Origin of the sequence: Delftia sp. SD018 (assembly GCF_017355445.1) — a bacterium.
Classification (GTDB): domain Bacteria; phylum Pseudomonadota; class Gammaproteobacteria; order Burkholderiales; family Burkholderiaceae_C; genus Comamonas; species Comamonas acidovorans.
Genome location: NZ_JADDRN010000002.1, coordinates 223,934 through 281,031, shown reverse-complemented (window position 1 = coordinate 281,031; position 57,098 = coordinate 223,934). Strand labels below are relative to the sequence as shown.

The following is a 57,098-nucleotide window of genomic DNA, read 5'->3' as shown; positions in this document are numbered from 1 at the left end:
GGCAATGGTGGGCACCTCGGGCAGCATGGCCGAGCGCTGGCGGCTGGCCACGCCCAGCACCTTGATGCGGCCGGACTTGATGTGCTGCAGCGCGCTGGGCGCATCGGCAAACATCAGCTGCACCTGGCCGCCCAGCAGGTCGTTCATGGCCGGCGCGCTGCCCTTGTAGGGAATGTGCTGCAGCTTGATGCCTGCATGCATGTTGAACAGCTCGCCGGCCAGGTGCGTGCCGCCGCCATTGCCCGAGGAGCCGAAGCTCAGGCCGTTGCCGGACTTGGCCAGCGCGATCAGCTCGCGCACATTGCTGGCGGGCACCGAGGGATGGGCCACCAGGAAGACCGGGAACATGGCCGCAAAGCTCACGGGCGCGAAGTCGCGCTCTATGTCGTAGGTCATCTTCGGCTGCAGCGCCGGGTTCACCGCATGGTGGATGGAGCCCACGAACAGCGTGTAGCCGTCGGCAGGCTCCTTGGCCGCAAGGGCCGCACCCACCATGCCGCCGGCGCCCGCGCGGTTGTCCACCAGGTTGGGCTGCTGCCAGATCTCGCCCAGCTTCTGGGTGAAGGCGCGCGCCGTGGTGTCCACGGGACCGCCGGGCGGAAAGGGCACGATGAAGCGCACGGGCCGCGTGGGCCAGGCATCGGCCGCATGGGCCACCCGGGCTGCGGGAAACAGGCTGCTGGCAGCCAGCGCGCCGCCGGCGGACAGCAGGCGGCGGCGCTGCGACGAAAAGGAAGACGGGCAAGAGGATGGGAGGGAAGACGGGGGCATGGCGAAACTCCGGGCAACGGGCGGCGGCTTGCCGCGCGGCCCATTCTGGGCAAGCCGGCCTGCGCCGTGTTTCGCGAATGTGGAAGGCGCGCTTCCAGGGCTCCCAAGCGGTGAAAACCCTGGGAAGCGGTCCACTCCGATGCAGCCTAGTGGCTGATCATCCAGGGCCGCCGCGAGGGCGCGGACTTTGCGCCGTTGGGTGCCGTCACCGTGGCGCTGCGCCGCCCCGATCCGCAGCAGCCGCAGCCTGCCGGGTGCTTGAAGCGCGCATAGCCATGGTCATAGTCGCGCGAGCTGGCGGGCTCGTGGCGCGCGCGCTCGTTGGTGTCCATGGCGCGGCGCGTGCCGTCGGCCATCAGCGCCAGCCGGGGCGCTGCGGCCAGCACGCGCGCAGCCGCCGTGCCGCAGCCGGGGCAGGCCGCAGGCTCGTCGCGCAGGCGCAGCGGCCGCAGGGCCTCGAAGCCGCCGCATTGCACGCAGTCATAGTCGTAGGTGGGCATGGGCGGGCTCCTTGGCGTCAGCGCAGGTCGGGGGACAGGGGCATGTCGATGCTGCCGTCGAACTGGACGACCGGCCCCGCCGCGTTGGGGTTGATGTCGAAGTCGAAGATGCCCGTGGGCAGCCACAGCGTGGCGCAGGAGTTGGGCACGTCCACCACGCCGCTGATATGGCCCTGCACGGGCGCCGTGCCCAGGATGGAATACGCCTGGGCGCCGCTGTAGCCGAATTTCTTCAGGTATTCGATGGCGTTCAGGCAGGCCTGGCGGTAGGCCACGTTGACATCCAGGTAGTGCTGCCTGCCGCTCTCGTCCACCGAGATGCCCTCGAAGATCAGGTAGTCGTCATAGCGCGGCGTGATGGGGCTGGGCTTGAAGATGGGGTTCTTGATGCCGTACTTGGCCATGCCGCCCTTGATCAGCGAGACCTTCATGTGCACCCAGCCGGCCATCTCGATGGCGCCGCAGAAGGTGATCTCGCCATCGCCCTGGCTGAAGTGCAGGTCTCCCACGCTCAGGCCGGCGCCGTCCACATAGACGGGGAAGAACACCTTGGCGCCGCGCGACAGATCCTTGATGTCGCAGTTGCCGCCATGCTCGCGCGGCGGCACGGTGCGCGCGCCTTCGGCGGCGGCCTTGTCGCGGGCCTCGCCGCGCATCTGGCCCATGTGGGCCGTGCCGGCCGACGGCGGGTTGGCCAGTCCGGGCACGCGTTCGGGGTCGGTGGCGATGAGTGCGCGCTCGCGCTCGTTCCACATCTCCAGCATGGGCCGGTCAGGCAGGCAGCCGATGAGGCCGGGATGGATGAGGCCGGGGAAGTTCACGCCCGGGATATGGCGCGAGCTGGTGAACATGCCCTTGAAGTCCCAGATCGATTTCTGGGCCGAGGGGAAATGGTCGGTCAGGAAGCCGCCGCCATTGTTTTTGGAGAAGAAGCCGTTGAAGCCCCAGAGGCTGTCGGGCTTGGCGCCGATGTCCAGCAGGTCCACCACCAGCAGGTCGCCGGGCTGGGCGCCCTTCACGCCCACGGGGCCGGACAGGTAGTGCACCGTGGTCAGGTCGATGTCGCGCACATCGTCGGCGCTGTCGTTGTTCTTGATGAAGCCGCCGGTCCAGTCGTAGGTCTCCAGGATGAAGTCGTCGCCGGGCTGGACCCAGCAGGCCATGGGAATGTCCGGGTGCCAGCGGTTGTGGACTCTTTCGTTGTCGGTGGGCGGGCGGTTCAGGTCCACCTTGATCAGCGTATCCGTCATGTGCAAAAACCTCCTGGGTGGGTGGGGATCGACAGCGGAGAACGGGCCGGGGTGCGGCGCGCCATTGCCGGCCTTCCTGTGGCGCCACGCTAATGCCAAAGCAGCGGCGCGCCCTCGGTGCGCCGGCAGGCGGCGCAGGGCGGGTATGAAGAAAAGGCCGGGAATGCATAAACACCATAGCAGCCGTGCCCGCCGGCCCGCCTAGGCAGCAACCCTGGGTTGACAGCCGGGCGCCGGCACTGGTGAAGCCACCCTTCCAGATTGGCGAATTGAAGCGGCCCCGCGATGCGGGCATGCTGGCGGACAGCCGCTGCGCCCGCGTGCCGGGTGCAGCGCCAAGAACACCGAGAACGGAAACACCGCCCATGCACCTGAGCGCACAGACCCACTACCAGGCCGAACTCGATGCCGGCCGCTTCTGCATACAGCAGTGCCCGCAATGCACGCGCCATGTCTTCACCCCGCGCGAGCTGTGCCCGCACTGCGGCGCCAGCCCGCTGCGCTGGGTGCGCGCCAGCGGCCAGGGCACGGTCTACTCCACAAGCACCGTCGCGCGCAAGAGCGATGCCGGTGGCGACTACAACGTGGCCCTGATCGACCTGGACGAAGGCGTGCGCATGATGGGCCGCGTCGAAGGCATTGCGCCGGCCGACGTGCGCATAGGCCAGCGCGTGAGCGCCCATGTGGCGAGCAAGGACGGACGCGGCCTGGTGCTGTTCCAGCCCGCGCTCGGACAGGCGGCACAGGGATCGCAGGGAGGTGCAGCATGAGTACCCGCATCCCCCAATCCACCCTGGACGCCGCCGCCGTGAACCGCCCGCTGCGCGGGCGCGTGGCCATTGCCGGCGCCGCCACCTATGGCTGCGGCGAGGCCCCCGGCATGGACGACATGACCCTGCTGGTGCGCGCCGCCCATGCGGCCGTGGCCGATGCGGGCCTGACCATGCAGGACATCGACGGCCTGGCCACCTGCAGCGTCAACGCCAGCATGTGGACCATGCCCGTGATCGAGCACCTGGGCATCAACCCGACCTATGTGGACGGCACGATGATCGGCGGCAGCAGCTTCATCGCCCACCTGCTGCCCGCCATCCGCGCGCTGGAGGCCGGCCAGTGCAAGGCCGTGCTGGTGTGCTACGGCAGCGCCCAGCGCTCGGCCACCTTCGGCCGCAAGGAAGGCCAGGCGGCGCGGCGTTTCCTGGACCCGCAGCCCTACGAGTTCCCCTACGAGCCCGTGCTGCCCGTGACCGCCTATGCGCTGGCGGCCGCGCGCCACATGCACGAGTTCGGCACCACGCGCGAGCAACTGGCCGAGGTGGCCGTGGCCGCGCGCGCCTGGGCCCAGCTCAACCCCGAAGCCTTCATGCGCGACCCGCTGACCATCGAGGACGTGCTCTCGGCCCGCCCCATCGCCAGCCCCTTGAGCGTGCGCGACTGCTGCCTGGTGACGGACGGCGCGGGTGCCATCGTGCTGGTGCGCGGCGAGCGCGCCCGCGACCTGCCGCGCCCCCCCGTCTACGTGCTGGGCAATGCCACGGCCATCTGGAACCGCCAGATCTCCTGCATGCCCGACCTGACCACCACGGCCGCCGCGCAGTCGGGCGCCCAGGCCTTTGCCATGGCGGGGCTCACCGCTGCCGACATGGACATGGCCCAGGTCTACGACGCCTTCACCATCAACACCCTGCTGTTCCTGGAGGACCTGGGCTTTTGCGCCAAGGGCGAGGGCGGCGCCTTCGTGTCCAAGGGCGGTATCGCGCCCGGCGGGCGGCTGGCCGTCAACACCAACGGCGGCGGCCTGTCCTGCGTGCACCCGGGCATGTACGGCATCTTTGCGCTGATCGAGGCCGTGCGCCAGCTGCGCGGCGAGGCCGGCCAGCGCCAGCTGGGACGCCACCGCACGGCCGTGGTCCATGGCAATGGCGGCACCCTTTCCAGCCAGTCCACGGCTGTGCTGGGTACGGCCGAGGCGCTTTGATTCCGTAGAGAGAAGAAAGAACACCGCAATGATCCGCGACCAAGAAACCCTCGAAGCCCTGCTGGACAGCGTGCGCCGCTTTGTGCGCGAGCGCCTGGTGCCCGCCGAGAACGAAGTGGCCGAGACCGACGAAATTCCCGAGTCCATCGTGCAGGAGATGCGCAACCTGGGCCTGTTCGGCATGACCATCCCCGAGCAGTTCGGCGGGCTGGAACTGACCATGGAGGAAGAGGTGCGCGTGCTCTTCGAGCTGTGCCAGACCGCGCCGGCCTTCCGCTCGGTGATCGGCACGACCGTGGGCATAGGCTCGCAGGGCATCCTCATCGACGGCACGCCCGAGCAGCAGGCGGCCTGGCTGCCCAAGCTGGCCACGGGCGAGATCATGGCCTCGTTCGCGCTGACCGAGCCCGAGGCGGGATCGGACGCGGCCTCGCTGCGCACCACCGCCATCAGGGATGGGGACCACTACGTGGTCAACGGCAACAAGCGCTTCATCACCAATGCGCCGCATGCGGGCATGTTCACGCTGATGGCGCGCACCGACCCGGCCAACAAGGGCGCGGGCGGCGTCTCGGCCTTCATCGTGGATGCGAAGTCGCCGGGCATCAGCTTCGGCAAGAACGACGTGAAGATGGGCCAGAAGGGCGCGCACACCTGCGACGTGTTCTTCGACAACGTGCGCGTGCCGGCGGCCAACCTCATCGGCCTGAAGGAAGGCCAGGGCTTCAAGACCGCCATGAAGGTGCTGGACAAGGGCCGCATCCACATCGCGGCCGTGAGCGTGGGCGTGGCGCAGCGCATCCTGCGCGACGCGCTGAACTATGCGCTGGAGCGCAAGCAGTTCGGCCAGCCCATCTGCGAGTTCCAGCTGGTGCAGGCCATGCTGGCCGACAGCCAGGCCGAGCTGTATGCGGCCGAGTGCATGGTGATCGACGCCGCGCGCCGCCGCGACGAGGGCCGCAACGTCTCCACCGAGGCCTCGTGCTGCAAGATGTTCGCCACCGAGATGGTGGGCCGCGTGGCCGACCGGGCCGTGCAGATCCTGGGCGGCTCGGGCTACCTGGCCGAGTTCGGCATCGAGCGCTTCTATCGCGACGTGCGGCTGTTCCGCCTGTACGAAGGCACGACCCAGATCCAGCAGGTCATCATCGCGCGCAACATGGTGCGCGAGGCGCGCGCCGCATGAGCCGCATGAGCGCACCGGCCCCCGACCGCAATGCCTTCATGCGGCTGATCGGCGCCTCGCAGGTGCCCGCGCCGCCCGGCAAGGTCCATGTGCGCCTGCCCCACATGCGCGAGGAACTGCTCAACCAGCTGCCCGCCGCGCACGGCGGCGTGCTCATGACGCTGCTGGACTCCGTGATGTCGCGCGCTGCGGGCGAGCTGCCCGGTGCGCCATCGCAGACCGCCGTGACGGTGGAGATGAGCAGCCGCTTCCACCGCCCGGGCAAGGGCGCGCTGCTGGCCGAAGGCTGGGTGGTGCACGCCAGCCGCAGCCTGTGCAGCTGCGCGGCGCAGTTGCTCGATGAAGACGGAAAGCTGGTGGCCACGGCCACCGGCACTTTCAAGTACTGGCTGGCACCGACCACGCTGGACCGGGGCACGGCCCAGGCCGACTGAGCGGGCGGCGGTCGGGGGGCGGCTGTTGGCCGGCGGCTACTCCAGCGTGAGCCGGCCCTGTGCGTCGGCCACCAGCAGCTCCACCAGCTCCTGGGCGAAGGACGGCAGGGCCTCCAGGCTGCGCACGCAGATCTGCATCTCGCGCACCGACCAGGCATCGGACAGCGGCACGATGGCGATGTCCATGGAATGCGCATGGCGGCTGGCGGCCGATTCGGGCAGCACGCCCACGCCCACCCCGGACTCGATCATGCGGCAGGCCGTCTCGAAGTTGCCCACCTGGATGCGCTGCTTGATGGGCCGGTGCAGCTGGTCGCTGGCCTGGCGCAGGAAGGCGTGGATGGCGCTGGATTCGTGCAGGCCCACATGGTCCAGGTCCAGCGTGTCGGCAAAGGCCATCTGCATCTCGCCATCGAGCGCATGGCCGCGCGGCACGACCAGCACCAGGCGGTCGCGGCGGTAGGGCAGGGTCTCCAGGTTCTCGGTGCGCACCAGGCCGGCGACGATGCCGATGTCGGTCTGCCCCTCGGTCACGGCACGCACGATGTCGTGCGACAGGCGCTCGCGCAGGTCGATGTTCACGTCGGGATTGCGGCGCAGGTAATGGCGCAGCACGGGCGGCAGGAACTCGCCCAGCGAGGTGGTGTTGGCAAACACCCGCACATGGCCCTTGATGCCGCGCACGTACTCCTGCATGTCGCCGCGCAGATGCTCGATCTGGCCCAGCACCATGCGCGCATGGGTGACGAAGGCCTGGCCCGGCGGCGTCAGCGTCACGCCCTGGCTGGTGCGGTACAGCAGCTTGGTGCCGATGCTCTCCTCCAGGTTCTTGATGCGGGTGCTGGCCGCCGGCAGGGAGATGAAGGAAAGTTCCGCGCCACGCGTCATGCTGTTGGCGTCGGCGATGTGCACCATAAGGCGCAGATCCACAAGATCGAAATGCATGGCCATCCGGCATTGTAGAAAGCCGCAGGCTCCGGCACTGAGCCGCGCGCGTCAGTACAAACCGCAGTGCCGGCCCGTGCGCGAACGCGCGCTTTCACAAATGCGAAGCCGCAGCAGGCCCGCGCGCCGTAGCATGGGCCCATCTGCCCGGGATAGCCGCCTCAGCCCATGAACCACACAGAAACCCCCTCCCCCAGCCCCATCCACACCACGGCCACCCAGACCGCAGGAGCGCTGGGCCATCTGCGCGTGCTCGACCTCTCGCGCGTGCTGGCCGGCCCCTGGTGCACCCAGAACCTGGCCGACATGGGGGCCGACGTGATCAAGATCGAAAAGCCCGGCGAGGGCGACGACACGCGCCACTGGGGCCCGCCCTTCTTTCCCGATGCGCAAGGCAATCCCTCGGACAACGCCGTGTACTTCGCGGCCTGCAACCGCAACAAGCGATCGGTCACCGTGGACATGGCCACGGCCGAGGGCCAGCAGCTGATCCGCGAGCTGGCCATGCAAAGCGATGTGGTGGTGGAGAACTTCAAGACCGGAGGCCTCAAGCGCTACGGCCTGGACTACGCCTCGCTGAGCGCGCTGAACCCGCGCCTGATCTACTGCTCGGTCACGGGCTTCGGACAGACCGGGCCCTATGCGCCGCGCGCCGGCTACGACCTGCTGGTGCAGGCCATGAGCGGCCTCATGAGCATCACGGGCCGCGCCGACAGCGAGCCCGGCGGCGGCCCGCTGCGCGTGGGCGTGGCCGTGATCGACCTGTTCACCGGCATGTATGCGACCACGGCCATCCTGGGCGCCGTGGAGGCGCGCCACCACACGGGGCGGGGCCAGCACATCGACATGGCCTTGCTGGACGTGGCCATGGCCGTGCTGGCCAACCAGGGCGCGGGCTTCCTGAACACCGGCCATGTGCCGGGCCGCCAGGGCAACACCCACCCCAGCGTCGTGCCCTACCAGGACTTCCCCACGGCCGACGGCCGCATGCTGCTGGCCATCGGCAACGACGGCCAGTTCGCGCGCTTTTGCGGGGCGGCCGGCGTGGACTGGGCGCGCGACGAGCGCTTTGCCACCAATGCCGGCCGCGTCATCCACCGCGACGCGCTGATCCCGCTGATGGCCGAACTCACGCGCGGCCGGCCCACGGCCGAGTGGATCGCGCTGCTGGAGGACAAGGCCGTGCCCTGCGGCCCCATCAACCACATCGGCCAGGCCTTCGACGATGCCCAGGTGCGCGCGCGCGGCCTGCGCGTGGAGCAGGAGCGCTATCCGGGCGCCACGCCGCCTGCGGGCGAGACCATCAACCGCGTGGTGACCACGGCCAGCCCGCTGCGCCTGTCGGACACGCCCACCACGCTGCGCCATGCGCCGCCCGCCCTGGGCCAGCACACGGACGAGGTGCTGCGCGAGCGCCTGGGCCTGGATGCGCAGCAGCTGCAGGCCCTGCGCGGCAAGGGCGTGGTCTGAGCGACTGGCGACAGACGCCGGTCGCCTTGATGCGCTGAAGTTTCCGATGCCTTGAAGCCGGCCATCCGCAGACGCGGATGGCTGGGCTGCGGGCCTGCAAACGGCTTTTAGGACACGTCCTATCCAAAATCAGATGGTGGGCATCCTCATCCTCAGACGGTGCGGAAATAATCCCCACCACAGATGCAGATAGCCACTTTTTCCCTGTCCGAAGTCCCTAGGACAACTACCCGCAATGCCCGCCCCCAGCGCGCGGCAGCCGCCGCCGAACGCCTGGCTGCAGCAGGTATCCGCGTGCCAAACGGTGCAGGCGGACGGTTCGCAATCCTCTGCATCTTCCCCGCTGCTGCGGCATGCCCGCGAAGCGCCCGCCGCAGCGCAGGCGCACGGACAGGGCCTGCGCCATGAGGCCCCGCATCAAGGGCCGCATCTGCCGGACCTCGGGCTGGTTCCCACCCTGAGCGGGCACTGCGGCCCTCGTTTTCTCTTTCGCTGATACCCGTTCCACCTTGCTCTGCACGGCAGGCAAGGTGCGCCCTGCTGCACGCCTTTTTTCCCCCTTGCCGTTCAAGGGACACGCCTACAGGACTTCGCCATGCAAGCCTTTCGCAATCTCAAGATCTCCTCCAAGCTGCTGCTGGCCTTCGTGGCCGTCCTGGCGCTGACCACCTTCGTGGGCCTCTATGCCGTGCTGCAGCTCAGCCGGATCAACCAGGCCTCCATCGATATCGCCACGCGCTGGATGCCTTCATCACGCATGTTGCTCGACATCCGCGCCACCACGGCCCGCTACCGCGTCAACGAGCTGCAGTACCTGATATCCACCAGCGAGCAGGACATCGGTGCCTTCGACAGGATCATGGGCGAGCTGTGGAAGAAGACCCAGACCAGCTACGACAACTACGCCAGCTTCATCAGCTCCGCGCCGGAGAAAGCCGCCTACGACGAACTGGGCCGGCTGCGCAACGAGTACGCCAAGGAGCACGCCATGGTCATGGCCCTGGCGCGCAATGACCGCAAGGACGAAGCCCTGGTGCTGGCCCAGGGCGAATCGCTGGAGCTGAGCCGACGCCTGTATGACCAGATCGACCGCATGGTGCAGATCGACCACGAAGGCGGACAGCAGGCCAACGACCATGCCAATGCCCTCTACCGCAGCGCACGCATCTGGGTGGTCGGCCTGCTGGGAGCCAGCATTTTGCTGGGGCTGGCCCTGGCGCTCACGCTGGCGCGCATCGTGGCGCGTCCGCTGAACGAGGCCCTGGGCGTGGCCCAGGCCGTGGCCGAAGGCGACCTGACGCGCCGCATCCAGGCCACCACCACCGACGAAACAGGCCAGCTGCTGCACGCACTGCACCGCATGGACCAGAGCCTCATCCACATCGTCCGGCAGGTGCGCAGTGGCACGGACTCGATCGCCACGGCCTCCAGCCAGATCGCCTCGGGCAACAACGATCTTTCGGTGCGCACCGAGCACCAGGCCAGCTCGCTGGAAGAAACCGCTGCCTCCATGGAGCAGCTCACCGTCACGGTGCGTCAGAACACCGACAACGCGCGCCAGGCCAACCAGCTGGCAGCCTCGGCCTCGGCCGTCGCCCAGCAAGGCGGCGAGGTGGTCTCCCAGGTGGTGGACACCATGGGCGCCATCCATGCCTCCTCGCGCAAGATCGCCGACATCATCGGCGTGATCGACGCCATCGCCTTTCAGACCAACATCCTCGCGCTCAACGCGGCCGTGGAAGCCGCGCGTGCCGGCGAGCAGGGCCGGGGCTTTGCCGTGGTGGCTGCCGAAGTGCGCGCCCTGGCGCGGCGCTGCGCCGATGCGGCCAAGGAGATCAAGCTGCTCATCGAGGACTCCAACGGCAAGGTCAGCACCGGCTCTGCCCTGGTGGCGCAGGCCGGGCAGACCATGCAGAACATCGTCAGCAGCGTGCGCAACGTGACCGACATCATGGGAGAGATCACGGCCGCCAGCGTCGAGCAGACGGCGGGCCTGGAGCAGATCAACCAGGCCATCTCGCAGATGGACCAGGTCACCCAGCAGAACGCCGCCCTGGTCGAGGAAGCCGCCGCCGCCGCCCAGTCCCTGCAGGAACAGGCCTATGGCCTGCAGCAGGCCGTGAGCGTCTTCAAGCTGGAGCAAGGCCTGGAACTCACCGCCCTGCCCGCAACCCCTCAGCCCATGCCGGCTCCAGGCCTGGCAAGGATCACCAGCGCTGCCCAGTCAGGCCGCTGGGAAGCGCATTGATCAGAAGGAATGGGCCATGCCCACGCCGAAAGCGGTGCGCGAGCTCTGGTTCTCGTAGCGCTGGTGTCCCAGGCTGGTGTAGAGCATGGTGCGCTTGGACAGCGCGTACTCGGCGCCCAGCGACAGCATGTTGTTGGTATCGCGGTCCAGGCGCTGGCGTGCATAGCTGGCCTTGAGCGTGGTCGCCCCGATGCCGTAGGTGGCGCCCAGCGAGACCATGCGCGACTTGTCGGGCCCCGTGCCGGGCGTGCCCGACTTGCTGCGGTCATAGGCCAGCATCACCGCTGCCGTGCCGATGCGGTACTTGCCGCCCATGTACAGGTCGGTGTCGCCGCTGCCGTTGCGCTCGTGCGCCAGCATGGCCGCCACCGCGCCCTGGTCGTAGTTGAGCGACACCGAGCGCGCACGGCCCTGGCGGCCCGGCGCCTCGGTGCGCTCGGGCGAGGCGCTCAGGTGCAGCGAAAAGCCGCCGAACTTGGGCGAGTCGTAGAACACGCCGTTGGACATGCGGCCGTACTCGGGCGAGCCGTTGTTGCTGGCGCGGTCGGTCGGCGTCAGGTAGTGGGCCATGTGCCAGGCCGGCGAGGCGATGCGGTTGAAGTTGCCCCAGGGATCGAACTGCCACTCCTGACTCCACATGGCGCTGAGCGCGCGGCCCAGACGCAGATGGCCCCAGCTGCCCTGCAGGCCCACGGTGGACTCGTCATGCCAGAAGGGCTTCTTCGGATAGTCCTCGGTCAGGCCCGTGTCCAGGTCGAAGCGCGTGCTCAGCCGGAAGGTGGCCTTCAGGCCACCGCCCAGGTCCTCGAAACCGGCAATCGCCAGGTTGCTGCGCTGAATCGTGCCCAGCTTGCTGGTCTTGTCGAAATCCCGGAACACGCCAGCGTCGAGATAACCGCTGATGGTGACGTTGGAGCCTGTGGCAGATGACTGGGCAGCCACCGGCAGGGCAGCCGCAACGGCGAGAGAAGCAAGGGTCAAGCGGGAGGTACAACGCATCCTGAACGGGTTCCTGGAAATGAAAGATGGCACAACACCGGCGCGGCCCGGGGGCATGCGCAAACGGCGACGGGGGTTGCCACGACAGAGGTGGCTGGAAGGTGCGCGGCGGGCTGGTGGCTTGCAGCGACTTGGAGGCAGCCAGGATGCAGATCGCAGCATGATCGCTGCACATTCATTGCACATCCCGGCCAAAGACGTCATCCGCGCAGATGGCGAACGACAGCCGGCATTATGAAAGCTGGGGCCGGCGATGACCACGCCACCGTCAGGCCCGGTCAGTTTCGTAGCGTGGCGGCCCCGGGCCGGGGCCAGGTCGTCAGCGGCTGCGCTCGGTGCGCGACACGTCCCAGAGGCGGTTCATCTCGCTGCAAAAAGGCTGGGCGCAGGGCGCGCGGCCCTCGTACTGGCAGCCTTCGGTGGTGCAGAAATGCGACTGGTGCTCGAAGGCGCGGCGCTCGCGCGGCAAGGCGCCCGAGGCCTGGGCCGCCGCCATGTGCAGCCAGGGATCGTTGCGCTGCTGCAGCATCTGCTGCACCTCCTGCGCGAACGCGGGCGACAGCGAAGCCACCGAGGCCAGGCCGGCCGGCGACGCCATGGCGCCGCCCGGCTGGCGCAGCGGCTGCAGCTCCAGCAGCAGCAGGGCGCTGGTGCGCAGCGCATCGGCGCCACGCGGCTGCACCACCACGGCCACCGGCCCCGAGGCCAGGGACTGCAGCGAGGCATCCAGCGGCAGGCGCAGGCCCGGCTCCGTGGCCTGCGCGCCCGCCAAGGGCAGCGCGGCGCCCGCAGGCAGTGCCGCCGCCGTGAAAGGGGCCGCACCCGGCGCGGAAGCCGATGCGGCCGCCAGCGCCATGGCCGCGCCCTGCGCCTGGGCCCAGGCCTGGGGCACCTGCAGGCTCAGCGTGAAGCCGCGCTCGCCCTGGGGCGTCAGCAGCGTGCCCTGCTGCACCCACCAGCTTTGCAGCGCGGGCAGGGTCTGGGTTGCGCCGCCTGCAACACCTCCAGGCGCGCTGGCACCGGCCTGCGGCGCCAGTCCCGATCCGGCCAGCAGCGCATCCACCACCTTGGCCTTGGCGGCTGCCACGGCCAGCGTCACTGCGGCAGCAGAGGGCTGCAGGGAGGCTGCGGCCTGCAATGCAGGCGAGGAAGATGCCGCCTGCGGCGCGGTGCCGGCCTGGGCAGAGGCTGATGTCCCCGTCTGCGGACTCTGGGATGGCTGCGCTTGCCCTCCGGCCGCCGCTGCACCAGCTGTCGTGCCGGCGGCCAGCGCCTGCAGCAAGGCCGCCGAACCCGGCTGGGCCGCGAGCAACTGCAGGGCCTGGCCCTGCTGGGTACCTACTTGGGCCAGCAAGGCCTCCAGCAAACGGCCCAGCGCCTCGGACACGCCGCTGGCCGGCCACTGCGGCGCGGGCGCGCCGGGGCTGGACTGGACCTGGCGCGCCAGCTGGGCCACCAATTGCTCGAAGGCCTGCAGGCGCAGGCTTTGCAGCATCTCGGGCGACCAGCGCACGGCCGTGGCCGCTGGCGGCGTGACGGGAGCGGAGGGTGAGGCGGATGACGCGGGGGAAGCGGGTGACGCGGGCGAAGCCGGCGCCACCGCAGCGGACGGAGCCTGTGGCCCCACCGGCGCGCCAGCGGCCGGGCCGGGCACAGGCGCTGCCACTGGCAGCGGCAGCCCTGCGGCAGGGGACGGGACGGGCGGCAGCGGCGAACTCATGTCAGAGGCTCCGCCCGGGCCATCAGGCCGATTCCGGGTAGAACAGGCGGCGCGTGGGCGTGCTGCCCACGGCCTTGGCGATGGCGCCGATGTGGTCCGGCGTGGTGCCGCAGCAGCCGCCCACGATGTTGACCAGGCCTTCGGACGCGAATTCGTGCACCAGGCGGCTGGTGACCTCGGGCGTCTCGTCGAAGCCCGTGTCGCTCATGGGATTGGGCAGGCCGGCGTTGGGGTAGCAGCTGATGAAGGTCTCGGGCGCGGCCTTGTTCAGTTCCTGGACGTAGGGGCGCATCAGCGCCGCGCCCAGCGCGCAGTTCAGGCCGATGGACAGCGGGTTGGCATGGCGCACGCTGTGCCAGAAGGCCGTCACCGTCTGGCCCGACAGGATGCGGCCCGAGGCATCGGTCACCGTGCCGCTGATCATGATGGGCAGGCATTCGCCGCTTTGCTCGAAGGCCTCGTCCACCGCGAACAGCGCGGCCTTGGCGTTGAGCGTGTCGAAGATGGTCTCGACCAGGATGACGTCGGCGCCGCCCTCGATCAGCGCCAGCGTCTGCTCCAGGTAGGCCTGGCGCAGCTGCTCGAAATTCACGTTGCGCGCGCCCGGATCGTTCACGTCGGGGCTGATGCTGGCCGTCTTGGGCGTGGGGCCCAGGGCGCCGGCCACGTAGCGCGGATGGCCGGGCGTGCTGTACTTGTCGCAGGCCGCGCGGGCCAGCTGGGCGCTCTTGAAATTCATCTCGCGCGCCAGATCGGCCATGTGGTAGTCGTCCTGCGCAATCGTGGTCGCGCCGAAGGTGTTGGTCTCGATCAGGTCGGCGCCGGCGGCCAGGTACTTGTCGTGGATGTCGCGGATCACGTCGGGGCGGGTGAGCGACAGCAACTCGTTGTTGCCCTTGACGTCATGCGGGAAGTCCTTGAAGCGGTCGCCCACGCTGCCGGGGCCCGTGTAGCCCTGGCCCCGGTACTGGGCCTCTCCCAGCTTGAAGCGCTGGATCATGGTGCCCATGGCGCCGTCAAGAATGACGAGGCGCTTGGCAAGGATGGCGGGAAGCTCTTTGGCGCGGGTGTACTGGGGCAGGCTCATGGGCAGCGATTGTAGGAACTCCGGGGCGGCCGTGCCGGGCACGAGGATTCCCCCAGAAAAACGGCCTGCGCCCCCAGCACCAAGCGCGATGCACGGAGATGCACGGAAACTGGCGCGGCCAAAGCCAGGAGCTCAGGGGATGCCGTTGATTTCAGGTGCAGACAGAGACGACTTGAGCCGGCTGGCGGCTCAGGCTCACATACACATGGCCCACGCCGCTGTCGAAATATGCGGCCTCGTGGCGGCCCAGCTCCACCGATTCGCCGTTCTCGAACAGGATGCGCACCCGGCCCGAGAGCACCATCACGAACTCCTGGCCCGCATGGCGGATGGTTTCGGAGAATTCGCCAGCCTCGCGCGCATTGATCACGGCCACCAGGGGCTGCATCTTCTTGCCCGGGAAGGCGCCGCACAGCACGCTGTAGAGGTACTGGTCGGTCTCGTAGCGCTGCACGTCCTCGAAGCAGTCCTTGACCACGGTGGGCGTGTCGCCGGCCGCCTGCTGGGCGTCCCCGACCATGAACAGCCGTGTCATGTCGATGTCCAGCGCGTTGCCCAGCATGAGCACCTTCTCGTAACTCAGCGCGATCTGGCCGCGCTCGGCCTTGGAGATGGTGGACACGGCCAGCCCGCTGCTTTCGGCCACCTGCTGCAGCGTCAGGCCGCGCTCCTTGCGCGCCTTGCGCAGCTTGGCGCCCACTTCGTGCTTGCCCGCAGGCATGGCGGCGGCCGTGCGGGCGCCCGGCAGCACGGCGGCGAGGACCTGGTCTGGCGTGGGGAGAGGGCTGGACCTGGGGCTGGATCTGGTGCGGGGGCTGGGCATGAAGCGGGCGATCGGGGCTGGCGACCGCCCGATTCTAGGGTCAGGCCCGGCAGTCAGGCGCCGCGCAGGCCGGCCCCGGGCGCCTGCCTGCGGCCCATGCGCAGCCAGCCCACCAGCGCGCAGGCCATGAGGGCGAAGCCGATGTAGCCATAGACCGGGTAGACCATGCCCACCAGCGTGATGAAGCCCGCGAAGCTGCCGCCCAGGGCCAGCACGCCCGCCACGCCCGTGCCCCAGCGAAAACGCGGCGTGCCGGCCGGCAGGATGCGGGCCACGAAGGCATAGAGCATGCCCACGGCCGTGTTGAGGATCATGCCGAAGATGACCAGCGACATCAGGTGCCCCAGCCAGGGCGAGATCTGCGTGGCCAGCGACAGCATGGGCATGGACAGGCCGCCCAGCGTATCCATGCGCCAGTACATCGCGGCCGCGATCATCAGCATCAGCAGGCCCAGCAGCAGCCCGCCCGCCACGCCGCCCCACAGCGCCACGCGGCGCGAGCTGGCCTGCCCGCCCATGATCACCAGGAAGGGCATGCCCGCCACCACGTTGTAGGAGACATAGAGCAGCGCCGCCACCAGCCAGTGGCCCGCGCCCCGGGGCTGGGTGGCGGCGGCGGCCTCCAGCGCGGCCATGTCGCCGTGGGGCGTCAGCAGCACGTAGCCGGCGACCACCACGGTCATGAACACCAGCAGCGGCGTGACGGCGCCGATGAAGGCGATCACCCGGCCCACGTCCAGGCAGACGATGAGCACCGTGGCGACGGTGGCCAGCACGCTGCCCCAGACCTCGGGCAGGCCCAGCCACTGGTGCAGCAGCGAACCCGCGCCCGCCAGCATGACCACCGTGATGGCAAACAGGAAGAAGGTGATCAGCACATCGAACACCATGCCCACATGCCGGCCCAGCAGGGCCTGCACCACTTCCTTGTGCGAGCCGGCCTGCAGGCGCTGGCCCATGGTGGAGAACGCCATGGACAGGAAGACGAAGGCCAGGGCCGCCACCAGGCAGCCCGCCAGGCCGATGGCGCCAAAGCCCGCGAAGAACTGCAATATCTCCTGCCCCGAGGCGAAGCCCGCCCCGACGATGACGCCGACGAAAGCGCCGGCAATCCTGCTCACTTCCTTGAATGCACCCATGCCTGTCTCCTTGGATTGTTGTGTGTTGCGGGGGCTGAAAAGGTGAAAAAGGGATGACGGGTCAGGCCGCGAAGCGCGCCGGACTCAGCCGCAGGGCATCGACGCCCTGCGCCAGCAGTTCGGCGGGCAGCGGCTCGCGCATCAGCAGCGCGGCCGCGGCGGCCGAGGCGCCGGCTGCCGTCTGTATGCCGTAGCCGCCCTGCCCGGCCAGCCAGAAAAATCCCTCGCGCTGCGCATCCCAGCCGATCACGAAGTCGTCGTCGGGCGCAAAGCTGCGCAGCCCGGCCCAGACATGGCGCGGCCGGCGTATGCGCAGGCGGGTCAGTGTCTCGATGCGGTCTATGCCCATGGCCACGTCCAGCTCCTCGGCCACCACATCGTGCGGCGGCACGGGATCGGCATTGGCGGGCGAGCCCAGCAGCTGGCCTGCATCGGGCTTGAAGTAGAAGCTCTCGTCCACGCCGATCACGGCAGGCCAGCCGTGGATGTCCTCGCCCTCGGGTGCGGCAAAGGTGAAGGCCGAGCGGCGCCGGGGCTCGATGCCCAGCGGCCGCGCGCCGCACAGCCGGGCCACGGCATCGGCCCAGGCGCCTGCGGCATTGACCACGGCGCGGGCGCGGACCTGCGACCCGTCCTGCAGCACCAGGGTCCACAGGCCCTGGCCATCACCATCCACCTCACGCTCGGCGCCGGACAGTTCGGCGCCGCAGCGCAGCCGCGCACCGGCACGCGCCATGCCGCGCAGAAAGCCCTGGTGCAGTTCGGCCACGTCGATGTCCATGGCGTCCAGGTCATGCACGGCGCCCACGAGCAGGCTCTCCTGCAGGCAGGGCACCAGGGCGCAGGCCTGGCGCGCGTCGATGCGCTCGGCGCGCAGGCCGTCGCGGCGGTACATGGCCAGAGCCTCGTCCAGCTGGGGTTCCTGGCCGGCCGTTCCTATGTAGAGCACGCTGCGCGGCTGCAGCAGCGCGTGCTCGCAAAAACCTTCGGGCGGCGCGCTGTAGAAGCCACGGCTGGCGCGTGTCAGCGCGCGTATCTGCGCGGTGCCGTAGCTCTCCATGAACATGGCGGCCGAGCGGCCTGTGGCGTGGTATCCGGGCTGCGGCTCGCGTTCCAGCACCAGCACCGAGGCGCCCGCACCGGCCAGCCGCCAGGCCACGGAGGCGCCGGCCATGCCGGCACCGATCACGGCGAAATCCAGAACCTGGCTTTCCATCATCCATTGCTCCATTTTTTTCCAATGAGAAAATTATCCGATAAGAAAAAATGAGGCAAGCCCCTGATCCTCGTGGTTTTCACCGGGTACGCAGCACAAGAAAAAAGGGACGGCGCCTGGCCGTCCCTTGTGGCAATGCGCGCCGCACGCTCAGGCCGGCGGCAGCTTTCCGTCCCAGCCACCGGCCAGGGCCTGGTACAGCGCGACAGCGGCGCGCAGGCCGCGCGCACGGCTGTCGGCGGCCGCGTCCTGGGACGCATACAGGTCGCGCTGCGCATCCAGCACTTCGTACAGGCCCACGCTGCCCAGGTGGTAGCGGCGCAGCGCCAGCTGTTCTGCGCGCTGGCGCTGCTCGGCGGCCTGCGCCAGGTGGGCGTCTTCGCTGCGCGTGCGCTGCAGGCGCACCAGGGCGTTCTCCGTGTCCTCCAGCGCCAGCAGCACGGTCTGCTGGTACTGCGCCAGCGCGGCCTGGGCGCCGGCCTCGCTGGCCGCGATGCGCGCCCGCACGCGGCCCACGTCGAGAAAGGACCAGTCCACGCCCAGGAACACGCTGCTGCGGGCGCTGGCGCCCTCGAACAGCGCGCCGCCGTGCAACGCCGTGCTGCCCAGCAGCCCGCCCAGCGACAGGCGCGGGAACAGGTCGGCCGTGGCCACGCCGATGCGTGCCGTGGCCGCATGCAGCCGTGCCTCGGCCACGGCCACGTCCGGGCGCCGGCGCAGCAGGCCGGCCGGCGTGCCGGGGTCGATGGCCGGCGGCAGCTGCGGCAGGGCGGCAGGCACATCCAGCGCGGCAATCAGCGCCTCGGGCACCTGGCCCGTGAGCACGGCCAGCCGGTGCTGCGCCATGGCGATCTGCGCCTGCAACGCGGGAATGCGCGAGCGCGTGGCCTCCAGCTGGGCCTGGGCGCGCGCCAGGTCGAACTCGGTGCCGCTGCCGTGCGCCAGGCGCAGCTGCACCAGGCGCAGCGTGTCCTGCTGGTTGGCCGCATTGGCCTGCGCCAAGGCCAGGCGCTGCTGCCAGCCGCGCAGGTCGGCGTAGCTGCCCGCCACCTGGGCCGCAATGGCTACCTGCAGGGCCGCCAGGTCGGCCGCATCGGCGCGCAGGTCTGCATGCCGCGCCTCGATGCTGCGCCGCACGCGGCCGAACACGTCGATCTCCCAGCTGGCGGCCAATCCGGCGGTGTAGCTGCGCTGGCTGCGCGGGCCATAGAAGGCCTCGCTCTCGCTGAGCTTTTGCTGCGTGGCCCGGCCCGACATCGTGACCGTGGGCAGCTGGTCGAAGCGGCTTTCGCGCAGCAGCGCCTGGGCACCGTCCAGCCGCGCCAGCGCCACCTGCAGGTCCTGGTTGTCGCCCAGCGCGCGCTCCACCAGCTGCGTCAGCTGCGGGTCCTGGAACTGGCGCCAGAAGGCGGCGTCAGGCTCGGCCTGGGGGGTGGCCGGTGCAGGCTCGGCCCGCGCGAACTGCGCTGCGGCCCGCGGCGCCGCAGGCGCCTTGAAGTCGGGGCCGACCGCGCAGCCGCCCACCAGGGCGGCGGATGCCAGCGCCAGCGCGTGGCGGCTCAGGGACTTGCGTATCTCAGGCATGTGGGGACTCCAGGGAGGCGGGCTGGGCAGGCCCGGTGGAATGCGCAGGCGCATGCCCCGTCAGCGCGCGGCCCGAAAGCCGGCGCAGCGTGACGTAGAACACCGGCGTGAGGAACAGGCCGAACAGGGTCACGCCCAGCATTCCCGAGAACACCGTCACGCCCGTGGCCGCACGCACCTCGCTGCCCGCGCCGCCACCGATGAGCAGGGGCACGGCACCCGCGATGAAGGCGATCGAGGTCATGACGATGGGCCGCAGCCGCAGGCGGCAGGCCTGCAGCGCGGCATCGACGATGCCCACGCCGCGCAGCTCCAGCTCGCGTGCGAATTCCACGATCAGGATGGCGTTCTTGCAGGCCAGTCCCATCAGCACCACCAGTCCCACCTGCACGAAGACGTTGTTGTCGCCCCCGGCCAGCCAGACGCCGAACAGCGCCGCGCAGATGCACACAGGCACGATGAGGATCACGGCCAGCGGCAGCGTCCAGCTTTCGTAGAGCGCGGCCAGCACCAGGAAGACCAGCATCACGGCAATGGCGAAGACCACGGCCGCGGCGTTGCTCTGCTCCACCTGCTGGTAGCTCAGGTCGGTCCAGGCCAGCTCGATGCCGCGCGGCAGCGTGCGCTGCGCGATCTCCTGGAGCTTGGCCAGCACCTCGCCCGAGGACAGCACGCGCGGGTCGGAGTCGCCGATCAGGTCGGCCGCCGGAAAGCCGTTGTAGCGCAGCACCGGGTCGGGGCCGAAGCTGGGCACCACGGTGACCATGGAGCCTATGGGCACCATCTCGCCGCGCGCATTGCGCGTGCGCAGACTGGCGATGTCCTCCACGGTCTGGCGGTGGTCCGCGTCGGCCTGCAGCATCACGCGCCAGACGCGGCCGAAGGCGTTGAAGTCGTTGACGTAGACCGATCCCAGGTAGGCCTGCAGCGTCTGGAACAGGTCGGTCAGCGCCACGCCCTGGGCCTTGGCCTTGGTGCGGTCCACCTTGACTTCCAGCTGCGGGATGTTGGACTGGTAGCTGCTGACCGGGTAGGTCATGCCCGGCGTTTTGGCGATCTCCGCCTGGAAGGCCTGCAGCGCCTGCTGCAGCGCCGCGTAGCCCAGGCCCGCGCGGTCCTGCAGGAACAGCGAGTAGCCCGAGCCGTTGCCCAGGCCCTGGATGGGCGGGGGCATCAGCGCATAGGCGAAGCCGCCCTCGATCTGCGAGAACTTCGCGCCCAGCTCGGCATTGATGGCCTCGGCGCTGCGCGTGCGCTCGCCGAAGGGCTTGAGCATGATGTAGGCGCTGGTCAGGTTGGGCGTGGTCGTGGACTGCAGCGCGTTGAAGCCCGCGAAGGCGGCGACCATGTCCACGCCTTCCACGCTTTTGGCGGCATCGACCATCTGGCGCGTGACCGCATCCGTGCGGTTCAGCGAAGCCCCCTCGGGCAGCTTGGCGCCGCCGAACAGGTACAGCTTGTCCTGCAGCGGGATGAAGCCGCCCGGCACGGCCTGGAACAGCACGGCCGTGCCCGCCAGCAGCGCCGCATAGACCGCGAACACCAGGCCCCGGCGGCGCAGCGAATGCCCCACCGAGTTCTGGTAGCCGTGGGCGCTGCGGTCGAAGAAGCGGTTGAAGGGCCGGAAGAGCCAGCCCAGGCTGCGGTCCAGCCCGCGCGCCAGCGGATCGCGCGGCGCGCCGCGCGGCTGCAGCAGCTTGGCCGCCAGCGCGGGCGACAGCGTCAGCGAGTTGATGGCCGAGATCACCGTGGAGATGGCAATCGTCACGGCGAACTGCTTGTAGAACTGACCCGTCACGCCGCTGAGAAAGGCCATGGGCACGAAGACCGCGCACAGCACCAGGGCGATGGCGATGATGGGGCCCGAGACCTCCTTCATCGCCAGGTGGGCCGCCTCCAGGGGCGTGTGCCCTTCCTCGATGTAGCGCTCCACGTTCTCCACCACCACGATGGCGTCGTCCACCACGATGCCGATGGCCAGCACCAGGCCGAACAGGGTCAGCGTGTTGATGGAGTAGCCCAGCAGGTACAGCCCCGCGAAGGTGCCGACGATGGACACGGGCACGGCCAGCAGCGGAATGATGGAGGCGCGCCAGGTCTGCAGGAAGACGATGACCACCAGCACCACGAGGATGACGGCCTCGATCAGCGTGCTCTGCACCGCCTTGATGGAGTCGCGCACGAAGACCGTGGGGTCCCAGACCGTCTCGAAGGCCACGCCCTCGGGCAGGTCCTGGGACAGCTTGTCCATGGCCGCGTAGACCTGCTCGGCCACGCCCAGCGCATTGGCGCCGGGCGACAGGAAGATGCCGACGGCCGCCATGTTCTTCTTGTCGCTCCACGAGCGCAGCGTGTAGTCGCTGGCGCCCAGCTCGATGCGCGCCACGTCGGCCAGGCGCACGACCTGGCCGTCCGCGCCGCCCTTGAGCACGATGCTGCCGAATTCCTCGGGCGTCTTCAGCCGCCCGCGCACGTTGATGGACAGCAGCTTGTCCGCGCTCTGCGGACTGGGCTGCGCGCCCAATTGCCCGGCCGAGACCTGGATGTTCTGCTCGCGGATGGCGGCAATCACCTCGGGCGCCGTGAGCTGGCGCGCGGCCACCTTGTCCGGGTCCAGCCACACGCGCATGGCGTAGTCGCCCGCGCCGTAGATGCCCACGTCGCCAATGCCCGGAATGCGCGCCAGCACGTCCTTGATCTTGAGCGTGACGTAGTTGCGCAGGTACAGCGCGTCATGCTGGCCGTCCTGGGAAACCAGGCCCACGTACATCAGCGGCGTGGACGACTGCTTTTGCGTGGTCACGCCGAACTGGCGCACCTCCTCGGGCAGACGGCTCTGGGCCTGGCTGACGCGGTTTTGCACGCGCACGGCGGCCGTGTCGGGATCGACATCGGGGCGGAAGGTGGAGACCACCTGCAGGCTGCCGTCGGACGCCGCGACCGACTTCATGTACATCAGGCCTTCGACGCCGTTGATGGCCTCCTCCAGCGGCACGGCCACCGACTCGGCGACCTCCTTGGGATTGGCGCCCGGATAGGTGGCGCGCACCACCACGCTGGGCGGCACGACCTCGGGATACTCGCCCACGGGCAGTTGCGGAATCGCGACCAGCCCCACGGCGAACAGGATGATGGAGAGCACGACCGCGAAGATCGGCCGGTCTATGAAGAATTTGGAGAAGTCCATGGTGCTTCCCGGTTCACTGCGCGGCCACGGCCGGCGCCTTGGCCACCGCCGCCTGCCCGTCGCCGGGCGCAGGCTTGGGGCTGATCGGCATGCCGGGGTAGTAGATGCGCTGCAGGCCGCCGACCACCAGGCGGTCGCCCGCCGCCAGCCCCTTGTCCACCACGCGCCGGCCATCGACCATGCGGCCCAGCTCCAGGTCACGGCGCTCGGCCTTGTTGCCCTCGCCCACCACATAGACGTACTTGCGGTCCTGGTCGGTGAGCACGGCCTTGTCGTCGATCAGCAGCGTCTGCCGCTCGCCGCCCACGCCCTGCGCGTCTTGCAGTTGCACGCGCGCGAACAGGCCCGGCGTCAGCAGGCGGTCGGGATTGGGCAGGCGGGCGCGCATGCGCACCGTGCCCGTGCCTGCGTTGAGCTGGTTGTCGGTGAAGTCCAGGCTGCCCGCATGCGGAAAGCCTTCGTCGCCAGCCAGCCCCACACGCACGGGCCGCTGCACGCCGGGCCGCCCCTTGGTGTTCTTGGCGGCCTGCTGCTGCCGCAGGAAGCTGTGCTCGTCCGCATCGAAGTAGACATACACCGGGTCCTGCGAAACCACGGTGGTCAGCACGCTCTGGTCGGCCTGGGCCAGGTTGCCCACGGTGAGCAGGGCGCGGCCCGCGCGGCCGGAGACCGGCGCGCGCACCTCGGTGAAATCCAGGTTGAGCCGGGCTGCCGCCAGCGCGGCCTCGGCGGCACGCACCTGGGCGGCGCTCTGGGCCAGGGCGCCGGCGCGCGTATCGGCTTCCTCGCGCGAGACGGCATGCTCGGCCACCAGCTGGCGGGCGCGCTGGTCCTGGGTGCGGGCCAGCGCGGCGCCTGCACGCGTGCGCTCCAGCTCGGCCTCGGCGCTGGCCAGGGCGGCGCGGTAGGGCCGCTGGTCGATCACGAACAGCAACTGGCCCTTCCGGACCTCCTGCCCCTCGCTGAAGGCAATGCGCTCGATATAGCCCGACACGCGCGGGCGCAGTTGGACCGACTCCACGGCATCGATGCGGCCGTTGAACTCGTCCCAGACACGCACGCTGGCCGGCACGACCTCGCTCACCAGCACCTCGGGCGCAGGCGGCGGGCCGTCGCTGGCGTGGGCATCGCCCACGGCCTGCGGGCGGCAGCCGGCAAGCAGGGCCAGCGCCGCCAGGGCGCCTCCGAACAGGGCACGCCGCAACGGCGGCGGGGGAAGAACGGGCATGGATCGACTCTCCTTGAGGGGGATGGGCAAGGCCCTGCTGCCGGGGCTGCGGCGGGGCCGGAAAAAGGGGCGGGACCGCAGGCTCTGGAGGCCTTCCAGGCGGTTGCTCACAATGGGTTGCATTCTTCAAGTTCAAGTGAACTTGAAGTCAAGATCCGCGCGCAAAGACACCACGAAAATTGAGGACGGTTTGCCGGGGACATTGCTGGCCGGATCGGACAAGCGCAGCGGCAATTGACCAGGAACGACCTGAGAAGACCTGGACAGGCGCGCACAGACGGACACACGCGCGTTGCCGCACCTGCAGGACGCCACCACTACACTGCAAGGCCATCTGACCCAGGGTGGCGGCCAGGTTTCACCAGGAACCGCCAGGTACCGCCAAAAGCCGCCGACTACTGCCGACGAACGCCGACACCCTCCATGGAAAAGCACTGGATGCCTGCCGCATGAATCTGCTTGCTCACGCCACACTGTCCCGGCCACAGGGACGCAACGAACGCATCAGCACCGTGAGGGTGCTGGCCCTGGAGATGCCGGGCGGCGACACCACGGCCACCGCAGCGCGCCATGTCGTGACCTTGCAGGTCACGCAATTGAAGGCCGGCGTCGTCGCGCAGGTCGATGACAGCACGCTCACCCCCTTGCCCCAGGCGCTGGAGCCTGCACGCCAGCGCGCGCTGGCCTACCTGCGCCAGCGCCTGGGCGCGGGCGATGTGCTGCAGTCCCATGAGGGCTTTGCGGAGCTGAATGCTGAAGCAGGCCCGGCGCCCTCCCCCAGCCCGGCCCGGGAACAGGCCACGGTGCCGCCAGGCCTGCCGGAGTCGGCCCTGCAGGCCGGCGCCATTTCCGCCCTGTGCAAACGCCTGGACGGCAGCGCCTGGCGGCTGATGCCCTCGGGCCAGCAGGCCCGGCTGGTGTGGCGGCTGGCCGAGTATGCGGACCCCGCGCGCGGCGGCGCCGCCCAGCGCCTGCTGCATGCCCAGGTTCCACGCCTGGTGGCGCTGCTGGGCACCGGGGACGATCTGCTCGACTACTGCCTGGCCTACCTCATCGGGCGCCTGGGCGATGGCGGCGCAACGGTGGCCCTGCAGGCGCTCTCGCAACGCGGCACCAGCGAGGCCACGCGCGATCTGGCGCACCAGGCCTGGCTGGCCCTGCTGGAGCCGCAGGAGCGCCAGGCGGCGCTGCAGGAGTACCAGGCGCAGTGGGCCGGGATCCCCCCGCAGGAAATCGGCCCGAAAGAGGACGGACCGCAGGCCGAACAGGCCTTCTTCCAGGCACTTGGGCCACAGGCGCTGCTGGCGGCCGATGCGCTGGGCGCGCACGACGGCGCCGTCCACCAGCAGCTGCTGGCCTGGATGGAGCGCATCCCCTTCACGCGCGCATGGTGGCCGGCCCTGCGGCGCATCCACAAGCGTGCCGAGTGGCGGCGCGACCACGCCCTGCTGGCCGTGCTGCATGCGCGCTTCGATGGCCCGCGCGACGAGGGTGCCGTCTTCAGCCGCGACACCTCGCTGTACCTGCGCCTGCGCGGCTGGCGCCAGCTGCGGCGCATGGCCTCGGCCGGCCACAGCGAAAGCGCCGCCCATGCCGCAGCCCTGCTCCAGGCCATGGACCGCTGCTGCGCGGGCCTGCCTGCCTCGCGCTCCGGCCGCCTGCCCGAATCGCGCTGGCTGCTCGCCGCCCGGCTGCTGTTGCCACGCTGGCCGCAACTGCATGCCTCGGCCCGCGCCCACACCTGGTACACCGACGAGCCGCTGGACCTGCAGCAGCTGCCCGCGCAGCGCGTGGAAGGGCTTTCGGCCATGTGGGATGCCCACCCCGGGCAACTGCTGCAACTGGTGGGCCGTTCGCAGTCCACGCTGCTGCTGTGGTCGCTCACGCGCGCCCTGCAGGACCAGAAGGCCTTTCTGGACGGCCTCGATGCAGCGGCCACCGCGCCGCTGCTGCACAAAACCTATGCACCAGCGGCTGCGCTGGGCCTTCAGATCGCGCAGCAGCGCATGGTCTCGCTGACCGACGATGCGGCACGCCGGCCCTGGCTGCTGGCGCTTGCGCAATGCGGCGACGGGCCCGCCGCCAGCTACCTGGGTGCCTGGCTGTCGCGTGACCGCGCAGGCGCCGCGCGCGATGCCGAACTGGTGGCCGCCCTGCTGCTGTCACCGGCTGCCAGCTCGCGCACCCAGGGCCTGGCCCTGCTGTTTTATGCCGATGGTGCAGCCGTGGCCCTGGCCTTGCTGGCGGCGCTGCCCACGCTGGATGCCGAAAGCCCCGCGCTGGCCGATATCCGCGATGCCGTGCAGGCGCTGTTCGATGGCAACGGCCCGCTGGCTGCGCAGGCCGCCAGCGTCCCGGCCCCGCCGCTGCACCACCTGCTGGCGCACTCGGTGACGGCGCTGGTGGAGATGGCCACCGCCTGGCTGCTGGCGCATCCGCAGGGCCTGCGGACCCTGCCCCCGGCGGCGTTGCGCGGGCTGCTGGAATCCGAGGAACCTGCGCGCATGGCCTGCGGCATACGGCTCATGGGCAGCCTGGCCGATGACCTGCTGTGCGAGCAGGCCGCCATGCTGGCCGAATTCGCCGTATCACCGCATGCCGCCTTGCGTGCAGCGGCAGCGCCCCTGGTCGAGCGCCTGGCCGGCACCCTCGTCTACAACACGCGCTGCAACGCCCAGATCGCCGAACGCCTGCACGAAGTGCTGTTCCGCGCGGAAAAGGCCGAAGGCGTGCACGACGCGGCGCTGCGGCTGCTCACCGGCCCGCTGGCCGCCGTGGCCCCGGCCCGCGATGCCTCGGGCATCTGGCGCGCCCTGCAGGCGCAGGCCAAGGGCGCACAGCGCTACGGCGCCTGGGGCCTGAAGGCGCTGGACCTGCAGGCCTACACGCTGCGCCAGTGGTCCACGCTGGCCCGGCATGCCGATGCCGACGTGCGCGCGTTGAGCCGCCAGAGCATCGATGCGCAGCTCACCCCCATGGACCGGACCCTGCCCGAGCAGGCCGAACAGCTGCTGCCGCTGGCCGACGCCCTGTTTGCCGACACGCAGCAGTACGCACGCGAGATGTTCGGCCAGCGGCTGCCGGACGGCGCCCTGTCGCCGCAGCTGCTGCTCGGCTGGGTCGATCACGCCCAGCCCTGGGTGCAGGCTCTGGGCCGCCAGCGGCTCGCGCAGCACATGAGCGCGCCCGAGGCCAGCCTCTTCCTCACGCGCCTGGCCCAGCACCCCGCCACCAGCGTGCAGCTGTTCGTCACGCAATGGCTGCTCGCCCTGCCCGACGAGCCCGCACCGCAGCGCGCGGCGCGCCTGCAGGAGCTGCAGCCCTACTTCCTGGCCGTGCTCAGCCAGGTGCACCGCGCGCGCGCCAGCAAGACGCGCGTGCTGCATTTCCTGCGCAGCCAGGTGCAGGCGCCCGAGACCGCCGCCGTGGTGGCGGCCATCTTTGCGCGGCAGGTGGTCAGCGCCAGCCATGCCGACCAGCCCGACTATGTGGCCGGGCTGCGCGACATCGTGCAGCGCCATCCCCAGCTGGCGCAAAGCTTCATGCAGCCCCTGGCGGCAGAGCGGCGCGGCCGGGCCCCGTCTTCAACCTGAGCGCCGCAACAAGGCACGGAGTCGATCGGACATGGAATTTCGCTATCAGTACTACGGCAGCACGCAGGTCAACGACACGGCGGCCGAGCAGGCCTTCTCCTTCGCGCCCGACCTGCTGCGCCCACCCACGCGCTTCGACGGCCTGCTCCGGCGCGACGGCCCGGCCTACCTGCAGGTGCGCGAAGGGCTGTCCGCGCTGCACAGCGTGGTGGTCAGCGACCTGCGCACGCGCGGCCGCGACAAGACGGCCTACCGCGAATGGCTGCAGGAGCACGAAGCGCAAATGCTGGCCACCTTCATGGCCGACACCGGCGGCGCCCAGGCGCGCGCCAAGGAAATCAGCGCCGAACTCAAGAACCTGCGAGAGACCCGCAACCAGGTGCTCTCCCCCTTCTACAAGGCCCAGCGCAAGTACTTCGACTGGCTGTTCGTGGCCAACCGCGATGCCTGGTATGTGCTGGACCCCGTGATCACCGTGCACCCGGACCGGCTGCTGTTCGAGGCCTTCAGCCAGGACGAGTCGAGCTACTGCGCGGTCAGCATCCGGCACGAGGCCTTCGAGCATGCGGGCGAGCGCATCTGCGGCACGACCAACATCGATTACTCGGCCAGCCTCTACGAAGAATTCCAGAAGATCCGCAACTACCGGGACACGCGGCTGACGCTGGACCCGGCCGGCTTTGCCGTGCAGGTGGGCGGCGACCCCGCGCTGCGCGAGGAAAAGATCGACCTGCCCGACAGCTGGCTGCGCGGCTTCGTGCAGGTCTCCAGCGCCATGGCCCTGCCTGCCACCGTGCTGGAGCTGCACCCCATGGACCTGTTCAACATCTGCGCCCGGCTGCGTGCCCGGCGCGAGCGCCACGGCCCGCGCGCGCTGCGCTTCGAGCTGGCGCCGGGACAGCCGCCCACCGTGGTCTTCGAGCCCTGGGAGGAGCGCCTGGCCACCCGGCGCTCGCACGTCGTCAGCGATGCCATGGGCACGGGCGGCGGCACCATCCGCCTGTGGGGGCGCCGCCGCCTGCTCACGCTGGAGCGGCTGATCTCCCAGGCCACGCGCGTGCGCGTGCACCTGCTGGGCAGCGGCATGCCCAGCTTCTGGGTGATCGAGCTGGGCCTGGTCACGGTCACGCTGGGCCTGTCGGGCTGGAGTGCCAACGACTGGGCCGCCAGCGCACGCTTTCACCTGATGGCGCCGCAGGCCGAGGTCACGCCCGCGCAGGTCGAGGCCGTGGGCCGGCAGCTGCAGTCGTGCTGGCAGGCCGGCGCGCAGGAACTGGCCCAGGCCACGGGTCTGGCCCCGGCCCAGGTGCACACGGCCATGACACGCTGGATGCAGGCCGGGCGCGCGGTCTACGACCTGGACGCCGGGCGCTACGCCTGGCGCGAACTGCTGCGCGAGCCGCTGACGGCGCAGCAATTGCAGCCCGCCAACCCCGAGGAGGACAAGGCGCTGGCCCTGGTGCGCGGCAAGGCCATTGCCCCGCCGCGCATCGACCGCAAGGACGGGTTCAGCCGCATCACCGGCCAGATCCCGCGCGCCGACGGCAAGCGCCTGTTCGACACCCAGCTCGAACTCGATGCCGACGAGCGCCTGACCGATGCGCGCTGCAGCTGCAACCACTACCAGCAGTACCGGCTGCGCCAGGGGCCCTGCGAGCACATGATTGCGCTGCGCCTGGTGGCGCAGCCCCAGCTCGATGCCGCCCGCCAGCCGACCGGCCCGCAGATGAAGGCCGCAGGACAAGGAGAAATCGCGTGAACCGCCTCAATTGCTCTACACTGCCACGCGGAGCGACGCGCAGGCTCTTGCAATCCGGGTGGTGTTTCGCCACCCTTGTGAACTGCCGTTTCATGCACCACGGGCGCCGTTTTCACTGTGCCACCCCAGCGACGGTATGCGTTTTCCTGAGTGGCTTGCCACAAGCGAAACACGCATACCGTCGCGGGGTGGCGTCGAGCGAACAGCTCCCGTCCCGTGAGCCCTGCGGGCTCTTCGACGAGAAGCGCGTCGCTCCATTTCTTTGCCCGCCGCACAGCGGCCGGGCCCGCCTTGCCGGGGTGGCCGCATGAGCCAGCCGCAACCCACACGCGCCGAGATCTACGAGCGCATCAAGGCCTCTAGCAAACAGGAAGTCATCCTCGACGAGATGCAGCGCCTGGGCTTCTGGCCCAAGGGCGAGGGACAGCCGCAGCTGGCCGCAGCCCACATCCAGCGCGAAGGCGAGCTGCAGCGCGAGCTGGCCGAGCTGCGCCAGCAGATCGCCGTGCGCCAGAACCCCGAGCGCGCACTGCGCCAGATGCGCAAGGAGCGCATGCAAAAGGCGCTGGCCCAGCGCGAGGAAACCAAACGCCGCCAGGCCCAGGAGCGCCACGACAAGGCGCTGGCCTGGCATGCGAAGCGGGCCACGCACGTGGGCTATCTGGGCCCCGGCGTCTCCGCTGCCCTGCAGGGGCCGCAGGCCGGTGAGGCACCGCCTGCTGCCGGGGAACGCCGGCAGGTCGACCCGCAAAGGCTGGCCCGGCATGGCCTGCCGGAACTTGCCGATGCGGCGCAACTGGCCGATGCCATGGGCATCACCGTGGCCGAGCTGCGTTTCCTGGGCTTTCACCGCGAGGTGGCCCGCACCCACCACTACCACTCGTTCACCCTGCCCAAGAAGACCGGCGGCGAGCGGCTGATCTCCGCTCCCATGCCGCGCCTCAAGCGCGCGCAGTACTGGGTGCTGGACAACATCCTCGCCAAGGTGCCCGCGCACGATGCCGCGCACGGCTTCCTGGCCGGCCGCTCCATCGTGAGCAATGCCGCGCCGCATGCGGGCCACGACGTGGTCATCAACCTGGACGTGAAGGACTTCTTTCCCAGCATTGCCTTCGGCCGCATCAAGGGCGTGTTCCGTCATCTGGGCTATGGCGAGGCCATGGCCACCCTCCTGGCCCTGCTGTGCAGCGAAAACCGCGCCCAGGCCTGGCAGGTGGATGGCGAGAAGCTCTTCGTCGGCGGCAAGGCGCGCGAGCGCGTGCTGCCCCAGGGCGCGCCCACCAGCCCCATGCTCACCAACCTGCTGTGCCGCCGCCTGGACCGGCGCCTGCTGGGCCTGGCCAGGCAGCTGGGCTTTGTGTACACGCGCTATGCGGACGACCTGACCTTCTCGGCCTCGGGCGAGGCCGCGCGCGACAACGTGGGCCGGCTGCTGGGCCGCGTGCGCTGGATACTGCGCGACGAAGGCTTCACGCCCCACCCCGACAAGGAGCGCGTGATGCGCAAGGGCCGCCGCCAGGAGGTCACGGGGCTGGTGGTGAACGCGGACAAGCCCGGCGTATCGCGCGAGACGCGCAGGCGCCTGCGCGCCGCCCTGCACCGCGCCACGCAGGCCAGCGCCGGCAAGCCGGCGCACTGGCAGGGACAGGCAGCCCAGCCCTCGCAATTGCTGGGACTGGCGCAGTTCGTGTACCAGGTCGACCCCGTGCAGGGCGGCCCGCTGCTGGGCCAGGCCCGCCAGCTCACGCGCAGCCCCATCGATCGCGCCAACGATGCCCTGCTGCAGGCCAGCCGGCAGGACCGCGCGGCGGCGCGTGCGCAGCCGCCCGCAAGCGCACAGTTCCGGCGTCTGGCCTCCAGCGGGCAGGCGCCTGCGCTGGCCAGCGGCAAGACGTGGTGGCAGCCGGCCGAGCCGGCGGCACCCGTGATCGAGCAGACCGACCAGCAGCGGCGCGAACAGCGGCTGCAAGAGCGCGAGGCCGCGCGCGCCCAGGCAGCTGCGGCCGCACGGCCGGCCGTGGACACGCCGCAGCAGCAGCCCGCACAGGCGCCGAGCCCCGACGCCCAGGCCCCCGGCCCATCGCCGATGCCCGGCCTGCTGACCTACTGGGCGCAGATCGTGATCTGCTTCTTGCTGGGCACGGTGTTCCAGGCGCGCCTGATCACGCTGATCGGCATCGTGCTGGTCCTGCTCCTGCGCTACCGGCGCATACGGCGCTGGGATGTCTTTGCCGCTGCGATGGTGGTAGCCGTGCTGCTGGGCCTGGGGCTGCGGCTGTCGTGATGTTCGCGGGGCCGCCGCAGGCCTCAGAGGCCTGCGCCGCCGCCCGCCACGGGTGCGCTGCGCAGCGCCAGGAAGCGGCGCGGCGAGGTGCCCACCGCCTTGCGGAACATGGTCACGAAGGCGGGTGCGCTCTCGTAGCCCAGGGCATCTGCCACAGTCTGTATGCGCAGTCCCTCGGACAGCTTTTGCAGTGCGGTGAGCACATGCAGCTGGCGGCGCCACTGGTTGACCGTAAGCCCGGTCTCGGCCAGGAACAGCCGCGTCATGCTGCGCTCGCTCATGCCGATGCGCTGGGCCCAGTCGGCCAGCCGTGCCTGCAGCTGCGGCTGCTCGCACAGGGCGTTGGTCATGCGGCGCAGGCGCCGGTCGTGCGGCAGGGGCAGGTGCAGTCCTTCGGGCTGCGCCGCCTGGATCTCGTCGAGCAGCACCTGCATGAGCCGGCCATCGCCGCTGTCGGGCTCGTAGTCCTGCGGCAGGCCCTGCACGCGGTGCAGCAGCGCACTGAGAAAGGGCGAGACGGCCAGCGCATGGCAGGGTCCGGGCACGGGGCGCACGGCCCCTGCCTCGACAAAGACCACGTAGCCGCTGGCCGCACCGCTGCAGCTGACGCGGTGCAGCGTGCCGCCCGGAATCCAGGCGGCGCTGCGCGGCGGCACCACGCAGACGCCCGCATCGGTCTCCAGCGTGATCAGCCCCGCATGGGTGACCATGAGCTGGCTCTTGCGGTGGGCATGGAAGTTCATCCCCCAGTCGCCGGGGCCCGACCGCATGGGCAGGACGATCACGGGACGGTCCACATGGTCGGGGTCCCACCTCTCGGGCAGGACTTTGAGCAGGGCTGAATCCACGGCATTCATGGTGTTTCTCTCAGTTCATGTCAATCGGTCATCAATCGGACCCGAGCAGCTCCCGTGCACGCTGCTGCGCCTCCTCGGGAGAGGCCACCAGCAGCATGGGATAGCCCCAGGCCTTGCCGAACATCTGTGCGAAGGCCTCGGCCTCGGCGCGCTTTTGCGCATCGGGCTCGGCGTGGACCAGGGCGCGCACCAGGCTTTTGAGCTCGGGGCGGCGGGCCTTCATCCACAGCACGACCTGCTTGCGCTCCTCGGGCGAGCGCTCCTCCTGGGACATGTCGCCGTCGCTGAAGAAGACAAAGGCCTGGCCGCGGGCCAGCAGGGCCGAGAAGTCCTCCAGCAAGCGGTCCACGGGCACGGCCTTGTCGCGCTCGTAGCCCATGCGGACCAGGGGAAAGCTGCTGCTGTCGATGTACATGGAAACCTCCGGCCGATGCCATTCAATACAAATGAGACCCATTACTGTATGAATGAACGGCAGCTGCGTCATTGCAGCACTCAGCCAAAGAATTTCGCAGTCCGGCCAGGACGCTCGCATGGGCGGTACAGACCCGGTTGCCCTGTTCCTGCGCTTTCGCTCAGAATGGCCGCATTCTTCGAGTTCAAGTGAACTTGAAGTCAAGCCACAAAGGAAAGCCACCATGAAAACCGAGGATGATCCGCTGCTCAGCATCGGCGACGTGGCGCAGCGCAGCGGGGTCAAGGCCTCGGCGCTGCGCTTTTACGAGTCGCTGAACCTGATCGAGTCCGTGCGCAGCGCCAGCGGCCACCGGCGCTACCACCGCTCGTCGCTGCGGCGCATCGCCTTCGTGGTGTTCGCCCAGCGCATCGGCTTCACGCTGGAGGAGATCGCCGAGCAGCTGGCCAAGCTGCCCAGCCGCCATGTCCCCACGGGCGGGGACTGGCAGAAGATGTCGCGGGTCTGGAAGCAGCGGCTGGACGACCGCATAGGCGAGCTGCAGCGGCTCAGCGAGAGCCTGGACCAGTGCATTGGCTGCGGTTGCCTGTCGCTGCGCCACTGCGTGCTGCACAACCCCGGCGACCTGTGCGCACAGAACGGCCCGGGGCCGCGCCGCTGGCTGGGCGACCCGCCGCCCGTGGCCATGGGCGGGCCCTGCCCGGGCCACTGCCACGACGAAGGCTGATCAGGACACGCGCCGTGTCGTGACGAAGTCCAGCACCGCCTGCAGCATGCGCTGCAGCGTGGGCTGGATCTGTTCGGCGCGCTCGGGCAGGTAGTCGAAGGGCAGGGCTTCCTGCATGTAGCTGCACTGCGTCATCTCCAGCTGCACGGCGTGGATGCCGGCCTCGGGCTGGCCGTAGTGGCGCGTGATGTAGCCGCCCGTGAAGCGGCCGTTGAGTATGGCGGTGTGGCCCGGCGCGGTCTGCGCAATGGCCAGCAGATGCTCGGCCAGCTCCAGCGCGCAGCTTGTGCCCTTGCCGGTGCCCAGGTTCAGGTCGGGCAGCTTGCCTTCGAAGAAACGCGGCAGCACCGAGCGGATGGAGTGCGCATCCCACAGCGCCACGGTGCCGTGCACGGCCTTGAGGCGGTCCAGCTCGGCGCGCAGCTGTGCATGGTACGGGCCCCAGATGGCCTCGCGGCGCGCGGCGATCTCGGCGTCCGCGGGCACATCGGCCGGGTCGGCGTACAGCAGCGTGTCGTCGAAGGTGTCCACGGGGCACAGGCCGGTGACGCTCTGGCCCGGGTAGAGGCTGGCGCCATCGGGCGGACGGTTCAGGTCCACCACATAGCGCGAATGCGTGGCCACCAGGATGGAGGCACCCATGGCCTTGGCGAACTCGTACAGGCGCGGCAGGTGCCAGTCGGTGTCGGGCACGTGGCGGGCTTCCTCGGTCAGGCGCGCGGCGATGTCGGGCGGCACATGGGTGCCCGCATGCGGCATGGAGATCAGCAGCGGCGCCGTGCCCTGGTGGAAGACGAAGGGAGGGGGAGCGGTATCGGTCATGGTGTGATTCTGGAGCGGTTCTGGCGGGTTGTGCGAACCCATGGCATGCATGGGCCTCAGGATTGCAGGGTGGCCGTGCGCGCCGCGACAAAGCCGCGGGCTGCCGCCTCGTGCAGTGCATGGCGGCCGGCCTGCACGCGGCGCTCGCCCCCCACCCAGAGGCTGTGCAGGGCGCTGCTGCGGTGGCTGCCGAAGACATGGGCCGAGACCATGGCCTGCACCGGCAGGCCGGCCAGTGCCACATGGCCTGCGTCCAGCGCCAGGAAGTCGGCCTGCTGGCCCACGGCCAGCCCGGCCACGGGGCGGCCTGCGGCCTGGGCACCCCCCTGCACGGCGGCGGTCCACAGCGCGGTGCCCACCTGCGGGTCGGGGCCGGCCAGCACGTTGCGCTGGCGCAGCGACAGGCGCTGGCTGTATTCGAGCATCAGCAGTTCCTCGGCCGCGTTGACGCAGGCATGGCTGTCCGAGCCCACGCCCCAGGCGCCGCCGTGGCCCAGCCATTGCGGCATGTCGAAGATGCCATCGCCCAGGTTGGCTTCGGTGGTGGGGCAGATGCCGGCCACGGCGCCGCTGCGCGCGGCGCCCGCGTATTCACCGGGCGTCATGTGGGTGGCGTGGACCAAGCACCAGCGTGCGTCCACGGGGGCATGCTCCAGCAGCCATTGCACGGGGCGCTGGCCGCTCCAGGCCAGGCAGTCGTCCACCTCCTGTGTCTGCTCGGCAATGTGAATGTGGATGGGCGCGCGCGCGTCCAGCGCCGACAGGCCCTCCACCGCCACGCGCAGGCTGTCGGGCGGCACGGCGCGCAGCGAGTGCGGCGCCAGGCCCAGGGCCGCGCCCTGGGCACGGGCCTCGGGCAGCAGGCGCTGCAGCAGGGCCAGCATGTTGTCGGTGCTGCGGATGAAGCGCGCCTGGTCGGCGCGCGGCGGCTTGCCGCCGAAGCCGCTGGTCTGGTAGAGCACGGGCAGCAGGGTGATGCCCATGCCGGCCTTGCGCGCGGCGCGCAGCAGGGCCAGGGACAGCGTGGCGTCGTCGGCATAGGGCCGGCCATCCCGGTCGTGGTGCACGTAATGGAATTCGCAGACCGAGGTGTAGCCGGCCTCCAGCATCTCCACGTACAGCCAGGTGGCGATGGCCTCCAGCGACTCGGGCGTGATGCGCGCGGCAAAGCGGTACATGAGGTCGCGCCAGCTCCAGAAGCTGTCCTGGGCCTCGGCGCGGTATTCGGTCAGGCCCGCAAAGGCGCGCTGGAAGGCATGCGAGTGCAGGTTGGGCATGCCGGGCAGCACGGGGCCGGGCGCGCGCGGCGCGTTGCCGGGCGGGGCGTCGGCCTGTACGGCCTGCAGGCTTCCTGCGCCATCCCAGCGCAGCAGCACATTGCGCGCCCAGCCCGTGGGCAGCAGCGCGTGCTCGGCGAACAGCGTGCGGCTGTCGGGTGTCGGGTCGATGCCGCTCATTGCCCGGCCTCCAGGATCTCGGCCAGCGCGCGCACGAAGCGAGCGTTGTCGGCCTCCGTGCCCACGGAGACGCGGATGAAGTGCTCGAAGCCCGGCTCCTTCCAGGGCTTGGTGATGATGCCCCGGGCCAGCAGCGCCTCGTTCACGGGGCCGTTGGGGCGGCCGATGTCGATGAACAGGAAGTTGGCGGCCGAAGGCGCCATCCGAAGTGCGGGCAGTGCAGGCAGGGCGGCCAGCCGCTGCGCCAGCACATCGCGCAGGCGCACGGTCTCGGCCACGCCGCGCTGCATGAAGTCCTCGTCGCCCCAGGCCGCCAGCGCCGCCGCCTGGGCGGCCTGGTTGACGTTGAAGGGCGTGCGCACGCGGTCCAGCAGTTGCACCAGGGCCGCGTCGCTGGCCAGGCCGTAGCCCACGCGCAGGCCTGCCAGGCCCCAGGCCTTGGAGAAGGTGCGCAGCACGATCCAGGGCATGGCGCGGCCGCGCAGCAGGGCCAGCACGTCGGGGTAGCCGTCGGCGTGCAGGGCGTACTCGTAGTAGGCCTCGTCCACCACCAGCAGGGTCTGCGGCGGCGTGGCGTCCAGCAGGCGCGCGAAATCGCCGGCGCTGAACATGCAGCCCACGGGATTGGAGGGATTGGCCAGCATGGCGATCTTGGGGCCGCGCGCCAGCGCCTGGCACCAGGCATCGACGTCGAAGCCCAGCGCGGGCGTCAGCTCCAGCAGCTCGACGCGGGCGCCCATCATGCGCGGGTAGATCTCGTGCAGGCCGAAGGCCGGGCGCTGGGTGAGCACGCGGTCGCCGGGCGAGAGAAAGGCCTGGCAGAGCATCTGCAGGATGTCCTCGGAACCGTTGCCCACGGCAATGGCCTCGGCCGGCACGCCGGTGCGCGCCGCGATGGCCGCGCGCAGCGCCGTGCATTGCGCATCGGGATAGATGCCCACATGCAGGGCCAGGTCGGCCAGGGCGCGGGCCACGGCAGGGCTGGCGCCAAAGGGGTTCTCGTTGCTCGCCAGCCGCGCGATCTCGGTGACGCCGTAGCGCGCCCGCACGGCCTCGGAGGACAGGCCTGCGTTGTAGGGAGGCAGCGGCGGCACTTCGAGGCGTGCCAGGGTGTGGATCGCGTGGATGGCGGGAGCGTTCATAGGTCGAATACCTTGCCGGGGTTGAACAGATGCAGGGGGTCCAGCGCCTGCTTGATGGCGCGCATCACGGCCAGTTCGGCCGGCGTGCGGCTGGCGCCGAGATAGGGCTTCTTGTGCAGGCCGATGCCGTGCTCGGCCGAGACGCTGCCGCCGAACTCGCCGACCAGGTGGTACAGCGCGGCCTCGACGCCTTCGCAGTCGCCGTTGGCGGTGGCACCGTCCACCGAGACATGCAGGTTGCCGTCGCCCACATGGCCGAAGAACAGCGAGTGGTGGCCGGGCCAGCGCGCGTCGAACGCGGCGCGGCAGGCATCAGCGAAGCGGCCGATGTCGGCCTGGGGCAGGCTGACGTCGAAGTTGACGGGCGGATGCATGTTCGTGTTGAGCTCGGCCGGCGCCTCGCGCAGCTTCCACAGCTGGCGCGCCTGGGCCACGGACTGGGCGATGACGGCATCGGCCACCTCGCCGGCCTCCATGGCCTCGCCCAGGGCCTCTTCCACGTCGGCGCGCAGCGTGGCCTCGTCCTTGCCGTCCACATCGATCAGGGCCAGCAGCGCATGCGCCTGGCCAAACGGCGGCTGCAGCTTCTGCCAGCGGATGGAGGCCTGGATGAAGCTGTCCCACATCAGCTCGAACGCCGCCACGCCGTTGCCAAAGCGCGATTGCATGCGCGCGAGCACGGACAGCGCCGCATCGAAGTCCGGCACGGCCACCAGGGCCGTGGCGCGGGCCTGGGGCGCGGGGCGCAGGCGCAGCAGCACGCGCGTGACGATGCCCAGCGTGCCCTCCGAGCCGATGAAGAACTGCTTGAGGTCGTAGCCCGTGTTGTTCTTGAGCATGGGGCGCAGCATGGGCAGCACCGTGCCGTCGGCCAGCACCACCTCCAGGCCCAGCACCTGCTCGCGCATCATGCCGTGCTGCAGCACGCCGTTGCCGCCCGCATTGGTGGCCACGTTGCCGCCGATCTGGCAGCTGCCGCGCGCGCCCAGGTCCACGCCGAAGACCATGCCTGCGGCCACGGCCGCCTCCTGCACGGCCTGCAGCGTGGCGCCGGCCTGCACGGTCATCAGCGCGGTGCGCGCGTTCACGTCCTCGATGGCGTTCATGCGCTCCATGGAGACGGCCACGGCACCCGCCACGGGCACGGCCGCGCCGGCCAGGCCCGTGAGCCCGCCCTGGGGCACGACAGGCACGCGGTGGGCCGTGCACAGGCGCATGAGCGCGCTGACCTCGTCGGTGCTGCGCGGGCGCACCAGGGCCAGCGGGCGCTGGGGCGGCGTTCCGCTCCAGTCGGTGTGGTAGCGCGCGGGCACATCGTCGCCGCGCTGCGCCACTTCGGCGCCCAGGGTGGAAATCAATTCATCGAGAAACAGTGCATGGGACATGAGCAGGCTTTCAGTGGCTCCCCTGCCCGCGGGTCCGCACGATGCGGCCCTGGCGCACGATGGTGCAGTCAGGCTTGCTGCCGAACCAGTAGGCCAGCTCGGCCGCATGGCGCACGGGCCAGAGCACGAAGTGGGCGGGACGGCCGGCCGCGATCAGGCCATGCTCGTCCTGCAGGCCCAGAGCGCGCGCGGCATGGCGGGTGATGCCCGCCAGGGCCTCGGGCACGGTGAGCCGGAACAGGGTGCAGGCCATGTTGGCCATGAGCAAAAGGCTCAGGCAGGGGGAGGTGCCCGGATTGTGATCGGTAGAGACGGCCATGGGAACGCCCGCGGCGCGCAGGCCCGCGATGGGCGGCATGTGGGTGTCCCGCAGCGTGTAGTAGGCGCCGGGCAGCAGCACGGCCACGGAACCCGCGCCGCGCATGGCGGTGATGCCGGATTCGGACAGGTGCTCGATGTGGTCGCACGACAGCGCGCCATAGCGGGCCGCGAGGGCCGCCCCCTCCATGTTCGACAGCTGCTCGGCATGCAGCTTGACGGGCAGGCCCAGGCGGCGTGCGGCCTGGAAGACCTGCTCGGTCTCGGCCAGCGAGAAGGCGATGCGCTCGCAGAACACATCGACCGCATCGACCAGGCCCTCGGCCGCCAGTGCGGGCAGCATGGTGCCGGCGACCAGGTCGATGTAGTCCTGGCTGCGCCCTGCGTACTCGGGCGGCAGCGCATGCGCGCCCAGGAAGGTGGTGCGCACGGTCACGCCCAGGGCCTGGCCCAGGCGCCGGGCCACGCGCAGCTGCTTGCGCTCGTGCTCCAGCGCCAGGCCGTAGCCCGACTTGATCTCGATGGCGCAGACGCCCTCGTCCAGCAGCTGCTGCAGGCGCGGCAGGGCCTGGGCGAACAGCTCGTCCTCGCTGGCCTCGCGCGTGGCACGCACGCTGGAGACGATGCCGCCGCCGGCGCGTGCCACTTCCTCGTAGCTGGCGCCGTCCAGGCGCATGGCGAATTCGTTGGCGCGCTCGCCGCCATAGACCAGGTGGGTGTGGCAATCGACCAGGCCCGGCGTGGCCAGCATGCCCTGGCCGTCATGGCGCGTCAGGGCCGCATATGCGGGCGGCAGGGCCTGCTGCGGCCCCACCCAGGCCACGCGGCCCTGCTGCACCACGATGCAGGCATCCTCCCCGTCACCCACGGCCTGGCCGGCCTCGAACATGTCAGGCGCCAGGCGCAGGTTCTGCCAGCAGCCGTCGGCCGAAGAGGATGGAGCGAGTGCGCAAGCGGATGCAGAAGCGGGTGCGTGGGGCTCGGTCATGGGGGGGATTCCTTGGATGTCGTGGGTCGTCAGCAGGCTTGCAGCAGCACCTGCACCAGCCGCGCGTCGTCGGTCTGCGGCACCAGATGCTGCGGGTCGGGCTGCTGCGCGCTCCACCACAGGCCCTGGCCGGGGATGAGCGCAGCGCCATCCGCCTGCCAGTTGCCCTGCAGCACCATGCACAGGCCGGCGTCGGCGCGGCCGGCGTCGGCAGCGCTGTCCAGCACCTGGACCTGCGCCCGCCACCGGCCGCGCCGCGCCATCACGTTGAAGTCGGTGGAAGTGCCGCCCAGCAGCGAGCAGCCCAGCGCCACATCGCCGGAGAAGGCAAACGGCTGCCAGCGCGCGTCCAGCACATGGTCGATGCCTTCGCCGCGCAGGTGCACGCCGTCGCCATCGAGCAGCATGATCTGCCGGTCCACGCCCGCAAAGGCCGAGAACGGGCCGGGCTGGTCAATGGTGGCCACGCTGATGCGCCAGCCAAAGGCCTCCATGCCCGCCCCGGGCGGCCAGCAGGCGATCTCGCGCGTGCTGCCGCCCCCGTTCTTCCAGGGGCTGGCGGCGATCTGGTTCAGGTCGAAACGCTGCATGGCCGTGGTGTCCTGCAAGCGGCTCACTTGACCATGGGCAGGTTCAGCTGATGGCGCTTGGCGGCCGCCACGGCAATGTCGTAGCCCGCATCCGCATGGCGCATCACGCCGGTGGCCGGATCGTTCCAGAGCACGCGGCCCAGGCGGGCGGCGGCCTCGTCCGTACCGTCGGCCACGATGACCACGCCCGCATGCTGGGAGTAGCCCATGCCCACGCCACCGCCGTGGTGCAGGCTGACCCAGGTGGCGCCGCCCGCAGTGTTGAGCAGGGCGTTGAGCAGCGGCCAGTCGCTGACGGCGTCCGTGCCGTCCTTCATGGATTCGGTCTCGCGGTTGGGGCTGGCCACGGAGCCGCAGTCCAGGTGGTCGCGGCCGATCACGATGGGGGCCTTGAGTTCGCCGTTCCTCACCATCTCGTTGAAGGCCAGGGCCGCCTTGTGGCGCTCGCCCAGTCCCAGCCAGCAGATGCGCGCGGGCAGGCCCTGGAAGCTGATGCGCTCGCGCGCCATGTCCAGCCAGCGGTGGGTGTGCTTGTTGTCGGGGAACAGTTCCTTGATCTTGGCGTCGGTCTTGTAGATGTCCTCGGGGTCGCCGGACAGGGCCACCCAGCGGAACGGGCCCTTGCCCTCGCAGAACAGCGGCCGGATGTAGGCGGGCACGAAGCCGGGGAAGTCGAAGGCGTTCTTCACGCCCTGGTCCAGGGCCACCTGGCGGATGTTGTTGCCGTAGTCCACCGTGGGAATGCCCATGGCCTGGAAGTCCAGCATGGCCTGCACGTGCTGGGCGCAGCCCTGGGCGGCGGCGGCCTTGAGCTGGGCATGGCGCGACGGGTCGGCGGCGGCGGCACGCCACTCGTCCACGGTCCAGCCCACGGGCAGGTAGCCGTTGATCAGGTCATGGGCCGAGGTCTGGTCGGTCACGATGTCGGGGCGGGCGCCGCCGGCCTTTGCGCGGCGCACCAGCTCGGGCAGGATTTCGGCGGCATTGCCCAGCAGGCCGATGGAGATGGCCTCGCCCGCAGCCGTGTGCTGGGCGATGAGTTCCAGCGCGTGGTCGATGTCGCGCGCCTGCTTGTCCAGGTAGCGCGTGCGCAGGCGGAAGTCGATGCTGCTTTGCTGGCATTCGATGGCCAGCACGCAGGCGCCAGCCAGCACGCCGGCCAGGGGCTGGGCACCGCCCATGCCGCCCAGGCCCGCCGTGAGAATCCACTTGCCCGTGAGGTCGTTGTTGTAGTGCTGGCGGCCGGCCTCGACGAAGGTCTCGAACGTGCCCTGCACGATGCCCTGGGCGCCGATGTAGATCCAGCTGCCGGCCGTCATCTGGCCGTACATGAACAGGCCCTTCTGGTCGAGCTCGTTGAAGTGCTCCCAGTTGGCCCACTGGGGCACGAGGTTGGAGTTGGCCAGCAGCACGCGCGGTGCGTTCTCGTGCGTCTTGAACACGCCCACGGGCTTGCCCGACTGGATCAGCAGCGACTCGTCGGCCTCCAGCTTTTTCAGCGACTCCAGGATCTGGTCATAGCACTCCCAGTTGCGCGCCGCGCGGCCGATGCCGCCGTAGACCACCAGGGCCTTGGGGTTCTCGGCCACGTCGGGGTCCAGGTTGTTCTGCAGCATGCGGTAGGCGGCCTCGGCCAGCCAGTTCTTGCAGTGCAGTTCGCTGCCGCGCGGGGCGCGGATGACGCGGCTGGCGTCATAGCGGGGATTGGTGGCAGCCGTGGCAGCGTTGGCGTTGAGGATGGCGTCGTTGGCGTTCATGGCGATCTCCTGGATGCGGGGGGTGAGCGGTTGCGGGGTTCAGGCAGCCTGGTGGCTGGGCAGGTGGCGGACGATGGCCTGGGGCCAGTCCGTGGCAAGCGCCCACTGGCGCATGGTTTCGATGTCGGGTGCCAGGTAGCGGTCACGGTCCAGGTGCGGAACCTGGCTGCGGATCAGCGCGTACTGCGCCTCGATCAGCTCGGAGCTGTTCAGGCTGCGGTCGAAGTCCATGCCCTGTGCGGCGGCCATGGCTTCCACGCCCACGATGACGGCGGTGTTGCGCGCCATCTCGCCCAGGCGCCGCGCGCCGTAGGTGGCCATGGAGACATGGTCTTCCTGGTTGGCCGAGGTGGGCAGGCTGGTGACGCTGCTGGGGTGGGCCAGGCACTGGTTCTCGGCAGCCAGGGCGGCGGCCGTGACCTGGGCGATCATGAAGCCCGAGTTCACGCCGCTGTCGGCAATCAGGAAGGCCGGCAGGCCCGACAGGCCGGTGTCCAGCAGCAGGGCCATGCGGCGCTCGGAGATGGCGCCGATCTCGGCCAGGGCCAGGGCGATGATGTCGGCCGCGAAGGCCACGGGCTCGGCGTGGAAGTTGCCGCCCGAGATCACGTCGCCGTTGTCGAAGACCAGCGGGTTGTCCGAGGCGGCGTTGGCCTCGATCACCAGCACGCGGGCCGCATGGCTGAGGTTGTCCAGGCAGGCGCCCATGACCTGGGGCACGCAGCGGATGGAGTACGGGTCCTGCACGCGGCCGCAATGGGGGTGGGAGGTGTCGATGGCGCTGCCGTCCAGCAGTTCGCGCACGGCGGCGGCCACGGCGATCTGGCCGAGCTGGCCGCGCGCCTCATGGATGCGGGCGTCAAACGGCTTGACCGAGCCCTTGATGGCCTCCAGCGTCAGGCAGCCCGCCACCAGGCCGGCGGCGAACACGCTCTCGCCCTGGAACAGGCCCACCAGGGCCAGCGCCGTGGACACCTGGGTGCCATTGAGCAGGGCCAGCCCTTCCTTGGGGCCGAGCACGAAGGGCTCCAGGCCCACGTGGCGCATGGCCTCGGTGCCGGACACCACCTGTCCATCGATCTTGGCCTGGCCTTCGCCGATCAGCACGCAGGCCAGGTGCGACAGCGGTGCCAGGTCGCCCGAGGCGCCCACCGAGCCCTTGGCGGGGATCACGGGCAGCACGTCGGCATTGGCCAGGGCCAGCAGCGCATCGACCAGCTCGGGGCGCACGCCCGAGTGGCCTCGCGCCAGGCTCACGGCCTTGGTGGCCAGCACCAGGCGCACCACGGCGTCGGGCAGCGGATCGCCCGTGCCCACGCTGTGCGACAGCACCAGGTTGCGCTGCAGCTCTGCCAGGCGGTCATGGGCGATCTTGGTGGAGGCCAGCTTGCCGAAGCCGGTGTTGATGCCATAGACGACCTGGTCCTCATCCACGATGTGCTGCACATGGGCCTGGGCGGCGCGCATGCGCTCGTAGGCGGGCGCCGCCATGGACAGGCGCACGCCGCCCTGCTGGATGGCCCGCAGCTGGGCCAGGCTGACCTGGCCGGGCTGCAGCGTCAGCGCGGTGCCGGGACGGGAGGTGAGGCCGGGAGTCGTGATGGTGTTCATGGTGATGCCCTGTCGGTGTCTGGGAGGGTGTGCCGGGATGGATGTCTATGCCTGTCTATACAATATCAATCGAAGCGGAACAGCGCAAGAGCGGGAACCCCGCCTTTCAGGCCTCAGCCGTCGTGCGATCCACCGTCGGTGCGAAAGCGGCTGCCCAGCCGGTAGCGCATGCCCGGATGCACGCAGTGCACCCAGGTCACGGGCGTTCCCAGGTACCAGGTGCGGCGCGTCAGCGTCAGGCAGGGCTGGTCCGCGTCCATCTGCAGCCAGCGCGCCTGCTCGGGCGTGGGCAGCATGGCGTCCACCACATGCTCGATCTGGTCGAAGGGCACGTTGCGCACCAGATACACCGAAGGCTGGATCAGCGAGAAGTCCTGCTCCATGAAGTCCGGCGCCATGCGCGGGTTCACATGGCGGTCTTCCAGCTGCACGGGCACGTCGTTCTCGAAATGCACGCCCTGCAGGTGGAACACCGAGCTGCCCGCAGACAGCTGCAGCGAAGCGGCCGCCTCGGGCGAGGCCGACTCGCGGCGCACGCTGATCAGCTCGAAGCGGTGGTCATGGCCGCGCTGGCGGATTTCCTCGGCGATGTTGGCGATGCGCAGCAGCGTGGACTGCGGCTTTTCCTCGGCCACGAAGGAGCCCACGCCGGCCACGCGCACGATCACGCCCTGCTCGGCCAGCTCGCGCAGCGCGCGGTTGGCCGTCATGCGGGCCACGCCGAACTCCTGCACCAGCTCCTGCTCGGACGGCACGCGCTCGCCGGCAGACAGCGAGCCATCGGCGATCTTGCGCAGCACATGGTCCTTGACCTGCTGGTACAGGGCCATGGGCACCTCCGCCGTCGTTGCGGAAAGTCGGGAAGCCGTGGAACGCGAAGACATGGTGTGGGCAGTGGTCATGGAAAAGCGTCAGTGTGCAGCAGCGGCCAGCGACTCTGCGCGAATCTCTTCGGTCAGCCGGGCTTTCAGCTCCATGAACTCGGGCGAGGTCTTGACCGTGTAGTGGCGCGGATGCGGCAGGTTCACGGGAATATCGGCCTTGATGCGGCCCGGGCGCGCGCTGAACACGGCCACGCGGTTGGCCATGAAGATGGCCTCGTCGATGTCGTGGGTGACGAACATCACGGTCTTGCGCTCGGCCTCCCAGATGCCCAGCAGCAGCTCCTGCATGAGCACGCGGGTCTGGTTGTCGAGTGCGCCGAAGGGCTCGTCCATGAGCAGGATCTTGGGATCGTTGGCCAGCGCGCGCGCAATGGCCGTGCGCTGCTGCATGCCGCCCGACAGCTGCTTGGGAAAGTGGTTCTCGAAGCCGCGCAGCCCCACCTTGGCGATGAAGTAGTCGCTGCGCTCCTTTTGCAGCGCCTCGCTCACACCCTTCTCGCGCAGGCCGAAGCGGATGTTCTGCGCCACCGTCAGCCAGGGGAACAGCGTGTAGCTCTGGAACACCATGCCCCGGTCGGCGCCCGGTCCGTCCACGGCGCGGCCGTCCAGCAGCACCTGGCCCGTGGTCGGGAAATCCAGCCCTGCCGCAATGCGCAGCATGGTGGACTTGCCGCAGCCCGAGGGGCCGAGGATGGTGACGAAGTCGTTCTCGCGGACCTCGAAATCCACAGGCAGCAAGGCCTGCGTGCTCGTGCCCTTGTGGCTGGTGAAGGTGCGCGAAACACCTTGAATAGACAAAAGATTCATCACGATTCTCCAGGGCGCTTGTCAATATTCACGGCGGCTGCAACCGGCGCGACTCACCTCAGAGACACCGAGGAAGGGCCGCCCCGCACCGAGGGTGTCGTCCCCCTTCAAGGGGGAAGCGGCGCAGCCGCTCAGGGGGTAGATCCTTTTCACAGGGTGCTCCACTCGAACATGCGACGGTTCAGAGATTTGAAGATGAAATCGGACACCAGGCCGATGAGGCCGATCACGATGATGCCGAAGATGATCTGGCCCGTGTTCAGCAGCGCCTGGCTGTCGGTGATCATGTGGCCGATGCCCGAGGACGAGCCGATCAGCTCGGCCACGATCACATAGGTCCAGGCCCAGCCCAGCACCAGGCGCAGCGTCTCGGCAATGCCGGGCGCGGCGCCCGGGATCAGCACGCGGCGCACCACGCCGGTGTTGGAGGCGCCCAGCGTGTAGGCGGCCTCCACCAGGTCCTTGCGCGCGCCGCCCACGGTGACGGCCACCATCAGCGTGATCTGGAACACCGAGCCGATGAAGATGACCAGCAGCTTCTGCGTCTCGCCCACGCCGGCCCACAGGATCAGCAGCGGGATGAAGGCCGAGGCCGGCAGGTAGCGGCAGAACGAGACAAAGGGCTCGAAGAAGGCCTCGACCGGCTTCCAGGCGCCCATGGCGATGCCCAGGGGCACGGCCACGACCGAGGCCAGGATGAAGCCGCCCATCACGCGCCATACCGTCATGCCGATGTCGTGCAGGAAGCCGTACTCGGTGAACAGCAGCACGCCCTCGCGCGCCATGGTCATGGGGCTGGCCAGGAAGGTCGGGGAGACGAAGCCGCCCAGCGTCACAGCCGCCCAGACGAGAAAGAACAGCACGAAGAAGGCCACACCCAGCACCCACTTGGCCGTGGGGCTGACGGGCTCCAGCGGCGCCATGCGGCGGCGGCGGACGGGGGCTGGCGCCGCGGCGGGCGCGGGAGCGTGCGGTGTGGCGTGGGTCATGGGCTTGTTAGCCGGCTGGACTGCGGAAGTGGATGCGGCTTGCATGGTCATCCCCTGGCGGGCTTACTGGATGAAGCTGGCGTCGTACATCACGCCATAGTTCTCGGGGATGGAGCGGATGATGCCGGCCTCCTTGAGGATCACGGCCGACTCCTTCATGAAGGGCACCAGCTCGTTGGCGAAGAATTTCTGGTTGGCTTCCTTGTCGGACCACTTCAGGTAGGAGGCCGACTTGCCGAACTGCTCGCCACCCTGCTTGACGGCCGCGCCCATGATCTCGAAGGACTTGGTCTTGTCGGCCTCGATCATGGCCACCGCATCGAAATACGACTGGGCCAGGGCCTTGGCGGCGGCCGCGTTGGCCTTGAGCCACTTGGGATCGCAGCCCACCGTGTCCATGACCATGGGGTAGTCGATGGTGGTGGCCAGGATCTTGCCCGCGGCCGGGTTGGCGCGGATGGTGGACAGGTAGGGCTCGTAGCTCATGGCCGCATCGTTCTGGCCGGCCACGAAGGCCTGGGCCGCGGGCTGGGGCTCCAGCGAGACGGTCTTCACATCCTTCATGGTCATGCCGTTCTTGTGCAGCATCCAGGCCAGGCCGAAGTACGGCGCCGTGCCCGGCGCGCTCACGGCCACCGTCTTGCCCTTGAGGTCGGCGAAGCCCTTGACGTCATTGCGCACGGCGATACCGTCGGCGCCATAGGACTTGTCCATCTGGAAGATCTGCACGATGGGCACGCCGTTCGTGTTCCAGGCCACATGCGTCTCGATGGTGGTGGCCGCGCACTGGATGGCGCCCGAGGCCAGGGCCAGGTGGCGGTCCTTCTGCGGAATCATCTTCAGGTCCACCGCCAGGCCGTTCTTCTTGAAGATGCCGGCCTTGTCGGCCAGGGTCAGCGGCGCGAAGCCGGTCCAGCCCGACATGCCCAGGGTGATCTTGGTCTCCTGCGCGGCAGCGGGCTGCAGTGCGGCGGCAAGGCAGAGGGCGGCGGCCAGCGGCCCCAGGGGCAGGCGGCGGAACGTGGGGATCGAACTCATGTGGCACTCCTCGGTCGGGAAAGCAAGTTGGCGATGGCAGTTTCGGGGTCCGCAGGCAGACCAGTGCGGGAGCCCGAAGTGTGTTTTTGCCGACCGGACATGTATATACAGGATTACCCGGCAAACCGGTGATGGAGCGAGCATCCTGCATCTACCTGCGATCAACACGGAGAGCAACAGCAAATGCCGTGCCAACCAAGCTTGTCCATACAACCTGGGGAAAATCCCGGGTAGCAGCTCACCACCGTGGTGCATGCCACGGGGCTGCGCGCCGCTACGGTGCAATCACGGCACGCGCCACCTTCAAGAACGGTGCAATCAGCGGCGAGGCATTGCCCGCCGGCACGGCCAGCACCACGCCCTGGGGGGCCACGCGGCCCCGGATGCGGCGGCAGGCCAGGCGCTGGCCATCGTGGGCGCGGTCCACCACTGGCCGCGTGGTCAGCACGCTCAGGCCGTGGCCATTGGCCACCATGGAGCGCAGCATCTCGATGGAGGCGAATTCATGGGCCACCAGTGGCGTCACGCCGGCCTCGCGGAACAGCGACAGGAAATACTCGCGGCTGTGCGGAAGGTTGATCAGCACCAGCGGGTAGCGGGCCACCTCGGCCAGCCCCACGCTGGTCCTGGCCGCCAGCGCATGGCGCTGCGGCAGCAGCACATAGGGCGGCAGCGCCGCCACGGGCAGCAGCTCCATGCGGGGACGCGCCAGGCCCGTGTCGTACTGCAGGGCCGCATCGAGCTCGCCGCGCTCCACCTGCTGCGTGAGCGAGGCGATATCGCCCTCCACCAGCTCCAGCGCAATGCCGGGGTGCAGGCGCTGCATCTGCGCCAGCAGGGCCGGCACCCAGCGCGCGCCCAGCGTGCTCAGAAAGCCCAGGCGCAGCACGCCCGCCATCGCCGCCGTGCGCGGCCCCTGCAGGCTGCGTGCGCCGTCCAGCAGCGCCTGGGCCTCGCGGCTGCGCACCGCGCCGGCCGCCGTGAGATCCAGCCCCCTGGCATGGCGGCGCACGAACAGCGCCTCGCCCCACAGCGCCTCCAGGTCGGCAATCGCCTTGGAGATGGACGGCTGGGACACGCCGATGGCCTCGGCCGCGCGCGCCGTGCTGCCATGGCGTGCGGCGGCCACGAAATACTCCAGCTGGCGCAGGCTGATTTGGATCATCTTTTTGAATTCAGTGAATCAGGAACGAATATTTTCCATTGATTCAATCACGCGCCAGCATGCAGCCATAGACCAACCGTCCAAGGCTGCACCATGACCGAGTCCACCCCCCTCACCGCCCGCCCGCTGGACGGCGTGCGCATTCTCGACTTCACGCGCGTGCTGGCCGGGCCGCTGTCCACGGCCCTGCTGGCCGACCTGGGCGCCGAGGTCGTCAAGATCGAGCCGCCGCAGGGCGACGACTACCGCGCCATCGGCCCCATGAACAACGGCGAGAGCGCGCTGTTCACGGTGATGAACCGCAACAAGCAAAGCCTGGTGCTGGACCTCAAGCACCCCGAGGCCGTGGCCCTGGTCCACGAGATGGCGGCCCAGGCCGACGTGGTGGTGGAGAACTTCCGGCCCGGCGTGGCCGAGCGCCTGGGCATAGGCGCAAGCCAGTTGCGGGCGCTCAATCCGCGCCTGGTCTATGTCAGCGTCTCGGGCTTCGGGCAGACCGGGCCGCTGGCCCACCGGCCGGCCTACGACATCATCGTGCAGGCCATGAGCGGCCTCATGGAGGCCACGGGCGAGCCCGATGGCGCGCCCACCGTCGTGGGCGAGGCCGTCAGCGACGTGGTGGCCGGCCTGTTCGCCTCCTGGGCCACGCTGGCCGCGCTGCTGCAGGCGCGCGCCACGGGACAGGGCCAGCAGGTGGACGTGGCCATGTTCGACACCACGCTGAGTTTTCTGGCCACCTCGGTGGCGCGCTACCTGTTCACGGGCCGGCCCGCGCGCCGCGTGGGCAACCGCCATCCGCTGTCCGCGCCGTTCGGCGTGTACCGCGCAGGCGACGGCCACTTCGCGCTGGCCGTGCTCAACAACAAGCTGTTCGCCGCCGCCCTGCAGGCCATGGAACTGGGCAGCCTGGCCGGCGACCCGCGCTTTGCCAGCGACGAATCACGCTCGGCCCACGAACCCGCGCTGCGCGAGGCCATCGAGGCCTGGGCCGGCCGGCATGAAGTGGCGCAGGTGGTGGCCGCGCTGGATGCGGCCGGCGTGCCCGCCGCCCCCATCTGGAACATTGCCCAGGCGCTGGAGTCGCCCCAGAGCCAGGCGCGCGGCCTGCTCGGCGCGGTGCAGGACCCGCGCCTGCCCGGCCTGCGCCTGCCCACTCAGCCCGTGCATTTCAGCGGCGCCGCACCCAACCGCGCCGAGCGCGCACCGGCCCTGGGCGAGCACACCGAGGCACTGCTCTCGCAGTGGCTGGGCCGGGGCGCCGAAGCCATTGCCGCGCTGCGCGCATCTGGTGCCCTGGGCACCGCAGGCGCGGCCCCCTCTTCCCCATCACATTGAGCGAACTTCCATGAACTTCCAACGACTGGGCACCACCGCCGACGACCACGCCATTGCCGATGCCGTGGCCCGATTTGCCGACGACGCGCTGGCGCCCTTGGCGCAGCGCATGGACGAAGAGGCACTGTCCGCCACCTGCCATGTGCCCGGGCTGGCGGCCCTGGGCGTAATGGGCATGAACCTGCCCGAGGCCCTGGGCGGCCCCGGCGTCACGCCCACGGCCATGCTGCTGTCCCTGGTGGCCATCTCGCGCGCCTGCGCGGCCACCTCGTCCATGATCGGCGCCCACTACCTGGGCACGGACGCCGTGCTCATCGGCGGCGACGACGCCCAGCGCCAGCAGTGGCTGCCGCGCTGCGCCAGCGGCGAATGGCTGGCCGCCTTTGCGCTGACCGAGCCGCGCGGCGGCTCCCACCCGGCCGACATGCGCACGCGCGCCGTGCGCGATGGGGACGACTATCTGATCACGGGCGTCAAGCACTTCATCTCCAACGCCGCCGAGGCGCGCTTCATGGTGGTCTTCGCCAAGACCGACATGGAGGCCGGCGCGCGCGGCGTCAGCGCCTTCATCGTGCCGCGCGATCTGCCCGGCATCCAGGTCTCGGCGCCCGAAAAACTCATGGGCATCCGCGGCGGCCATGCCTTCGAGGTCTCGCTGGACGGCGTGCGCGTGCCTGCCAGCCACCGGCTGGGTGCCGAGGGCACAGGCTTCAAGACGGCCATGAAGGTGCTGGACAACAGCCGCCTGGACGTGGCGGCCACCGCCCTGGGCGTGGCCGAAGCCGCCCTGGCCGCCGCCGCGCAATGGGCCAGTCAGCGCCTGGTCGGCGGCGAGCCACTGGCCACGAAACAGGGCATCCAGTGGAAGCTGGCAGACATGAAGCTGCGCCTGGAGGCATCGTGGGCACTGACGATGCAGGCCCTGGCCTTGCGCCAGGCCGGCCAGCCGTTCACCCAGCACTCGGCCATGGCCAAGCTCCATGCCTCGGAAATGGTGGGCTTCGTCACCGACGAAGCCCTGCAGATCCACGGCGGCTACGGCTACACGCGCGAGATGCCGCTGGAGCGCCTGGTGCGCGATGCACGCATCCTGCGCATCTACGAGGGCTCGTCCGAAGTGCAGCGCAGCATCATTGCGCGTGGGGTGCTGGGCGGCAGCTGAATGCAGCAGCGGGTGGCTAGGAGAAATCTGAAAATGGCACCCTCGCGCCCGGAAAAGGCCGTTGATGCAGAGCGGCTCAAACCCCAGGTCTTCCCTGGACCTTGCGAGGGGGCGCAAAATGGCGGCTGTTGCGGCCTTCGGGCCGCAGCGCATTTTTTGCGGGAAGCGCCCGCATCCCGCTCCCTCCCGCGCCAGCCACCTCTGCCGAAAGAAGTCCCCGTTGTCCGCCGCGCATTCCGTCCTGCAAGCCGTGTTCGGCTACGAACAATTCCGCGGTCCGCAGGAAGCCATCGTCTCGCACGTGGTCGCCGGCGGCGATGCGCTGGTGCTCATGCCCACGGGCGGCGGCAAGAGCCTGTGCTACCAGGTGCCGGCCATCGTGCGCCAGCAGCAGGGCCACGGCGTGGCGGTGGTGGTTTCGCCGCTGATCGCGCTCATGCACGACCAGGTCGGTGCGCTGCACGAGGCCGGTGTCAGCGCCGCCTACCTGAACTCCACGCTGTCCTATGACGAGACGCAGGAAGTCGAATGGCGCCTGCAAAGCGGCGACATCACCCTGCTGTATGCCGCGCCCGAGCGCCTGAACACGCCGCGCTTCCTGGGCCTGCTCGACGACCTGCATGCCCAGGGTAAGCTGTCGCTGTTCGCCATCGACGAAGCCCACTGCGTGAGCCAGTGGGGCCATGACTTCCGGCCCGAGTACCGCGCGCTGAGCGTGCTGCACGAGCGCTATGCGGGCGTGCCGCGCATTGCGCTCACGGCCACGGCCGATGCGCTGACGCGCGCCGACATCGTCGAGCGGCTGCAGCTCGAGAGCGCACGGCATTTCGTCAGCAGCTTCGACCGCCCCAACATCCGCTACCGCATCGCCGAGAAGAAGGACGTCAGCAACCAGCTACTGCGCTTCATCGAGCGCGAGCACGAGGGCGAGGCCGGCGTGGTCTATTGCCAGTCGCGCAAGCGCGTGGAGGAGCTGGCCCAGACGCTGAGTCAGGCCGGCGTGCCCGCCCTGCCCTACCACGCGGGCCTGCCCTTCGAGACGCGCCAGCTGCACCAGGACCGCTTCCTGCGCGAGGACGGCATCGTCATCGTCGCCACCATCGCCTTCGGCATGGGCATCAACAAGCCCGACGTGCGCTTCGTGGCCCATGTGGACATGCCCAAGAACATCGAGGGCTACTACCAGGAAACCGGCCGCGCAGGCCGCGACGGGCTGCCCGCCGATGCCTGGATGGCCTACGGCCTGTCCGACGTGGTCAACCAGCGCCGCATGATCGACGAAAGCCCGGCCGAGGACACCTTCAAGCAGGTCATGCGCGGCAAGCTCGATGCCCTGCTGGGCCTGGCCGAGGCCACGGACTGCCGCCGCGTGCGGCTGCTGGCCTACTTCGGCGAGCAGTACGGCCTGGGCGCACCGGGAGAAGACGCAGAGACGGACCTTGAAGGCAGGCCGCTGCAGCGCGTGGCAAAGACCGCCTGCGGCAACTGCGACAACTGCATGGAGCCCCCGGCCCTGTGGGATGGCACGGACGCCGCGCGCAAGCTGCTGTCCACCATCTACCGCGTGCACGAGGCCAGCCAGCTGACCTTTGGCGCGGGCCACATCATGGACGTGCTGCGCGGCAAGGACACCGAGAAGGTGCGCCAGTACGGCCACGACAAGATCTCCACCTTCGGCCTGGGCAAGGACTACAGCGAGCCCCAGCTGCGCGGCGTGATGCGCCAGCTGCTGGCCACGGGCGCCCTGGGCCTGCACAAGATCACCAGCGAGAACAGCGGCCACAGCTTCGACACCCTGTGCCTGGCCGATGGCTCGCGCGACGTGCTGCGCGGCAATGTCCCCGTGCAGCTGCGCGAGGCCGTGGCCGCGCCACGCACGCGCACTTCCAAGCGCGCCACCCAGCCCAACGCGGCCGCCGCCAGCCTGGGCCCCGATGCCCAGGTGCGCTTCATCAACCTCAAGGCCTGGCGCGCCGAGGTCGCGCGCGAGCACAACCTGCCCGCCTACGTGATCTTCCACGACGCCACGCTGGCGGCCATTGCCGAACGCAACCCGGCTTCGCTGGACGACCTGCAGGGCATCAGCGGCATGGGCGCCAAGAAGCTCGACGCCTATGGCGCCGAAGTGCTGCGGGTGGTGGCCACGGGTTGAGGCGCACAGCCTTCATGCACATCGCCTGAGGCTGGGCTGCACCATGAGAAAAGGCCTGCACCTCCATGGCGGCAGGCCTTTTCGTGAAGCCGGAACCCCTTACTGCGCCAGCACCCTGAACGTCAGCGTGTAGTTGTTGCCGTACTGCGGCGCGGCGGCGCCGGTGGGGGCGTCGGCGCGGTAGCGCACCAGGGCCAGGTAGATGCCTGACTTGGGCAGGGCGTAGGAGATGCGGCCCTCGCCATCGGTGGTCAGTGCATCCACGCTGTGCTGGCTGGCCAGGTCCATGGCCGAGCGGAAGATTTCCACCTTCTGCGCGGCCAGCGGCTTGCCGTCGTATTGCACGGTGAAGTCGAACTTCTCGCCCGCGAACAGGTCGGCGGGATGCGTGACGGGCACGATCTCCAGGCCATTGCCTGAGGGCGCGAGCGCGGCCCGGCTGGGCTTGCCTACCGTGATGTAGGTCTCGGAGACCGACAGCGACTGGTAGTGGCTCAGCAGCTTGGCATCGGCCGGCGTGGGCGTGGCGGGATCACGCGCGGTCTCCACCTTGCCGTTGCGCTCCCACGAACGGAAGACGGCGCCCAGGCGCGGGCCGGTGCTCACGCGGTAGGTGCCCTTCTCGTCGGGCAGTTGGTGCTCGGCCACGGTACGGGTCTTGAACTGGCGCACATCGGCCATGGGCGTGACCGAGCCGTCGGGCGCCGTCACGGTGAAGCGCGTTTCGCCAAAAGCCACTTCGGGGATGAAGAACTTGTCGGCAAAGCTGGCGTCCACGCTGATGACGGCCCGGGGCGAAGCCTCGAAGCTGGTGGGCAGCAGGTAGGGCGTGTGGGCCTGGGCGGAGATGCACACGGCCGACAGCAGCGGCAGCCACCAGGCCAATCGCTTGGATGGGGTTTTGGCCATATCCGCTCAGGGCTTCTTGACGTCGTTCTTGTCCACGACGCCATCGGCATTGACGTCGGCTTCCTTGAAGCTGCGTTCGGCGATGGCCATGTCTTCTTCCACGGTGTATTTGCCGTCGCGGTTCCTGTCCACGATGCCGAAGCGCACATGGGCCTGCTTCATGGACTGGGCATAGCGCTCGTCGGGCTGGCGGCCCGCGTATTGCTGCTTGAGGCGGGCCTCGAACTCGTCCACGTACTCCTTCTCGCTGAGCCAGCCGTCGCCATTGGTGTCGCCGGCCAGGAAGCGCTGCTTGCGCACGGTGTCGTACTCCTGGCGCGTGACCACGCCATCACGGTTGGCGTCGTAGCTGCCCATGAAGGCAGACTGGCCATGCCCGCCCGCAGGCTGGGCCGGGCCGCTGGCGGACGGTGCCGTGGGCGATGCGCAGGCGGTGAGCAGGGCCGCCAGGCCGGCAGCGGCCAGCATGCGGTGGGACAGAGAGAACTCGATCATGAAACGACTCCTGAAGTAGGCAGATACAGCGGCGGCTGCGATGGTGGTGGAGGCTTTCCGGCCGACACCGCCGCTGTAGGGAAGGCCGGCCGGCCCCTGGAGAAACTCCTCGGATCCGCGCCACGCGGCAAGTGAAGGTGGCGTGGATGCAATGGCATGGTGCGCAGGGTGCTCAGAACGCAACGTTCATGGACACGGCGAAGGTGCGGCCCGGGTTGCTCAGCAGCTCGATGTCGCGGCGGTCGCGCGCCACGCCGGGCTGCAGGCTGCGGGTGCTGGAATAGTCCCAGTAGCGCTTGTCGCCCAGGTTGTAGATGCCGGCGTTCAGGCGCACGTTCTTTGCGACCTGCCAGTAGCCGGCCAGGTCGAAGATGGCATAGCCGGGCACGCGGAACAGCTCGGTGGTCGAGTCGGTCAGGCCGGTGCCCGCGTTCTGGTAGCTGTCGCGGTTGGTGGCCACGGCCTGCTTGCCCGCGACGAAGGTGCCGGTCAGGTTCAGGCCCCATTGCCGGGCCGGTGCGTCATAGCCCACGCCGACGATGGCCTTGCGCGGCAGCACGCTGTCCAGCGGCACATCCTTGTCGCCTGCGTAGTAGGACTTGGAGGTGCCGCGGCTGATGCCCAGCGCCCAGGTGGAGTACAGGCCCCTGGCGGCGGGCATCCACTGGCCGTGGTCCAGGCGCGCGCTGGCCTCGAAGCCGTAGATCTTTGCGCTGTCGCGGTTCTCGGCCTGGTAGATGGTGCCGATGTGGGCGGGCACGTTGACGAACAGGTCGGGACGGCCCGCGCGCAGGTAGCGCGTGTAGGCGATGAAGTCGGAGTACCTGGTATAGAAGACCGAGCTGTTGAAGGTCACGCCCGGCGTGGGCGAACCCTTGAGGCCGAAGTCGAAGGCATTGCTGCTTTCCTCCTTCAGGTTGGGGTTGCCGACCAGCGCGTACTGGTTGCCGGTGTTGTAGTTGCTGGCCATGTTCCAGGAGCCGAAGATCTCGCCGGCCGAGGGCGCGCGCCCGCTGCGCTTGAACTGGGCATAGGCGCTGAACGTGGGCGTGAGGTCATAGACCAGGGCCAGGCTGGGGCTGAGGATGGTGTTGCCGCGCGTGCCGCCGTAGAGCTTCTGGACATCGGCGGCCGTGAGCACGCCCGAGACGAAGTTGTCCAGGTCGCGTGTCTTGAGCTCCACGCGGTCCACGCGCAGCGCGGGAATCAGCGCCAGGCGGCGGCCACCGGCCTGGAAGCTGATCTCGTCCTGCAGGAAGGCGCCGTAGCGGCGGGTGGTGGTGTCGGGCTGGGGCTTCATGGTGCCGGACACGGCCCAGGGGCGCTCCGTGTCCTGGGTCGAGGCATTGATGCCAAAGCTCAGGCGGTGGCGGTCGATGCGCTTGTCGCCCGTGCTCGAGAAACCCCAGGTGCGCGTCTCGTTGCCCGAGACGTTGTGCACCTTGGCGCCCGTGGCCAGCGTGGTGGTGTCGGTGACGTCGTTGGTGTCCGTGTTCTGGAAGTACAGCCGCGTGTCCAGCTGGTCCACCCAGGCGCCGGCCGGTGTCCACAGGTGCTGCAGCTGCAGCGTGTTGCGACTGGTGTCGCTGTTCTGGCGCGAGCTTTCGGTGATGCTGGTGTTGGTGGTGTCCCAGCCATGGAAGGAGGTGTCGTTCTTGCGGCGGTACAGGTCGGCCGACAGCACCAGGCGGTGGGCCGGGTTGATGCGCAGGCCGCCCTTGAGCAGCAGCGCGTTGGAGTTCCAGTCGTCGGGATAGCTGTTGACGATGGCGCTGTGGTTGCGCGTCTCGTGGCCGTCGCGGCGCGAGTAGGCGATCAGGCCGTCGAGGTCGCCCGAGCGGCCAGCGGCCGTGAAGCTCTCGTTCCAGGAGCGGTCGGCCGTGTCGTGGCCGATCTTGCCGCCCAGGTAGGAGGTCTTGCCGCCCACCAGGTAGTCCTCGGCGGACTTGGTGCGAAAGCCCACCGAGCCGCCGATGCCACCGGCCGCGCGCCGCGCCGTGGTGGTGCCGGAGAGGATGTCCACGGCCGAGAACATCTCGGGGTCGATGAAGTCGCGGCCCACGCCGAAGGTGTTGGCGCCGACACGGCTCACATAGGGGCGCGTGGTGGCGTCGGGCATCTCGACGCCGTCCACATCCATGCCGATGCGATTGCCCTCGATGCCGCGGATGTTGTAGCCCGTGGTGCCCGAACGGTCGAAGCTGCTGCGGTTGCGGCTGGTGCCCGAGGCCGTGCCGGGCGCTGAGACCAGCGGCTGGTAGCGCACCACATCGGCCATGCTGCCGGCCTGCTCCAGCGCCGGGCCGCTGACGGTGGTGGAGGCGCCGGGCGTGCGCTGCACGGGCTCGGCTGCATCGACCACATCGACCTGGGCCAGCGCCTTGGTGGGAGCCTGTGCCATCAGCCGGGCCTCATCGTCCGCAGTCTGCACATGCGTCTGCGTCTGCGCCCAGGCGCCGGGCGAGGCCAGACCGATCACGGCGGCCTGCACGGCCACGGCCAGCAGGCTGGGCCGCAATACCGGCGTGCGCGAGGGATTGCGGGAGAGGGAGAGGAAAGACGAACGCGAAGACACAGCCATGGCGGGAATCGGGGAAAGAGGGTTGCTGGCTAGCTGCCGACCTGTCCGCGGAGTGCTCTTGCGAGACCATTGCTCCCCCCGTGTGTGATTGTTCCTGCTGGCTTTCCGCGA

44 protein-coding genes (1 of these 44 cut by a window edge) are annotated in these 57,098 nt (G+C 69.7%); 13 read left to right on the top strand and 31 right to left on the bottom strand.

The window, feature by feature from the left end:
* From INR38_RS04290 to fmdA, 3 genes are all read right to left on the bottom strand, one after another.
* A protein-coding gene (locus INR38_RS04290; RefSeq protein WP_034397659.1) for a tripartite tricarboxylate transporter substrate binding protein crosses the window boundary here: on the bottom strand, positions 1-771 show its 5' portion. Its footprint begins 255 nt before the window's first position; the window shows 771 of its 1,026 coding nt (coding positions 1-771); the start codon lies at positions 769-771; its stop codon lies beyond the left edge, outside the window.
* A 146-nt stretch (positions 772-917) separates the two neighbouring features.
* Positions 918-1,271 carry a zinc ribbon domain-containing protein gene (locus INR38_RS04285; protein WP_013800072.1) on the bottom strand — a complete coding sequence of 118 codons (354 nt, stop codon included), beginning with the start codon at positions 1,269-1,271 and terminating at the stop codon, positions 918-920.
* Positions 1,272-1,288: 17 nt separating this feature from the next.
* The gene (gene fmdA, locus INR38_RS04280; protein WP_013800071.1) at positions 1,289-2,521 is read right to left on the bottom strand and encodes a formamidase; all 1,233 of its coding nucleotides are present in this window, start codon (positions 2,519-2,521) and stop codon (positions 1,289-1,291) included.
* A gap of 365 nt (positions 2,522-2,886) precedes the next feature.
* Here fmdA and INR38_RS04275 point away from each other — a divergent pair, with 365 nt between their 5' ends.
* Genes INR38_RS04275 through INR38_RS04260 form a run of 4 tightly spaced genes read left to right on the top strand, consistent with a single transcriptional unit; the run spans position 2,887 to position 6,119 of the window.
* Positions 2,887-3,291, top strand: coding sequence for an OB-fold domain-containing protein (locus INR38_RS04275; protein WP_016452202.1), 405 nt, complete (start codon positions 2,887-2,889; stop codon positions 3,289-3,291).
* A complete protein-coding gene (locus tag INR38_RS04270; RefSeq protein ID WP_207442540.1) occupies positions 3,288-4,499 on the top strand; it encodes a thiolase in 1,212 nt (403 codons plus the stop codon). The genes INR38_RS04275 and INR38_RS04270 overlap by 4 nt, the downstream gene beginning before the upstream one ends.
* Before the next feature lie 28 nt (positions 4,500-4,527).
* Entirely contained in the window at positions 4,528-5,685 is a 1,158-nt protein-coding gene (locus tag INR38_RS04265) for an acyl-CoA dehydrogenase family protein (RefSeq protein WP_013800068.1), read from the top strand.
* Between the two features lie 5 nt (positions 5,686-5,690).
* A complete protein-coding gene (locus INR38_RS04260) occupies positions 5,691-6,119 on the top strand; it encodes a PaaI family thioesterase (protein WP_096914373.1) in 429 nt (142 codons plus the stop codon).
* A 36-nt stretch (positions 6,120-6,155) separates the two neighbouring features.
* Here INR38_RS04260 and INR38_RS04255 read toward each other — a convergent pair whose 3' ends face one another.
* Complete coding sequence (locus tag INR38_RS04255) at positions 6,156-7,070, bottom strand: LysR family transcriptional regulator (protein ID WP_012202113.1); 915 nt, start codon at positions 7,068-7,070, stop codon at positions 6,156-6,158.
* Between the two features lie 162 nt (positions 7,071-7,232).
* On the opposite strand from INR38_RS04255, the gene INR38_RS04250 reads away from it, so the two are divergent.
* Both INR38_RS04250 and INR38_RS04245 read left to right on the top strand, forming a co-directional pair.
* Positions 7,233-8,534, top strand: a complete 1,302-nt coding sequence (locus INR38_RS04250) for a CaiB/BaiF CoA-transferase family protein (RefSeq protein ID WP_099732545.1) — start codon at positions 7,233-7,235, stop codon at positions 8,532-8,534.
* A gap of 595 nt (positions 8,535-9,129) precedes the next feature.
* Positions 9,130-10,782 (top strand): methyl-accepting chemotaxis protein, encoded by a 1,653-nt coding sequence (locus tag INR38_RS04245; RefSeq protein WP_071953894.1) that lies wholly within the window; start codon positions 9,130-9,132, stop codon positions 10,780-10,782.
* Here INR38_RS04245 and INR38_RS04240 read toward each other — a convergent pair whose 3' ends face one another.
* The 9 genes from INR38_RS04240 to INR38_RS04200 all read right to left on the bottom strand — a co-directional run bounded on the left by INR38_RS04240 (position 10,783) and on the right by INR38_RS04200 (position 23,765).
* On the bottom strand, positions 10,783-11,781 hold the full coding sequence (locus INR38_RS04240) for a porin (protein ID WP_207442539.1): 999 nt from the start codon (positions 11,779-11,781) through the stop codon (positions 10,783-10,785).
* A 319-nt stretch (positions 11,782-12,100) separates the two neighbouring features.
* Positions 12,101-13,501 (bottom strand): Fe-S oxidoreductase, encoded by a 1,401-nt coding sequence (locus tag INR38_RS04235; RefSeq protein WP_207442538.1) that lies wholly within the window; start codon positions 13,499-13,501, stop codon positions 12,101-12,103.
* A gap of 22 nt (positions 13,502-13,523) precedes the next feature.
* Positions 13,524-14,588 carry a homocysteine S-methyltransferase family protein gene (locus INR38_RS04230; protein ID WP_207442537.1) on the bottom strand — a complete coding sequence of 355 codons (1,065 nt, stop codon included), beginning with the start codon at positions 14,586-14,588 and terminating at the stop codon, positions 13,524-13,526.
* A 151-nt stretch (positions 14,589-14,739) separates the two neighbouring features.
* Entirely contained in the window at positions 14,740-15,411 is a 672-nt protein-coding gene (locus INR38_RS04225) for an XRE family transcriptional regulator (protein ID WP_198819772.1), read from the bottom strand.
* Between the two features lie 53 nt (positions 15,412-15,464).
* Complete coding sequence (locus tag INR38_RS04220; RefSeq protein ID WP_192368613.1) at positions 15,465-16,550, bottom strand: hypothetical protein; 1,086 nt, start codon at positions 16,548-16,550, stop codon at positions 15,465-15,467.
* A 61-nt stretch (positions 16,551-16,611) separates the two neighbouring features.
* Entirely contained in the window at positions 16,612-17,766 is a 1,155-nt protein-coding gene (locus INR38_RS04215) for an FAD-dependent oxidoreductase (RefSeq protein ID WP_278251391.1), read from the bottom strand.
* 150 nt (positions 17,767-17,916) lie between these two features.
* Positions 17,917-19,350, bottom strand: coding sequence for an efflux transporter outer membrane subunit (locus tag INR38_RS04210; protein WP_207442536.1), 1,434 nt, complete (start codon positions 19,348-19,350; stop codon positions 17,917-17,919).
* The gene (locus INR38_RS04205) at positions 19,343-22,537 is read right to left on the bottom strand and encodes a multidrug efflux RND transporter permease subunit (protein WP_034397640.1); all 3,195 of its coding nucleotides are present in this window, start codon (positions 22,535-22,537) and stop codon (positions 19,343-19,345) included. Before INR38_RS04205 ends, INR38_RS04210 begins: the two co-directional genes overlap by 8 nt.
* Before the next feature lie 13 nt (positions 22,538-22,550).
* Positions 22,551-23,765: an efflux RND transporter periplasmic adaptor subunit gene (locus INR38_RS04200; RefSeq protein WP_207442535.1), complete on the bottom strand. Its 1,215-nt coding sequence runs from the start codon at positions 23,763-23,765 to the stop codon at positions 22,551-22,553.
* A gap of 449 nt (positions 23,766-24,214) precedes the next feature.
* Between INR38_RS04200 and INR38_RS04195 the strand changes: the two genes are divergently transcribed.
* From INR38_RS04195 to INR38_RS04185, 3 genes are all read left to right on the top strand, one after another.
* Positions 24,215-27,358: a hypothetical protein gene (locus INR38_RS04195; protein ID WP_207442534.1), complete on the top strand. Its 3,144-nt coding sequence runs from the start codon at positions 24,215-24,217 to the stop codon at positions 27,356-27,358.
* A 31-nt stretch (positions 27,359-27,389) separates the two neighbouring features.
* Complete coding sequence (locus INR38_RS04190) at positions 27,390-29,117, top strand: SWIM zinc finger family protein (RefSeq protein WP_207442533.1); 1,728 nt, start codon at positions 27,390-27,392, stop codon at positions 29,115-29,117.
* A 307-nt stretch (positions 29,118-29,424) separates the two neighbouring features.
* A complete protein-coding gene (locus INR38_RS04185) occupies positions 29,425-31,401 on the top strand; it encodes a reverse transcriptase family protein (RefSeq protein WP_207442532.1) in 1,977 nt (658 codons plus the stop codon).
* A 23-nt stretch (positions 31,402-31,424) separates the two neighbouring features.
* Here INR38_RS04185 and INR38_RS04180 read toward each other — a convergent pair whose 3' ends face one another.
* Both INR38_RS04180 and INR38_RS04175 read right to left on the bottom strand, forming a co-directional pair.
* Positions 31,425-32,258, bottom strand: a complete 834-nt coding sequence (locus INR38_RS04180) for a helix-turn-helix transcriptional regulator (RefSeq protein WP_207442531.1) — start codon at positions 32,256-32,258, stop codon at positions 31,425-31,427.
* A 31-nt stretch (positions 32,259-32,289) separates the two neighbouring features.
* A complete protein-coding gene (locus INR38_RS04175; protein ID WP_013800052.1) occupies positions 32,290-32,673 on the bottom strand; it encodes a hypothetical protein in 384 nt (127 codons plus the stop codon).
* A 223-nt stretch (positions 32,674-32,896) separates the two neighbouring features.
* On the opposite strand from INR38_RS04175, the gene soxR reads away from it, so the two are divergent.
* Entirely contained in the window at positions 32,897-33,400 is a 504-nt protein-coding gene (soxR, locus tag INR38_RS04170) for a redox-sensitive transcriptional activator SoxR (RefSeq protein ID WP_012202096.1), read from the top strand.
* Here soxR and hutG read toward each other — a convergent pair whose 3' ends face one another.
* The 13 genes from hutG to INR38_RS04105 all read right to left on the bottom strand — a co-directional run bounded on the left by hutG (position 33,401) and on the right by INR38_RS04105 (position 48,353).
* Positions 33,401-34,264, bottom strand: coding sequence for an N-formylglutamate deformylase (gene hutG / locus INR38_RS04165; protein WP_207442549.1), 864 nt, complete (start codon positions 34,262-34,264; stop codon positions 33,401-33,403).
* Between the two features lie 14 nt (positions 34,265-34,278).
* Positions 34,279-35,679 carry a formimidoylglutamate deiminase gene (locus INR38_RS04160; RefSeq protein ID WP_207442530.1) on the bottom strand — a complete coding sequence of 467 codons (1,401 nt, stop codon included), beginning with the start codon at positions 35,677-35,679 and terminating at the stop codon, positions 34,279-34,281.
* Positions 35,676-36,821 carry a histidinol-phosphate transaminase gene (locus INR38_RS04155; protein ID WP_207442529.1) on the bottom strand — a complete coding sequence of 382 codons (1,146 nt, stop codon included), beginning with the start codon at positions 36,819-36,821 and terminating at the stop codon, positions 35,676-35,678. The genes INR38_RS04160 and INR38_RS04155 overlap by 4 nt, the downstream gene beginning before the upstream one ends.
* Positions 36,818-38,206, bottom strand: a complete 1,389-nt coding sequence (locus INR38_RS04150) for an FAD-binding oxidoreductase (protein ID WP_207442528.1) — start codon at positions 38,204-38,206, stop codon at positions 36,818-36,820. The genes INR38_RS04155 and INR38_RS04150 overlap by 4 nt, the downstream gene beginning before the upstream one ends.
* Before the next feature lie 10 nt (positions 38,207-38,216).
* A complete protein-coding gene (gene hutI / locus INR38_RS04145; protein ID WP_207442527.1) occupies positions 38,217-39,512 on the bottom strand; it encodes an imidazolonepropionase in 1,296 nt (431 codons plus the stop codon).
* Between the two features lie 29 nt (positions 39,513-39,541).
* Complete coding sequence (locus tag INR38_RS04140; protein WP_063328066.1) at positions 39,542-40,102, bottom strand: HutD family protein; 561 nt, start codon at positions 40,100-40,102, stop codon at positions 39,542-39,544.
* 23 nt (positions 40,103-40,125) lie between these two features.
* Positions 40,126-41,859 carry a urocanate hydratase gene (hutU, locus tag INR38_RS04135; protein WP_207442526.1) on the bottom strand — a complete coding sequence of 578 codons (1,734 nt, stop codon included), beginning with the start codon at positions 41,857-41,859 and terminating at the stop codon, positions 40,126-40,128.
* A 39-nt stretch (positions 41,860-41,898) separates the two neighbouring features.
* Positions 41,899-43,470 carry a histidine ammonia-lyase gene (gene hutH, locus INR38_RS04130; RefSeq protein ID WP_088166481.1) on the bottom strand — a complete coding sequence of 524 codons (1,572 nt, stop codon included), beginning with the start codon at positions 43,468-43,470 and terminating at the stop codon, positions 41,899-41,901.
* Positions 43,471-43,583: 113 nt separating this feature from the next.
* Positions 43,584-44,354, bottom strand: a complete 771-nt coding sequence (gene hutC / locus INR38_RS04125) for a histidine utilization repressor (protein WP_049801468.1) — start codon at positions 44,352-44,354, stop codon at positions 43,584-43,586.
* Positions 44,355-44,381: 27 nt separating this feature from the next.
* The gene (locus INR38_RS04120) at positions 44,382-45,161 is read right to left on the bottom strand and encodes an ABC transporter ATP-binding protein (protein ID WP_012202086.1); all 780 of its coding nucleotides are present in this window, start codon (positions 45,159-45,161) and stop codon (positions 44,382-44,384) included.
* Between the two features lie 149 nt (positions 45,162-45,310).
* The gene (locus tag INR38_RS04115) at positions 45,311-46,150 is read right to left on the bottom strand and encodes an ABC transporter permease (protein WP_047217588.1); all 840 of its coding nucleotides are present in this window, start codon (positions 46,148-46,150) and stop codon (positions 45,311-45,313) included.
* 63 nt (positions 46,151-46,213) lie between these two features.
* Positions 46,214-47,188 carry an ABC transporter substrate-binding protein gene (locus tag INR38_RS04110; RefSeq protein ID WP_012202084.1) on the bottom strand — a complete coding sequence of 325 codons (975 nt, stop codon included), beginning with the start codon at positions 47,186-47,188 and terminating at the stop codon, positions 46,214-46,216.
* 274 nt (positions 47,189-47,462) lie between these two features.
* Complete coding sequence (locus tag INR38_RS04105; protein WP_034397621.1) at positions 47,463-48,353, bottom strand: LysR substrate-binding domain-containing protein; 891 nt, start codon at positions 48,351-48,353, stop codon at positions 47,463-47,465.
* A 93-nt stretch (positions 48,354-48,446) separates the two neighbouring features.
* On the opposite strand from INR38_RS04105, the gene INR38_RS04100 reads away from it, so the two are divergent.
* The 3 genes from INR38_RS04100 (at position 48,447) to INR38_RS04090 (ending at position 53,002) form a co-directional block, all read left to right on the top strand.
* Positions 48,447-49,688: a CoA transferase gene (locus INR38_RS04100; RefSeq protein WP_123694914.1), complete on the top strand. Its 1,242-nt coding sequence runs from the start codon at positions 48,447-48,449 to the stop codon at positions 49,686-49,688.
* 10 nt (positions 49,689-49,698) lie between these two features.
* On the top strand, positions 49,699-50,850 hold the full coding sequence (locus tag INR38_RS04095; protein WP_207442525.1) for an acyl-CoA dehydrogenase family protein: 1,152 nt from the start codon (positions 49,699-49,701) through the stop codon (positions 50,848-50,850).
* A gap of 220 nt (positions 50,851-51,070) precedes the next feature.
* Positions 51,071-53,002 (top strand): RecQ family ATP-dependent DNA helicase, encoded by a 1,932-nt coding sequence (locus INR38_RS04090; protein WP_043780224.1) that lies wholly within the window; start codon positions 51,071-51,073, stop codon positions 53,000-53,002.
* Positions 53,003-53,101: 99 nt separating this feature from the next.
* Here INR38_RS04090 and INR38_RS04085 read toward each other — a convergent pair whose 3' ends face one another.
* The 3 genes from INR38_RS04085 to INR38_RS04075 all read right to left on the bottom strand — a co-directional run bounded on the left by INR38_RS04085 (position 53,102) and on the right by INR38_RS04075 (position 56,987).
* Complete coding sequence (locus tag INR38_RS04085) at positions 53,102-53,911, bottom strand: DUF4198 domain-containing protein (protein ID WP_207442524.1); 810 nt, start codon at positions 53,909-53,911, stop codon at positions 53,102-53,104.
* Between the two features lie 6 nt (positions 53,912-53,917).
* Positions 53,918-54,406, bottom strand: coding sequence for a hypothetical protein (locus INR38_RS04080; RefSeq protein WP_012202078.1), 489 nt, complete (start codon positions 54,404-54,406; stop codon positions 53,918-53,920).
* Positions 54,407-54,578: 172 nt separating this feature from the next.
* The gene (locus INR38_RS04075) at positions 54,579-56,987 is read right to left on the bottom strand and encodes a TonB-dependent hemoglobin/transferrin/lactoferrin family receptor (RefSeq protein ID WP_207442523.1); all 2,409 of its coding nucleotides are present in this window, start codon (positions 56,985-56,987) and stop codon (positions 54,579-54,581) included.
* Between the last annotated feature and the right edge of the window lie 111 nt (positions 56,988-57,098).

Excerpts from the sequence above, each read along its gene's own strand:
- INR38_RS04190 (WP_207442533.1), top strand. The coding sequence starts at position 27,390 with ATGGAATTTCGCTATCAGTACTACGGCAGCACGCAGGTCAACGACACG.
- INR38_RS04220 (WP_192368613.1), bottom strand. The coding sequence starts at position 16,550 with ATGGGTGCATTCAAGGAAGTGAGCAGGATTGCCGGCGCTTTCGTCGGC.
- INR38_RS04085 (WP_207442524.1), bottom strand. The coding sequence starts at position 53,911 with ATGGCCAAAACCCCATCCAAGCGATTGGCCTGGTGGCTGCCGCTGCTG.
- INR38_RS04245 (WP_071953894.1), top strand. The coding sequence starts at position 9,130 with ATGCAAGCCTTTCGCAATCTCAAGATCTCCTCCAAGCTGCTGCTGGCC.
- INR38_RS04150 (WP_207442528.1), bottom strand. The coding sequence starts at position 38,206 with ATGTCCCATGCACTGTTTCTCGATGAATTGATTTCCACCCTGGGCGCC.
- INR38_RS04120 (WP_012202086.1), bottom strand. The coding sequence starts at position 45,161 with ATGAATCTTTTGTCTATTCAAGGTGTTTCGCGCACCTTCACCAGCCAC.
- hutU (WP_207442526.1), bottom strand. The coding sequence starts at position 41,859 with ATGAACGCCAACGACGCCATCCTCAACGCCAACGCTGCCACGGCTGCC.
- INR38_RS04285 (WP_013800072.1), bottom strand. The coding sequence starts at position 1,271 with ATGCCCACCTACGACTATGACTGCGTGCAATGCGGCGGCTTCGAGGCC.
- INR38_RS04155 (WP_207442529.1), bottom strand. The coding sequence starts at position 36,821 with ATGAACGCTCCCGCCATCCACGCGATCCACACCCTGGCACGCCTCGAA.
- INR38_RS04230 (WP_207442537.1), bottom strand. The coding sequence starts at position 14,588 with ATGAGCCTGCCCCAGTACACCCGCGCCAAAGAGCTTCCCGCCATCCTT.
- INR38_RS04080 (WP_012202078.1), bottom strand. The coding sequence starts at position 54,406 with ATGATCGAGTTCTCTCTGTCCCACCGCATGCTGGCCGCTGCCGGCCTG.
- INR38_RS04105 (WP_034397621.1), bottom strand. The coding sequence starts at position 48,353 with ATGATCCAAATCAGCCTGCGCCAGCTGGAGTATTTCGTGGCCGCCGCA.
- INR38_RS04180 (WP_207442531.1), bottom strand. The coding sequence starts at position 32,258 with ATGAATGCCGTGGATTCAGCCCTGCTCAAAGTCCTGCCCGAGAGGTGG.
- INR38_RS04160 (WP_207442530.1), bottom strand. The coding sequence starts at position 35,679 with ATGAGCGGCATCGACCCGACACCCGACAGCCGCACGCTGTTCGCCGAG.
- INR38_RS04115 (WP_047217588.1), bottom strand. The coding sequence starts at position 46,150 with ATGACCCACGCCACACCGCACGCTCCCGCGCCCGCCGCGGCGCCAGCC.
- INR38_RS04275 (WP_016452202.1), top strand. The coding sequence starts at position 2,887 with ATGCACCTGAGCGCACAGACCCACTACCAGGCCGAACTCGATGCCGGC.
- soxR (WP_012202096.1), top strand. The coding sequence starts at position 32,897 with ATGAAAACCGAGGATGATCCGCTGCTCAGCATCGGCGACGTGGCGCAG.
- INR38_RS04185 (WP_207442532.1), top strand. The coding sequence starts at position 29,425 with ATGAGCCAGCCGCAACCCACACGCGCCGAGATCTACGAGCGCATCAAG.
- INR38_RS04195 (WP_207442534.1), top strand. The coding sequence starts at position 24,215 with ATGAATCTGCTTGCTCACGCCACACTGTCCCGGCCACAGGGACGCAAC.
- INR38_RS04265 (WP_013800068.1), top strand. The coding sequence starts at position 4,528 with ATGATCCGCGACCAAGAAACCCTCGAAGCCCTGCTGGACAGCGTGCGC.
- INR38_RS04100 (WP_123694914.1), top strand. The coding sequence starts at position 48,447 with ATGACCGAGTCCACCCCCCTCACCGCCCGCCCGCTGGACGGCGTGCGC.
- INR38_RS04240 (WP_207442539.1), bottom strand. The coding sequence starts at position 11,781 with ATGCGTTGTACCTCCCGCTTGACCCTTGCTTCTCTCGCCGTTGCGGCT.
- INR38_RS04250 (WP_099732545.1), top strand. The coding sequence starts at position 7,233 with ATGAACCACACAGAAACCCCCTCCCCCAGCCCCATCCACACCACGGCC.
- INR38_RS04255 (WP_012202113.1), bottom strand. The coding sequence starts at position 7,070 with ATGGCCATGCATTTCGATCTTGTGGATCTGCGCCTTATGGTGCACATC.
- INR38_RS04175 (WP_013800052.1), bottom strand. The coding sequence starts at position 32,673 with ATGTACATCGACAGCAGCAGCTTTCCCCTGGTCCGCATGGGCTACGAG.
- hutG (WP_207442549.1), bottom strand. The coding sequence starts at position 34,264 with ATGGGTTCGCACAACCCGCCAGAACCGCTCCAGAATCACACCATGACC.
- INR38_RS04110 (WP_012202084.1), bottom strand. The coding sequence starts at position 47,188 with ATGAGTTCGATCCCCACGTTCCGCCGCCTGCCCCTGGGGCCGCTGGCC.
- hutC (WP_049801468.1), bottom strand. The coding sequence starts at position 44,354 with ATGTCTTCGCGTTCCACGGCTTCCCGACTTTCCGCAACGACGGCGGAG.
- INR38_RS04225 (WP_198819772.1), bottom strand. The coding sequence starts at position 15,411 with ATGCCCAGCCCCCGCACCAGATCCAGCCCCAGGTCCAGCCCTCTCCCC.
- INR38_RS04205 (WP_034397640.1), bottom strand. The coding sequence starts at position 22,537 with ATGGACTTCTCCAAATTCTTCATAGACCGGCCGATCTTCGCGGTCGTG.
- INR38_RS04210 (WP_207442536.1), bottom strand. The coding sequence starts at position 19,350 with ATGCCTGAGATACGCAAGTCCCTGAGCCGCCACGCGCTGGCGCTGGCA.
- INR38_RS04235 (WP_207442538.1), bottom strand. The coding sequence starts at position 13,501 with ATGAGTTCGCCGCTGCCGCCCGTCCCGTCCCCTGCCGCAGGGCTGCCG.
- INR38_RS04140 (WP_063328066.1), bottom strand. The coding sequence starts at position 40,102 with ATGCAGCGTTTCGACCTGAACCAGATCGCCGCCAGCCCCTGGAAGAAC.
- INR38_RS04200 (WP_207442535.1), bottom strand. The coding sequence starts at position 23,765 with ATGCCCGTTCTTCCCCCGCCGCCGTTGCGGCGTGCCCTGTTCGGAGGC.
- INR38_RS04270 (WP_207442540.1), top strand. The coding sequence starts at position 3,288 with ATGAGTACCCGCATCCCCCAATCCACCCTGGACGCCGCCGCCGTGAAC.
- INR38_RS04095 (WP_207442525.1), top strand. The coding sequence starts at position 49,699 with ATGAACTTCCAACGACTGGGCACCACCGCCGACGACCACGCCATTGCC.
- INR38_RS04075 (WP_207442523.1), bottom strand. The coding sequence starts at position 56,987 with ATGGCTGTGTCTTCGCGTTCGTCTTTCCTCTCCCTCTCCCGCAATCCC.
- hutH (WP_088166481.1), bottom strand. The coding sequence starts at position 43,470 with ATGAACACCATCACGACTCCCGGCCTCACCTCCCGTCCCGGCACCGCG.
- INR38_RS04215 (WP_278251391.1), bottom strand. The coding sequence starts at position 17,766 with ATGGAAAGCCAGGTTCTGGATTTCGCCGTGATCGGTGCCGGCATGGCC.
- INR38_RS04260 (WP_096914373.1), top strand. The coding sequence starts at position 5,691 with ATGAGCGCACCGGCCCCCGACCGCAATGCCTTCATGCGGCTGATCGGC.
- fmdA (WP_013800071.1), bottom strand. The coding sequence starts at position 2,521 with ATGACGGATACGCTGATCAAGGTGGACCTGAACCGCCCGCCCACCGAC.
- hutI (WP_207442527.1), bottom strand. The coding sequence starts at position 39,512 with ATGACCGAGCCCCACGCACCCGCTTCTGCATCCGCTTGCGCACTCGCT.